The organism is Bradyrhizobium sp. CCBAU 11361, assembly GCF_028128935.1.
Taxonomy (GTDB): Bacteria; Pseudomonadota; Alphaproteobacteria; order Rhizobiales; family Xanthobacteraceae; genus Bradyrhizobium; species Bradyrhizobium niftali.
In genome coordinates this window covers 1-49583 of record NZ_LBJZ01000160.1, presented here as the reverse complement: position 1 = coordinate 49583, position 49583 = coordinate 1, and the positions used below count along the sequence as shown (strand labels likewise).

The 49583-nt window shown below is 65.4% G+C and carries 48 protein-coding genes; 40 read left to right on the top strand and 8 right to left on the bottom strand.

Annotated elements, in window-relative coordinates:
* Positions 1-589: alanine dehydrogenase (locus XI08_RS15300; RefSeq protein WP_442869822.1), on the top strand; the 589-nt coding region annotated here is incomplete at its 5' end.
* A 135-nt stretch (positions 590-724) separates the two neighbouring features.
* On the opposite strand, the gene XI08_RS15295 is transcribed toward XI08_RS15300, so the two are convergent.
* Positions 725-2635, bottom strand: a complete 1911-nt coding sequence (locus XI08_RS15295) for a flavin-containing monooxygenase (RefSeq protein WP_271575014.1) — start codon at positions 2633-2635, stop codon at positions 725-727.
* A 49-nt stretch (positions 2636-2684) separates the two neighbouring features.
* Here XI08_RS15295 and XI08_RS15290 point away from each other — a divergent pair, with 49 nt between their 5' ends.
* From XI08_RS15290 to XI08_RS15280, 3 genes are all read left to right on the top strand, one after another.
* Entirely contained in the window at positions 2685-2816 is a 132-nt protein-coding gene (locus XI08_RS15290) for a hypothetical protein (protein ID WP_256374881.1), read from the top strand.
* A 143-nt stretch (positions 2817-2959) separates the two neighbouring features.
* Positions 2960-3178 carry a hypothetical protein gene (locus tag XI08_RS15285; RefSeq protein ID WP_027546306.1) on the top strand — a complete coding sequence of 73 codons (219 nt, stop codon included), beginning with the start codon at positions 2960-2962 and terminating at the stop codon, positions 3176-3178.
* Between the two features lie 111 nt (positions 3179-3289).
* The gene (locus tag XI08_RS15280) at positions 3290-4348 is read left to right on the top strand and encodes a YeiH family protein (protein ID WP_271575013.1); all 1059 of its coding nucleotides are present in this window, start codon (positions 3290-3292) and stop codon (positions 4346-4348) included.
* A gap of 193 nt (positions 4349-4541) precedes the next feature.
* Here the strand turns inward: XI08_RS15280 and XI08_RS15275 are convergent, their stop codons facing one another.
* The 5 genes from XI08_RS15275 to XI08_RS15255 all read right to left on the bottom strand — a co-directional run bounded on the left by XI08_RS15275 (position 4542) and on the right by XI08_RS15255 (position 9239).
* Positions 4542-5414, bottom strand: a complete 873-nt coding sequence (locus XI08_RS15275; RefSeq protein WP_271575012.1) for an ABC transporter ATP-binding protein — start codon at positions 5412-5414, stop codon at positions 4542-4544.
* Positions 5411-6328: an ABC transporter permease gene (locus tag XI08_RS15270; RefSeq protein ID WP_442869821.1), complete on the bottom strand. Its 918-nt coding sequence runs from the start codon at positions 6326-6328 to the stop codon at positions 5411-5413. The genes XI08_RS15275 and XI08_RS15270 overlap by 4 nt, the downstream gene beginning before the upstream one ends.
* A complete protein-coding gene (locus XI08_RS15265) occupies positions 6325-7746 on the bottom strand; it encodes an ABC transporter substrate-binding protein (RefSeq protein WP_271575010.1) in 1422 nt (473 codons plus the stop codon). The genes XI08_RS15270 and XI08_RS15265 overlap by 4 nt, the downstream gene beginning before the upstream one ends.
* A 180-nt stretch (positions 7747-7926) precedes the next feature.
* The gene (locus XI08_RS15260; RefSeq protein ID WP_271575009.1) at positions 7927-8700 is read right to left on the bottom strand and encodes a Crp/Fnr family transcriptional regulator; all 774 of its coding nucleotides are present in this window, start codon (positions 8698-8700) and stop codon (positions 7927-7929) included.
* A gap of 242 nt (positions 8701-8942) precedes the next feature.
* The gene (locus tag XI08_RS15255; protein ID WP_271575017.1) at positions 8943-9239 is read right to left on the bottom strand and encodes a gamma-butyrobetaine hydroxylase-like domain-containing protein; all 297 of its coding nucleotides are present in this window, start codon (positions 9237-9239) and stop codon (positions 8943-8945) included.
* A 213-nt stretch (positions 9240-9452) separates the two neighbouring features.
* Here XI08_RS15255 and XI08_RS15250 point away from each other — a divergent pair, with 213 nt between their 5' ends.
* The 16 genes from XI08_RS15250 (at position 9453) to mmsB (ending at position 27557) form a co-directional block, all read left to right on the top strand.
* Complete coding sequence (locus XI08_RS15250; protein WP_271575008.1) at positions 9453-10226, top strand: ferredoxin--NADP reductase; 774 nt, start codon at positions 9453-9455, stop codon at positions 10224-10226.
* Between the two features lie 101 nt (positions 10227-10327).
* The gene (locus tag XI08_RS15245; protein WP_271575007.1) at positions 10328-12070 is read left to right on the top strand and encodes a fumarate reductase/succinate dehydrogenase flavoprotein subunit; all 1743 of its coding nucleotides are present in this window, start codon (positions 10328-10330) and stop codon (positions 12068-12070) included.
* A gap of 31 nt (positions 12071-12101) precedes the next feature.
* Positions 12102-12335, top strand: a complete 234-nt coding sequence (locus tag XI08_RS15240) for a 4Fe-4S dicluster domain-containing protein (RefSeq protein ID WP_011085981.1) — start codon at positions 12102-12104, stop codon at positions 12333-12335.
* 2 nt (positions 12336-12337) lie between these two features.
* Positions 12338-13315: a HEAT repeat domain-containing protein gene (locus XI08_RS15235; protein ID WP_271575006.1), complete on the top strand. Its 978-nt coding sequence runs from the start codon at positions 12338-12340 to the stop codon at positions 13313-13315.
* Between the two features lie 132 nt (positions 13316-13447).
* Entirely contained in the window at positions 13448-14620 is a 1173-nt protein-coding gene (locus tag XI08_RS15230; RefSeq protein ID WP_271575005.1) for a fumarylacetoacetate hydrolase family protein, read from the top strand.
* Between the two features lie 558 nt (positions 14621-15178).
* A complete protein-coding gene (ytfQ, locus tag XI08_RS15225) occupies positions 15179-16144 on the top strand; it encodes a galactofuranose ABC transporter, galactofuranose-binding protein YtfQ (protein ID WP_271575004.1) in 966 nt (321 codons plus the stop codon).
* A gap of 117 nt (positions 16145-16261) precedes the next feature.
* Positions 16262-17806 (top strand): sugar ABC transporter ATP-binding protein, encoded by a 1545-nt coding sequence (locus XI08_RS15220; RefSeq protein WP_271575003.1) that lies wholly within the window; start codon positions 16262-16264, stop codon positions 17804-17806.
* The gene (locus XI08_RS15215) at positions 17803-18795 is read left to right on the top strand and encodes an ABC transporter permease (protein WP_271575002.1); all 993 of its coding nucleotides are present in this window, start codon (positions 17803-17805) and stop codon (positions 18793-18795) included. The genes XI08_RS15220 and XI08_RS15215 overlap by 4 nt, the downstream gene beginning before the upstream one ends.
* Complete coding sequence (yjfF, locus tag XI08_RS15210) at positions 18792-19772, top strand: galactofuranose ABC transporter, permease protein YjfF (RefSeq protein WP_027546292.1); 981 nt, start codon at positions 18792-18794, stop codon at positions 19770-19772. The genes XI08_RS15215 and yjfF overlap by 4 nt, the downstream gene beginning before the upstream one ends.
* Positions 19769-20539, top strand: a complete 771-nt coding sequence (locus XI08_RS15205; RefSeq protein ID WP_271575001.1) for a FadR/GntR family transcriptional regulator — start codon at positions 19769-19771, stop codon at positions 20537-20539. Before yjfF ends, XI08_RS15205 begins: the two co-directional genes overlap by 4 nt.
* Before the next feature lie 2 nt (positions 20540-20541).
* The gene (locus tag XI08_RS15200) at positions 20542-21468 is read left to right on the top strand and encodes a Gfo/Idh/MocA family protein (protein ID WP_271575000.1); all 927 of its coding nucleotides are present in this window, start codon (positions 20542-20544) and stop codon (positions 21466-21468) included.
* 2 nt (positions 21469-21470) lie between these two features.
* The gene (locus XI08_RS15195; RefSeq protein WP_271574999.1) at positions 21471-22547 is read left to right on the top strand and encodes an aldose epimerase family protein; all 1077 of its coding nucleotides are present in this window, start codon (positions 21471-21473) and stop codon (positions 22545-22547) included.
* Positions 22547-23425, top strand: a complete 879-nt coding sequence (locus XI08_RS15190) for an SMP-30/gluconolactonase/LRE family protein (protein ID WP_271575016.1) — start codon at positions 22547-22549, stop codon at positions 23423-23425. The genes XI08_RS15195 and XI08_RS15190 overlap by 1 nt, the downstream gene beginning before the upstream one ends.
* A gap of 71 nt (positions 23426-23496) precedes the next feature.
* Positions 23497-24570, top strand: coding sequence for a multiple monosaccharide ABC transporter substrate-binding protein (gene chvE, locus XI08_RS15185; RefSeq protein WP_271574998.1), 1074 nt, complete (start codon positions 23497-23499; stop codon positions 24568-24570).
* Between the two features lie 222 nt (positions 24571-24792).
* Positions 24793-26370 carry a multiple monosaccharide ABC transporter ATP-binding protein gene (mmsA, locus tag XI08_RS15180; RefSeq protein ID WP_271574997.1) on the top strand — a complete coding sequence of 526 codons (1578 nt, stop codon included), beginning with the start codon at positions 24793-24795 and terminating at the stop codon, positions 26368-26370.
* On the top strand, positions 26367-27557 hold the full coding sequence (gene mmsB, locus XI08_RS15175; protein ID WP_027546285.1) for a multiple monosaccharide ABC transporter permease: 1191 nt from the start codon (positions 26367-26369) through the stop codon (positions 27555-27557). The genes mmsA and mmsB overlap by 4 nt, the downstream gene beginning before the upstream one ends.
* A 110-nt stretch (positions 27558-27667) precedes the next feature.
* Here mmsB and XI08_RS15170 read toward each other — a convergent pair whose 3' ends face one another.
* On the bottom strand, positions 27668-27823 hold the full coding sequence (locus XI08_RS15170) for a hypothetical protein (RefSeq protein WP_085965373.1): 156 nt from the start codon (positions 27821-27823) through the stop codon (positions 27668-27670).
* A 131-nt stretch (positions 27824-27954) separates the two neighbouring features.
* Between XI08_RS15170 and XI08_RS15165 the strand changes: the two genes are divergently transcribed.
* The 15 genes from XI08_RS15165 (at position 27955) to XI08_RS15095 (ending at position 43190) form a co-directional block, all read left to right on the top strand.
* Positions 27955-28530: a cytochrome c oxidase subunit 3 family protein gene (locus XI08_RS15165; protein ID WP_271574996.1), complete on the top strand. Its 576-nt coding sequence runs from the start codon at positions 27955-27957 to the stop codon at positions 28528-28530.
* Positions 28530-28793, top strand: coding sequence for a cytochrome C oxidase subunit IV family protein (locus XI08_RS15160; RefSeq protein WP_271574995.1), 264 nt, complete (start codon positions 28530-28532; stop codon positions 28791-28793). Before XI08_RS15165 ends, XI08_RS15160 begins: the two co-directional genes overlap by 1 nt.
* 95 nt (positions 28794-28888) lie before the next feature.
* Positions 28889-29341 carry a c-type cytochrome gene (locus XI08_RS15155; RefSeq protein WP_271574994.1) on the top strand — a complete coding sequence of 151 codons (453 nt, stop codon included), beginning with the start codon at positions 28889-28891 and terminating at the stop codon, positions 29339-29341.
* Between the two features lie 52 nt (positions 29342-29393).
* A complete protein-coding gene (locus tag XI08_RS15150) occupies positions 29394-30740 on the top strand; it encodes a cbb3-type cytochrome c oxidase subunit I (RefSeq protein ID WP_027546281.1) in 1347 nt (448 codons plus the stop codon).
* 62 nt (positions 30741-30802) lie between these two features.
* On the top strand, positions 30803-31612 hold the full coding sequence (locus tag XI08_RS15145; RefSeq protein ID WP_271574993.1) for a CbbQ/NirQ/NorQ/GpvN family protein: 810 nt from the start codon (positions 30803-30805) through the stop codon (positions 31610-31612).
* 10 nt (positions 31613-31622) lie between these two features.
* A complete protein-coding gene (locus XI08_RS15140; protein ID WP_271574992.1) occupies positions 31623-33542 on the top strand; it encodes a nitric oxide reductase activation protein NorD in 1920 nt (639 codons plus the stop codon).
* 180 nt (positions 33543-33722) lie between these two features.
* Positions 33723-34385, top strand: coding sequence for an HAD family hydrolase (locus tag XI08_RS15135; RefSeq protein ID WP_271574991.1), 663 nt, complete (start codon positions 33723-33725; stop codon positions 34383-34385).
* Positions 34386-34393: 8 nt separating this feature from the next.
* Positions 34394-35344: a sugar-binding transcriptional regulator gene (locus XI08_RS15130; protein ID WP_027546277.1), complete on the top strand. Its 951-nt coding sequence runs from the start codon at positions 34394-34396 to the stop codon at positions 35342-35344.
* Between the two features lie 290 nt (positions 35345-35634).
* Positions 35635-36945: an ABC transporter substrate-binding protein gene (locus XI08_RS15125; protein ID WP_271574990.1), complete on the top strand. Its 1311-nt coding sequence runs from the start codon at positions 35635-35637 to the stop codon at positions 36943-36945.
* A gap of 94 nt (positions 36946-37039) precedes the next feature.
* Positions 37040-37912, top strand: a complete 873-nt coding sequence (locus XI08_RS15120) for a carbohydrate ABC transporter permease (protein ID WP_271574989.1) — start codon at positions 37040-37042, stop codon at positions 37910-37912.
* Positions 37913-37915: 3 nt separating this feature from the next.
* A complete protein-coding gene (locus XI08_RS15115; RefSeq protein ID WP_135172648.1) occupies positions 37916-38746 on the top strand; it encodes a carbohydrate ABC transporter permease in 831 nt (276 codons plus the stop codon).
* A 16-nt stretch (positions 38747-38762) separates the two neighbouring features.
* A complete protein-coding gene (locus XI08_RS15110; protein ID WP_271574988.1) occupies positions 38763-39770 on the top strand; it encodes an ABC transporter ATP-binding protein in 1008 nt (335 codons plus the stop codon).
* A 20-nt stretch (positions 39771-39790) separates the two neighbouring features.
* Positions 39791-40564, top strand: a complete 774-nt coding sequence (locus tag XI08_RS15105) for an SDR family NAD(P)-dependent oxidoreductase (RefSeq protein ID WP_271574987.1) — start codon at positions 39791-39793, stop codon at positions 40562-40564.
* Between the two features lie 38 nt (positions 40565-40602).
* Entirely contained in the window at positions 40603-42249 is a 1647-nt protein-coding gene (locus XI08_RS15100) for an FGGY-family carbohydrate kinase (RefSeq protein ID WP_271574986.1), read from the top strand.
* A gap of 5 nt (positions 42250-42254) precedes the next feature.
* Positions 42255-43190: a carbohydrate kinase family protein gene (locus XI08_RS15095; RefSeq protein WP_271574985.1), complete on the top strand. Its 936-nt coding sequence runs from the start codon at positions 42255-42257 to the stop codon at positions 43188-43190.
* A gap of 4 nt (positions 43191-43194) precedes the next feature.
* On the opposite strand, the gene XI08_RS15090 is transcribed toward XI08_RS15095, so the two are convergent.
* Positions 43195-44082, bottom strand: a complete 888-nt coding sequence (locus tag XI08_RS15090; protein ID WP_271574984.1) for a LysR family transcriptional regulator — start codon at positions 44080-44082, stop codon at positions 43195-43197.
* A 121-nt stretch (positions 44083-44203) separates the two neighbouring features.
* Here XI08_RS15090 and XI08_RS15085 point away from each other — a divergent pair, with 121 nt between their 5' ends.
* From XI08_RS15085 to XI08_RS15065, 5 genes are all read left to right on the top strand, one after another.
* On the top strand, positions 44204-45625 hold the full coding sequence (locus XI08_RS15085) for an amidase (RefSeq protein WP_271575015.1): 1422 nt from the start codon (positions 44204-44206) through the stop codon (positions 45623-45625).
* A gap of 292 nt (positions 45626-45917) precedes the next feature.
* Positions 45918-46868, top strand: coding sequence for an ABC transporter permease (locus XI08_RS15080; RefSeq protein ID WP_271574983.1), 951 nt, complete (start codon positions 45918-45920; stop codon positions 46866-46868).
* Entirely contained in the window at positions 46865-47758 is an 894-nt protein-coding gene (locus XI08_RS15075; RefSeq protein WP_135172655.1) for an ABC transporter permease, read from the top strand. The genes XI08_RS15080 and XI08_RS15075 overlap by 4 nt, the downstream gene beginning before the upstream one ends.
* Before the next feature lie 2 nt (positions 47759-47760).
* Positions 47761-48774 carry an ABC transporter ATP-binding protein gene (locus tag XI08_RS15070; RefSeq protein WP_271574982.1) on the top strand — a complete coding sequence of 338 codons (1014 nt, stop codon included), beginning with the start codon at positions 47761-47763 and terminating at the stop codon, positions 48772-48774.
* On the top strand, positions 48771-49583 hold an 813-nt coding region (locus XI08_RS15065; RefSeq protein ID WP_271574981.1), incomplete at its 3' end, for an ATP-binding cassette domain-containing protein. The genes XI08_RS15070 and XI08_RS15065, both read left to right, overlap by 4 nt.

The following is a 49583-nucleotide window of genomic DNA, read 5'->3' as shown; positions in this document are numbered from 1 at the left end:
CGGCGTGGTAGGAACGCAGGCCGCGCGCATGGCCGCGGGCCTTGGCGCGGAGGTCACGGTGATCGATCGCTCCATACCCCGGCTGCGCGAGCTTGATGATGTCTTTCTCGGACGGGTGCGCACCCGCTTTTCAACCATCGAGGCGGTCGAGGAGGAGGTGTTTGCCGCCGACGTCGTGATCGGTGCGGTGCTGGTGCCGGGCGCCAGCGCGCCAAAACTCGTCACGCGCGCGATGCTCAAATCGATGCGGCCGGGCGCGGTGCTGGTCGACGTTGCCATCGATCAGGGCGGCTGCTTCGAGACCTCGCATGCGACCACGCACACGGACCCGACCTACGAGGTCGACGGCATCGTGCACTATTGCGTCGCCAATATGCCGGGCGCGGTGCCTGTCACGTCGAGCCAGGCGCTGAACAACGCGACGCTGCCGTTCGGCCTGATGCTCGCGAACAAGGGTTTTGCGGCGGTGCTGGAAAATCCGCACCTGCGCAACGGCCTCAATGTCCACCGTGGCCGCATCACCAACAAGGCGGTGGCGGAAAGCCTCGGGCTGGAATTCGCGCCGGTGGAAAGCGGGCTGGCGGCCTGACCGGTCGCCAGTTCCGTCATTGCGAGCGTAGCGAAGCAATCCAGAGTATCTCCGCGGAAAGATTCTGGATTGCTTCGCTGCGCTCGCAATGACGATGTGGGGAGAGGGTGCAGCGTCATCGCGGCGCCATCAACTCTACGCCTTCGTCAGCCTGTACTGCCCCAGATCCGGGTCATGCGTCATGCGCCAGTAATCCACGAACCGCCAGGGCATCGCGGAAAACACGCGGCCGCTCGAGTTGCGATAGTAGGTCGTCATGCCCGGATGGGTCCAGATCATGCCCTCGTGCTCGGCGTCCACCTTCCGGATGTAGTCGTCATGCACGTCCTGGCGGACGTCGATGGCGGCGACGTCGTGCTCGATCATGTCGGCGAGACACGCCGAGATGTAGCGGCTCTGGCACTCCGACTGGAAGATGACGCTGCCGCCATGCGCCGGGCCCGAGTTCGGGCCGAGCATGCAGAAGAAGTTAGGGAAATCAGGCACGGTGAGGCCGAGGAACGCGGTCGGGTTGTCGTTGCCCCAGGCTTCGCGCAAATTCCTGCCGTTGCGGCCGCTGATGTTGAGGCGCGCCGCCATCTCCGTGACCTTGAAGCCGGTCGCAACGACGATGATGTCGGCGGAGCGGTGCTTGCCGTCTGCGGTGACGATGCCGCTCTGGTCGAAACGGTCGATTGCGTCGGTGACGAGCTCGACGTTGTCCCGCCTCAAGGTCCTGAACCAGTTGTTGTCGAGCAGGATGCGCTTGCCGTAAGGCGGATAGGTCGGCACGCATTTTTCGATCAAGTCCGGCCGGTCCTTCAGCTCGGTGAGGATGAAGTCGGTCAGCTCCTGCCGGTGCCGGTCGTTGCCCTTGTTGACGGCGCGCTCCGGATGCGGCCAGGCCGGGTCCTTGCGCAGGAACGGCAGGAGGCCGTCGCCGTAGCGCCAGAACATGTTGAAGCGATACCACTGCACATAGAACGGCAGATGCGCGAGCAGCCAGCGCGCGCCCTCGCTGATCGGGTCGGAATAGCCCTTCACGGGCCGCGCCCATTGCGCGCTGCGCTGATAGACGGTGACCGAGGCGACGCGGCCGGCAATCGCCGGCACCAGCTGCATCGACGTCGCGCCGGTGCCGATCACGGCGACATGCTTGCCGTCGAGATCGATATCGCCCGACCATAGCGCCGAATGCAGGATCGTGCCCTTGAAGTCCTCTTCGCCCCTGAAGTGCGCGCGGGAGGGATCGTTGAGCTGGCCGATGGCCGAGACCAGCGCGGTGGATTCGAACGTCTCTTCGCCGTTCCCAGTCTTCAGCGTCGAGATCCAGCGCTTCTTGCCTTCGTCCCAGCGCGACGAGGTCAGCTCGGTGTTGACGCGCAGATGCTTGCGGATGCCGTATTCATCGGCGACCTTCAGGAGATAGCCGAGCAGCTCCTCGCGCGGGCAGAAATAGCGCGTCCATGCGTTGCGCGGGCCGAACGAATACGAATAGGAGTGGTTCGGCGTATCGACGCCGCAGCCGGGATAGCGGTTGATCCACCAGGTGCCACCGAGCTCGTCATTCTTCTCGACGATGGTGTAGGGGATGCCGAGATGGCCGAGCGCCACGCCGAGCGCGATGGCGCAGACGCCGGCGCCGACGATCAGAACGTGCTGTTCCGCGAGCTTGTCGTCGGAGGGACGCACCGTCCACCGCGTCTCGCGCGGCACAAAGCCCATCTCCTCGCGCATCAGGGGCGCATATTCCGGCGCGACATGCTCGCCGAGGCAGGCGCGCATCATCTTCAGGAGCAGCTCTTCGCCGGGGTCGGTGATAACCGGCTGCGACGAGCCATTGGCGAAGAGATCGACCACCGCCGCGCGAATTTCGTCCTGGATCTCCTTCGGCACGCCGGCTTCGGGATCGGGAATGAGGCGGATGTCGCGCTTGGGCAGGTACGGCGGCTCGAGCCAGCGCGCATCGCCCGTCATGTGCACCAGCACCATCAGGAGGCAGCGGATGTCGCCTTCGGCGATCGCGGAGGCGATATCGAGCGGCTGGTGGGGAGATGCGATGTTCATGGTGTTTCCTGATCTCCGGATACAGCTTGGGACGGGCGGAGATCGCCGAATGGGACGCGCATTCTGCACGGGACTGGCGAACCACGCCACGGTCGTCGGCAAGGGCCAGACGTTCTATGCCGCCGGAATCGACGAGGTGAGGGCCAATGCCGCAATCCGGTGGGCGCCGGTGTCCAAATAGGCAGGAAGAAGAAAACTGTTGTCCCGGGGGCGTCCGACGGAAGGAGTTTCCCCGTCGAGGCGCAAAAACGCCAATCGCTTCCATTGCCGTTTGGGGCCGAAACGACGACATTCCGTTCAGAATTTGATGGATTGGCGCAAGCTATGGAACGCACTGGATTTGAACCCTTCGGCGAGCAGCTGGTGTCCGCAACCGACACCCAGCCGAAGTCGCGCGCCTCGAAGCTGCTGTTGCGGGCCGGAACCACGCTGTTCTGGTCGCTGGTCGCGGGCATCGTGCTTGCGCGCGCGGCCTTCTTCGAGCCGGGCATCTATGACGGCTTCAGCCGTGTCGCCTCGCTGGCCAAGAACCTGATCTTCTGAGCCGGTTTATTCCGGGTCGAGGACAGAACTTCCCTCGGCCCTGATATGTCGAAAACTTATTTCCCAATTGGATCGTGCTGCGTATAAATCTTTCTCCTCTGGGAGAGATTTGTGTCGCAGAATCAAGCATCCAGCCCGGTCGATGCCAAGCCGGCCACCGCCATGAGCCGCATTGCGGCGCTGATTCCGGGCATCCTCCTCTGCATCGCCGTTGCCGGCGTCTCGGCTCTGCTCGAGCGGGCGGAACTGGGCGTGTTCGAGCATCCCTATGTCGAGGCGCTGGTAATGGCGATCCTGCTCGGCATGGCCCTGCGCAGCTTCTGGAAGCCCGCGCCACGCTGGCAGGCCGGCATCGCCTTCAGCGCAAAACAGCTGCTTGAAGTCGCGGTGATGCTGCTGGGAGCCTCGATCAGCTTCGCGGCCATCGCTGCCTCGGGCATCGCGCTGCTCGCATCGATCGCCGCGGTCGTCGTGATCGCGCTCTGCGTCTCCTTCGGTCTCAGCCGGCTGCTTGGCCTGTCGACGCGGCTGTCGATCCTGATCGCCTGCGGCAACTCGATCTGCGGCAATTCGGCGATCGCGGCCGTGGCGCCGATCATCGGCGCCAACAACGACGAGATCGCATCCTCGATCTCCTTCACGGCGATCCTCGGCGTCATGATGGTGCTGGGCCTGCCGCTGTTGATTCCGCTGCTGCAACTCTCCGCAACGCAATACGGCATCCTCGCCGGCCTCACCGTCTATGCGGTGCCGCAGGTGCTCGCGGCAACGGTGCCGGCCGGCCTCGTCTCGACGCAGATCGGCACGCTGGTGAAATTGATGCGCGTGCTGATGCTCGGCCCCGTCGTCGTCGGCCTGTCCCTCGTTGCCTCGCGCTGGCAGAGCGACGCCAAGAAGACCAATGTCGGCTTCTTCCGCCTGGTCCCGTGGTTCATCCTCGGCTTCCTCGCGCTGGCGACGCTGCGCTCGCTGGAGATCGTCCCTAGCACGGTGGTCGGACCGGTGACCAAGATCACCAGCTTCCTCACGGTCGTCTCGATGGCCGCACTTGGCCTCGGCGTCGACGTCCGCGTGCTCGCCAATGTTGGCGGCAGGGTGACAGCCGCGGTGACGCTGTCGCTGATGCTGCTGCTCGGCATCAGCATCGCATTGGTGCACTGGTTCAAGTAGAACAATCTGGCCGCAAGCGTGCTGCACCCTCTCCCCTTGCGGGAGAGGGTGGATTCGCGAAGCGAAGCCGGGTGAGGGGTTCTATCCGCGCGTGAATCTGTTGCAGTGAACGCTCGGAGACATACCCCTCATCCGGCGCTTCGCGCCACCTTCTCCCGCAAGGGGAGAAGGGAAGGGAGAGCGCTAGCTGCGCCTAAATCACATCCGCCAGCGAATGCCCGTGCAGCTCGATGTTCAGCCCCTGCATGCCCATGTCGGTGATCTCGCCGCCCATCGCCTTCAGGCTCTCCTCGCGGATCAGCGACATCAGCCCGCGCCGCAGCGCCAGAAATTCCGACGACATCATCATCGCTTGCTGCCGCGGCCGCTCCAGCGGGATCGGAATCTCCGCCTTGATCGAGCCGGGGCGCGCGGTCATGCAGTAGACGCGGTCGGACAGGAAGATGGCCTCGTCGATGTCGTGGGTGACGAACAGCACCGAGATCTTCAGCCGCTGCCACATGTTGGTGAGGATCTGCTGCATGATGACGCGGGTCTGCGCGTCGAGAGCGCCGAACGGCTCGTCCAGCAGCAGCACCTTCGGCCCCGTCGCGAGCGCGCGGACGATGCCGACGCGCTGCTTCATGCCGCCGGAGAGCTTTTCCGGATAATGCTTCTCGAAGGCCTCTAACCCGGCAAGCCCGAGCAGCGTGCGCGCGGCGCGCTCGCGCTGGGAGCGCGGCATGCCGCGCATCTTCAGGCCGAACTCGACATTCTCCCGCACCGTCTTCCAGGGAAACAGCGAATATTGCTGGAACACCATGCCGCGTTCGGCGCTGGGACCGTTGACGCGTTCGCCGTCGACGGTGACGATGCCGGTGGTGGGCTTGAGGAATCCCGCGACCGCGTTGAGCAGCGTGGACTTTCCGCAGCCGGAGGGACCGACGATCGAGACGAACTCGCCGGGCTTCACATGGATCTGCGTGTCGGTGACGGCCTGGACCGGTCCCTCGATGCTGTCATAGCTGAGGGAAAAATTCCTGACCTCGATATGGCCCTTCGACGGGTTCGCGAGCATCTCGCTCATGTCGACCTCCACGGCATCACCAATTGTCCTGCGCCGCGGATCAACAGGCTCGATCCAAGGCCAAGCACGCCGATCGCGATCATGCCGAGCGCGATGTCCGCATACTGGACCAGCGAATAGGCCTCCCAGGTGAAATAGCCGATGCCGTACTGGCCCGAGATCATCTCGGCGGCAATCAGCGACACCCAGGCGACGCCCATGCCGACGGTGAGGCCGGTGAAGATATGCGGCAGCGAGGCCGGAAAATACACCTCGCGGAAGATCGAGCGTTCGCGCGCGCCGAGACACTGCGCGGCGCGCACCAGCACCGGATCGACCAGCGACATGCCGTGCAGCGTGTTGACCAGGATCGGGAAGAACGAGCCGAGGAAGGTGATGAAGACGATGCTCTGCTCGTTGGTCGGCCACAGCATGATCGCCATCGGCACCCAGGCGATCGCCGGGATCGGCCGCAGCACCTCCGCGACGGGGAAGATGATTTCGTGCACCAGCTTGAAGCGGCCCATGATCAGGCCGAGCGGCACGCCGACGATGGCCGCTAGCGAGAAGCCGATGAAGATGCGCCGGCAGCTCAAGAGGATGTGCATCAGGAATTTCGGATCGTGGATCGCCTTGGTGAAGCTGGCATAGACCGCGAGCGGCGAGGGCACGTTGGTGAAGCGCACGAAGAACACGACCCGGTAGGTCGTGAGCAGGTGCCAGACCAGCAGGAACGCGATCAGCGAGGCGATGCCGATCGCGGTGGCGCGCAGCCGGCCCTGGTTCAGCCGGTACCAGCGCAGCGCGAGCGTGCCGAAGGAGGGCGGTGTCTTGGGCGGTGTCTTGGACGGAGCGGCGGGCGCCGGGCCCGCCTCTGCGATTGCTGTTGCCGGCATGCTGTCCTCGGAATGTCTGAGGAGGGCGGGACTGCTCACGTCTTGCCTCCGCTCACCGCCGCCTTCACCGCGTCGTCGAAGCCGAGCACCTTTCCGCTGGTCTTGGCGGCATGGGCTTCGGCATCCTTCTTCAGCAGGAACGGCGCGACCTCGTCATTGCCGACCGCGAAGAAGGCCTGGTCGGCGAACAGCTTGATGCCGCGGCTGGTGTCGAAGACATAGGCGACGTTGATCTTCTTGCCCTTGGCCTTGAAGTCGGCATAGGCGCCTAACGTGCAGGCGGCGGACGCGAACGGCAGGATGCCGGCCTCATCCACCCAGATCTCACCGGCCTTGCGCGGATCGGTGATCGTCTTCTTGCAGAAAGCGTCCTCGCCGGAAATCTCGTAATTCTTCGTGCTTCCAAGCTGCGCGTCATAGTCGAGCTTCATCTCGGCATAGGCCTTGCGGATGTAGCTGTCGTCGACCCACTTCTTCGGATCGAACTCCTTCATGCGGCCGAGATTCTGGAGCACCTTGACGTCGGTCGTCGCGGCATCGATCAGTGCCGGCTTGACCGTGGGGTCAGTGGTCATGTTGCCGCTGGGGCCCAAGAAGATGTAGACGACCTCCTTGTTGATGCCGGTCCATTCCTGGACCTTCTCGGCCGCGAGCTTGGGATCGTCGCGCAGCCACTGGTTGGCGGCGATCAGCGCCTTGAAGTAGGCGACGACGACTTCAGGGTATTTCTCGGCGAAGTCGGTGCGGACCACGATGCCGTGGAAGGTCGGCAGATTGGTCTCGACGCCGTCGAAGATCTTTCGCGCGAAGCCGCGGAACGGCAAGAGCTCGGCAAAGGGGACGAAGTCGGCATGCGCGTCGATCTTCTTCTCCTGGAGATTGGTCGAGCCGACCTCGGGGCTCTGGCTGACGAGCTGGAAGAAGTCCGACGCGTAGCCGCGGTCCTGCATCGCCTTGAGCACCATGCCGTGCGCGGCGGAGCCGAACGGCACGCTGACCAGCTTGCCCTTGAGATCGGCAAGGTCGTAGTAGGGCGAGTCCTTGTGGACGACGAGGCCGTTGCCGGAGCCGGACAGGCTGTAGGCGGCAACACCGACCAGGCGGCTCTTGCTCTCCGGATTGCTCTCGAAGGTGAAGCCGTTCACGATCAGCGGATAGTCGCCCATCATGCCGATCTGAAGCTTGTTCGCCATCATCGCATTGGTGACGGGCGGGCCGGAGGTGAAGTTCTGCCACTCCAGTTCGAACTTGATGTTGGCGTATTTGCCGTCCTTCGGTAGGTATTTTTCGAGGAGATGAAGCTGGCGGATGACGACGCCGGCGGTCACCGTGTTGGTCGTGGTGTCCTGCGTTCCGATGCCGAGCGTTACGGTTTCCGCCGAAGCCGGCTGCGCGAGGATCAGCGCCAGCGACGTCACCGACATCGCGATCGAGAGTGTGGGAAGATGGCGGACCATTCTCATCCTCATTCGGTTGGATGTGCTGTGGTTGCCATGATTGGGTGAGGGCACGGGCAGGGCAAATCCGGAATGACCGCCGCAGTCGATTAGTTGCCGGGAAAAGCTGATTGCATACTCCTTGGGCAGTCCTGCACTATAAAGCCGCTTGCCTGTGCAGCGGCCCTGGCGCGGGCTCCCTTAATCGGACGCCTGGCCGCGCATCTCTTCCAGGACGTCGGTGCGGCACACCACGATCTGCGAGCGTTTGGTCACGACGATTCCCTTCTCCTGCATGCGCTTGAGGCTGATCGTGACCCATTGCCGGGTCGCGCCGACCATGTGGGCGATGTCGGCATGAGTGAAGGCCGCCGCAATCACGGTGCCGTCGGCGTCCGCGACGCCGTAGAGCTCGACGAGATGCAGCAGGAGATGCGCAAGGCGCTGCGTGATGGAACGCGTTCCCAGCATCTGCGCCAGCGCCGAATAGCATTTGCCCTTGAAGGTGAGGCCTTCGATCAGGCCGATCGCGAGGTTCGGGATCTCCAAGGCAAGGGACCGCAGTTCCTTTCCGGGCAGGTGCACCACGCTGCAATTGCTGGATGCGACGCCGGACCATTGATGCACGGTGCCTTCGAATACTTCCGGCCCGCCGACGAAATTGCCGACATGCCAATAGGCCAGCGTGATCTCGCGCCCGAGCGGGGACGTGTAGAACACGCGAATGCGGCCGCTCTCGATCAGCCAGATGCCGTCATGCTTGCCGCCCTGGCTGAACAGCGTCTGGCCGCGGTTGAGCACTTTTCGCCGGCCCTGCTTCAGCACCAGCTCCCGCTCGCGCGGTGAGAGCTTGTCCATCAGCGGCGGCGGCCCGCCGATCCATTGCTGGTTCTCGGTGAGCAGCAGCGAGGAGCTTCCGGCAGGCCGGACTGCTGGGGGAACAGCCCCGCGAACCACATTGGCCGCCTGCAACATCTCTGCCTCCGGAACGTTCAAGTCGTTCTAAAGAGGAGCAATGTCCGTGCCAGATTTACTCCACTGTCATCGCCCGGCTTGACCGGGCGATCCAGTATTCCAGAGACGTCAATGGGTTATCGAGAGGCCGCGGGGTACTGGATTCCCCGCCTTCGCGGGGAATGACAGCGGTGGCCGTTGCTTGGCTGAAGCGTCTCTCCAGCGTCGTCCTGGCTTTCACCAGGACGACATCGAATGTTGGGTCAGCGTCCCGCCAAACTCAACAAATACGGCTTCGGGTAAATCCCCCGGTTATGTCCATCCGAAAACGAGATGTTCAGCCCGTAGCCGAGATCGCCGATATCGATGATGGCGATGCCCGGAAACGCGTCAGGGAAGCGGCCGTCGAAGCGGGCGCGGATGCAGTGGGCGCATTTGCAGGAGAGGCGAAGCTGCTCGGCCGGCAGGCTCAACGCGTCGTCCTGCGTGGTGCGGACGAGGAGCGCGGCAAGATCGGCGCTGGCCTCATAGTTGGCTACGGTCGGTGCCACCACAGTCATGGTCATGACGAACCTCCGGATCCTCTCTACGTCGTCGTGACGCCGCTGCGATAGCAACTAATTGCCAGCGCGAGCGCGCCCGCCTGACCTTCGCTGCCTCCTCTTCAGTCACCGCCCGCGAAATGTGAAACTAATCGACCGGGAATTTCACTTACGAATTGCCGGACTCTGCTCTCTCCGAAACCTTGTGCCATCGATGGCCAAGGAGAGACCATGAGCGCATTTCAGAAGGAAACGGTTCTGTCGGTCAGGCACTGGACCGACAGCCTGTTCAGCTTCACCGCGACGCGCGATCCCGGCTTCCGCTTCCAGAATGGCCAGTTCGCGATGATCGGGCTCGAGGTCGAAGGCAAGCCGTTGATGCGGGCCTACAGCATGGCCAGCGCCAATCACGAGGAGGCGCTCGAGTTCTTCTCGATCAAGGTGCAGGACGGGCCGCTGACCTCGCGCCTCCAGAAGATCAGGGAAGGCGATATCATCCTGGTCGGCCGCAAGGCCACGGGCACGCTGATCACCGGCAACCTTATTCCCGGCAAGCGCCTCTTGCTGCTCTCGACCGGCACGGGACTCGCGCCGTTCGCCAGCCTGATCAAGGATCCCGATGTCTACGAGAATTACGAGACCATCGTGCTCGCCCATGGCTGCCGTCAGGTCTCCGAGCTCGCCTATGGCGAGCACCTCGTCGAAGGCCTGCGCAACCACGAATTCTTCGGTCCCTTGATCCGCGACAAGCTGGTCTACTACCCGACCGTGACCCGCGAGCCGTTCCGGAACCGCGGCCGCATCACCGATCTGCTCGCCTCGAACCAGCTGTTCGACGATATCGGGCTATCCGGCCTCGATATCGAGACCGACCGCATCATGCTGTGCGGCAGCCCGGCGATGCTGGAGGAACTCCCTCCGATGTTTTCGGCGCGCGGCTTTGTCGAGGGCAATCACAGCCAGCCCGGCCATTTCGTGATCGAAAAGGCTTTTGTCGAGCGCTGAGGCCAAATCGCATCCCGGCGACAACTAATTGCTATCGCCGGACAGCCCCCTGAACAAATCTGATGCAAAGCCGCCGGCTATCGGCGAACCAGGAGCAAGCGATGGCACTAGATGAGATCGTCGACGGACTTTCGGAGGTTTCCTGCGATGTGCTGGTCATCGGCGGCGGCACGGCCGGCCCGATGGCGGCGCTGAAGGCGAAGCTGAAGAACCCGAAGGCCAATGTCGTCTTGCTCGAGAAGGCCAACGTCAAGCGCTCCGGCGCGATCTCGATGGGCATGGACGGGCTCAACAACGCCGTCATCCCCGGTTACGCGACGCCCGAGCAGTACACCAAGGAAATCACCATCGCCAATGACGGCATCGTCGACCAGAAGGCGGTCTATAAGTACGCCCAGAACTGCTACAAGATCATCGAAGAGCTCGACAGTTTCGGCATCCGCTTCCTGAAGAACGAGAACGGCGACTACGCCGTCAAGAAGGTGCATCACATCGGCACCTATGTGCTGCCGATGCCGAACGGCGAGACCGTGAAGAAGGCGCTGTACCGTCAGCTCCGCCGCGCCCGCATCCTGATCTCCAACCGTTACATGGCGACGCGGCTGCTCAAATCGTCTGACGGCCGTATTGCCGGTGCGATCAGCGTCAATACCCGCACCGCCGAAATGCTGGTGATCAAGGCCAAGGCGGTGATCCTGTGCATGGGCGCCGCCGGCCGCCTCGGCCTGCCGACCTCCGGCTACATGTTCGGCACCTACGAGAATGCCGCCAATTCCGGCGACGGCTACTCCATGGCCTATCACGCCGGCGCGGCGCTCGCGAACCTCGAATGCTACCAGATCAATCCGCTGATCAAGGACTATAACGGCCCGGCCTGCGCCTACGTCGCCGGTCCCTTCGGCGCCTTCACCGCCAATAACGAGGGATCGCGCTTCATCGAATGCGACTACTGGTCCGGCCAGATGATGCTGGAGTTCTACAACGAGCTTCTGTCCGGCAAGGGTCCGGTGTTCCTCCAGCTCAAGCATCTTCACCCCGACACCATCTCGGAGATCGAATCCACGCTGCACAAGGTCGAGCGTCCCACGCGCGGCCTGTTCCAGCAGGGGCGCGGCGTCGACTACCGCAGCGAATCAATCGAGATGCACATCTCCGAGATCGGTTTCTGCTCCGGCCACAGCGCCTCCGGCGTGTTCGTCGACGACAATGCCCGCACCACCGTGCCCGGCCTCTACGCCGCTGGCGACATGGCGAGCGTGCCGCATAATTACATGCTCGGCGCCTTCACCAACGGCTCGGTCGCCGGCATCGACGCGATGGAGTTCGCCGACAGCCACGACTTTGCGGAATTCGACGCTGCCGATGTCGCGCTGGAGCGCGACCGCGTGATGGCGCCGACTAAGCGCGAGGACGGCATTCCGCCGAACCAAGTCGAGTACAAGACCCGTCGTCTCGTCAACGACTATCTCCAGCCGCCGAAGGTCACGCGCAAATACGAGCTCGGCATGCGCCGCCTCGCCGAGGCGCGGGAGGACATGCAGGAGCGCATGATCGCCCGCAACGCGCACGAGCTGCTGCGCGCCCTCGAAGTGCAGTCGATCATGGACTGCGCCGACATGGCGGTGCATGCCTCGCTCTACCGCGAGGAGAGCCGCTGGGGCCTCTACCACTGGCGCACGGATTTCCCGGAGAAGGACAACGAGAACTGGTTCTGCCACACGCTGCTGAGCAAGCGGGACGGCAAGATGACCAGCGAGAAGCGCGCCGTCGAACCGTACGTCGTGCCGATCGCCGACGACGAGAAGGACCTCTACGACAAGCAGCGCATCCGCGCCTCCGCCTGATCCACCAGAACATAGCAACAGGAGACATCCAATGCCTCTCGCTTCCTATCAGACATCGGTTCCGGTGGTCGTCGACGACGCCAAGTGCATTGCGGACAAGGGCTGCACCGTCTGCGTCGACGTCTGCCCGCTCGACGTGCTGCGCATCAGCGAGATGACCAACAAGGCCTACATGGCCTATGACGAGTGCTGGTACTGCATGCCCTGCGAGGCCGATTGCCCGACCGGCGCCGTCACCGTCAACATTCCCTATCTGTTGAGGTGATCATGTCGAGCCCGTTCGAGTCCTACGACGACCTCGAAGACGCCGACGAGCGGCTTCAGGCCGCCGATCCCGCCGAGCGCCGTGTCGCCATCATCGCGCTCGGCCATTCCGGCGATCCCGCCGCCGTCGGCCATCTCGCCAACATGGTCGCAGATCCCGATGCCGGCGTGCGCCAGCAGGTGGCGATGGCGCTCGGCGAGTTCGACGGGCCGGAAGCGGCGAGCGCGCTCGTCAAGCTGCTGGTCGATCCTGAGAGAATCGTCGCATCGGCCGCCGCCGACAGCATGGCCGAGTTCAAGGATCCGGCCTGTGCCGACATCATCCTGCCGCTGGTCAAGCATGCCCACGCCTTCGTCCGCATGGGCGCGCTGCGCGCGCTGAAGGAGCTGCGCTGCAAGGACACGCTGAAGCCGGCGCTGGAAGCGCTCCAGGATTCGGATGCCGCCGTGCGCGTGCAGGCGATCGGCGTGATCGGATTTCTCAAGCTGGAGGAATCCATCCCCGCGCTGACCGCGCTGATCAACGATCCCGACGCCCATGTGCGGCGCGCCTCAGTCAGCGCGCTGGCGTTCTCGCAGTTGAAGCCCGCGGCGGAGACGATCACGCGCGCGCTGAAGGATGCGGACTGGATGGTGCGCGAGATGGCGGCGGAGACGCTGGGCCTCAACGTCAACGGTTCGCTCGCGGCCGACCAACTCATCGCCTGCCTTGCCGACGAATTCTGGCAGGTGCGGCTGAAGACGATCCGCAGCCTCGGCAGGATGAAGATCGATCGTGCGGTGCGCCCGATCGGCAATTGCATCAATCACGACCAGGCCAATTTGCGGAAGGAGGCGGCCGCCGCGCTCGGCGAGATCGCCCATCCCGACGGCGAGGCGTTCCTGGCCGTCATCGCCGACGATGCCGACCCTGATGTGCGCAAGAACGCGCGTTGGGCGCTTCAGCAGATCGCGGCCCGCAAGGCGCGGGCAGGCGCATAGAGGCGCGGGGCAGGGACATAGCGGCCCTTCGCTGCCGGTCTGGACTTCCCCTGCCAGACGTTTATTGGTCTTCGCCAATGGGATCGGCTGCCGTGAACGTGGCCGGTCCGAGAAACAGCGAGGACGCCGGCCATGACGACATTGACTGTCAAAGACCTTCTCCCCGAGGATGGCACGCGGGGAACGCTCGTCGGCCGCGTCTGGCTGCCGCAGGTCAATGGCCCCGCCGTTGTCGCCGTGCGCAGCGATGGCGTCTTCGACGTCACCGCGAGGTTTCCGACCATCAGCGCGCTCTGCGAGGAGGACAATCCCGCCAAGGCGCTTGCCGCGACCAAGGGCGAACGCATCGGCGATCTCGACGCCATCGTGGCCAATACGGCCCCCGATGGGCGCGACCCGAAAAAGCCGTGGCTGCTCGCGCCGGTCGATCTCCAGACCCTGAAGGCGGCCGGCGTCACCTTCGCCATCTCGATGCTGGAACGCGTGATCGAGGAGCGGGCCAAGGGCAATCCGGCCTCGGCCGAAGCGATCCGGAAAGAGGTGACGCGGCTGATCGGTGACGATCTGTCAAAGCTCAAGCCGGGCTCGGACCAGGCGATGCATCTGAAGCAGGTGCTGATCGACCAGAACGCCTGGAGCCAGTATCTCGAGGTCGGCATTGGCCCCGATGCCGAGGTCTTCACCAAGGCTCCGACCCTGTCCTCGGTCGGCACCGGCATGGACGCGGGCCTGCATCCGAAGTCGACCTGGAACAACCCCGAGCCGGAGCTCGTGCTGTTCGTTTCGAGCCGCGGCAAGATCGTTGGCGGTTCGCTCGGCAACGATGTCAATTTGCGCGACTTCGAGGGGCGTTCGGCGCTGCTGCTGTCGAAGGCCAAGGACAACAATGCGTCCTGCGCGATCGGCCCGCTGCTGCGCTTGTTCGACGAGAGCTTTTCGCTCGACGACGCGCGCAAGCTCGACATCAGCCTGAACGTGAAGGGGACGGACGGTTTCGTCCTCGACGGCCATTCCTCGATCAGCAAGATCAGCCGCGATCCGACCGACCTCGTCGAACAGACCATCGGCAAGGTCCATCAATACCCCGACGGCTTCGTGCTGTTCCTCGGCACCATGTTCGCGCCGGTCAAGGATCGCGATGCGCCGGGGCAGGGGTTCACCCACAAGCGCGACGACATCGTCACGATCGCCGCGCCCCAGCTCGGCAAGCTTGTCAACCGCATGCGCACAAGCGACGAGTGCGAGCCCTGGACCTTCGGCTTCAGTGCGCTGATGAAGAACCTCGCGCAGCGGAAGCTGATCTAGCTCGCTGCTCTTCGCCTCTCCCCGCTTGCGGGGAGACGCCGGAATTCGCGCGAAGCGCGGATTCCGGGTGAGGGGGACTCTCCACGAGTCGATTTGGTCGACAAACGCAAGGCTTTATCCACATCGTCATTGCGAGCGTAGCGAAGCAATCCAGAATCGGTCCGCGGAGGGACTCTGGATTGCTTCGCTGCGCTCGCAATGACGAGGAGGAGAGGTTGCGAGTCCGTCTTTCTCCGTGATCGTGGATAAAGGCCCTCACCCCAACCCTCTCCCGGTAAGAACGGGGAGAGGGAGCGCACCGTCGCTGTCGCAACACCCCCGCATCATTTCCTTCATCCCCTCGTTGCATCGCTAGAACAAAATCGCGCTGGGCGTGTCATAGAGCCACCCCATCCCGCCAAGGTGTGGTTTGCTCCAAATAGTCAAATAATATGACTAGTCGGAACCGATCTTCTGTGGAATAGTCCCCTCCGCCGCCCGCAAAGGGCGGTTTGCGGGTGCCATGCTACCAACTGGCGCCCGAGATAAACACAAGATCACTCTTGGGAGACACGCCTGATGACCCCTAAAGCCCTCTTTGCGGCCACCGCTACCGCCGCGTTGTTGCTCGCGCTGCCGGCGAAGGCCGCCGAGCTCACCATCGGCTTCTCGCAGATCGGATCGGAATCCGGCTGGCGCGCGGCAGAGACCTCGGTCTCCAAGCAGGAGGCCACCAAGCGCAAGGTCAATCTCAAGATCGCTGACGCGCAGCAGAAGCAGGAGAACCAGATCAAGGCGATCCGCTCCTTCATCGCGCAGAACGTCGATGCGATCTTCCTCGCGCCCGTCGTCTCGACCGGCTGGGACTCGGTGCTGAAGGAAGCCAAGGAGGCCAAGATCCCGGTCGTGCTGCTCGACCGCGACATCGATCCCTCCGGCAAGGAGCTCTATCTCACCGCCGTGACGTCAGACAGCGTGCACGAAGGCGAGGTCGCCGGCGACTGGCTGGCCAAGACCGTCGGCAACAAGGCCTGCAGCATCGTCGAATTGCAGGGTACGGTCGGTGCCAGCGTCGCCGCCAATCGCAAGAAGGGCTTTGACACCGCCATCGCCAAGCATGCGAACCTGAAGGTGGTGCGCAGCCAGACCGGTGACTTCACCCGCGCCAAGGGCAAGGAGGTGATGGAGAGCTTCATCAAGGCTGAAGGCGGCGGCAAGTCGATCTGCGCGGTCTATGCGCATAATGACGACATGATGGTCGGTGCGATCCAGGCGATGAAGGAAGCCGGCCTCAAGCCCGGCAAGGAGATCCTCACCGTCTCGATCGACGCGGTCCCCGATATCTTCAAGGCCATGGCCGCCGGCGAAGCCAATGCCACGGTCGAGCTGACGCCGAACATGGCGGGCCCCGCACTCGATGCCATCGCGGCCTTCAAGGACAAGGGTACCGTTCCGCCGAAGTGGATCCAGACCGAGTCCAAGCTCTATACAGCAGCCGACGATCCGCAGAAGATCTACGACAGCAAGAAGGGCCTCGGTTATTGAGGCGGGTGCCGCGCCGGGCCGCTCCCCGTGGTCCGGCGCCCCCCTTCGAAACCGCTGCGCGAACGAATAGGCTGGGTGTCCGCGTCATCAGCGGGCGCCGGTGGGAGTGACGTTGCTATGGAGAACAGCCCCGATCCTGCCTCGCCCCTTCTGGAGGTGCGCGGGATCAGCAAGAGCTTCGGTGCTGTGCGTGCGTTGCAGGAGGTCGACTTCACGCTTCGCGCCGGCGAGATCCATGCGCTGCTCGGGGAGAACGGCGCCGGCAAGTCCACGCTGATCAAGGTCGTCACCGGCGTATTCCCGCGCGATGCCGGCATCGTCCGGCTCGGCGGCGAGGAGGTCGCACCGCGCTCGGCCAAGGCCGCGCTTCAGGCCGGCATCGCCACCGTCTACCAGGAGGTCAATCTGCTGCCGAACCTCTCGGTGGCGCAGAACCTGTTTCTCGACCGCCAGCCGATGCGCTTCGGCATCGTGCGCGACGGCGAGATGCGCCGCCGCGCCAATACGCTGCTCGCCGATTTCGGTCTCGACATCGACGTATCAGCGCCGCTCGGCAGCTATTCCGTCGCCGTGCAGCACGTCACCGCGATCGCGCGCGCCGTCGATCTGTCCGCGCGCGTGCTGATCCTGGACGAGCCGACCGCGAGCCTCGACCGTCATGAGGTCGAGATCCTCTTCGGCATCATGCGCCAGCTCGCGGGGCGCGGCATCGGCATCGTCTTCGTCAGCCACTTCCTCGACCAGGTCTACGAGATCTCCGACCGCATCACCGTGCTGCGCAACGGCCGCCTGGTCGGCGAGCGCGAGACTGCGTCGCTGCCGCGGATCGAATTGATCCGCATGATGCTCGGCCGCGAGCTTGCGGAGACCACCAGTGCGCGGGCGGCGACGCGCGAGCATCAGGCGCGCGAGATCTGCGCGAGCTTCGAGAATTACGGCAAATCCGGCTATGTCGCGCCGTTCAATCTCGAGCTGCGTCATGGCGAGGTCGTCGGCCTCGCCGGCCTGCTCGGCTCGGGCCGCACCGAGACGGCGCGGCTGGTGTTCGGCGCCGAGCGCGCCGATCGCGGGCAGGCGAAGGTGGAAGGCGCGCCCGTGCGGCTGCACTCGCCGCGCGACGGCGTGCGCCACGGCTTTGGCTATTGCCCGGAGGAGCGCAAGACCGACGGCATCGTCGCCGAGCTCAGCGTGCGCGAGAACATCGTGCTGGCGCTCCAGGCCAAGCGCGGGCTGCTTCGCCCGCTGTCGCGCCGCGAGCAGGACGAGATCGCGCGCCGCTACGTCAAGATGCTGGACATCCGTCCGCCCGATCCGGAACGCCCCGTGGGCCTGCTCTCCGGCGGCAACCAGCAAAAGGTGCTGCTGGCGCGCTGGCTCGCGACCTCGCCGCGGCTCCTCGTGCTGGACGAGCCGACCCGCGGCATCGACGTCGGCGCGCATGCCGAGATCATCCGTCTGATCCGCGAGCTCTGTGACGATGGGCTCTCGCTGCTCGTGATCTCCTCGGAGCTGGATGAGATCGTCACCTATTCGGATCGGGTCGTGGTGCTGCGCGACCGCGCCCATATCGAGGAGCTCGCAGGCGTGGCGATCGATGTCGGCAACATTCTCGCGGCCATCGCGGCCGACGGCGCCGCCATCGCGCATGAGGGGCGGGCATGACAGCGCTGCTGCCGCGCCGCGGCCTTGCCCAGATCCTCGCATTGATCGTCATCCTCGCGGTCGACCGCGTGGTGTCGCCGCAATTCTTCGACCTGCGCCTCCAGGACGGTCGTCTGTTCGGCAGCCTGATCGACGTGCTCAACCGCGGCACGCCGGTGGCGCTGCTCTCGCTCGGCATGGTCCTGGTGATCGCGACGCGCGGCATCGACCTCTCGGTCGGCGCAATCATGGCGATCTCGGGCGCAATTGCGGCCAGCCTCGCTGACAGCCACGGGCTTCCGGTCGTGCTGGCGGCCGCGCTTGGCGCCGGCCTCGTCTGCGGCTTGTGGAACGGATTTCTCGTCGCCGTGCTCGGCATGCAGCCGATCGTGGCGACGTTGATCCTGATGGTGGCGGGGCGGGGCATCGCCCAGCTCATCACCGAAGGGCGTATCGTGACGTTTTCCTCGCCCGACCTGGTCTGGCTCGGCAACGGCGCCATCCTCGGCCTGCCGGTTCCGGTTGCGATCGCCTTGGGCATGCTGATCCTCACCTGCGCGGTGGTGCGCGGCTCCGCGCTCGGGCTCCTGATCGAGGCGACCGGCGGCAATGCGCGGGCGAGCGAGCTTGCCGGCGTCGGCACGCGGGCGATGATCCTTTCGGTCTATGTCTGGTGCGGCGTCTGCGCCGCACTGGCCGGCGTGATCGCCGCGGCCGACATCATGGGCGCGGATGCCAACAATGCCGGCCTCTGGCTCGAGCTCGACGCCATCCTGGCCGTGGTGATCGGCGGCACGTCACTGTTCGGCGGCCGCTTCAGTCTTGTGCTCGCGGTGCTGGGGGCGCTGATCATCCAGACCATGAACACCGGAATCCTGCTGTCAGGCTATCCGCCGGAATTCAACCTGCTGGTCAAGGCGGTGGTTGTGCTCGCTGTTCTGCTGCTGCAATCTCCGAAATTCTCGGGGCTTGCCGGTATCGCTGCGCGGCTGCGGAGGACGAAAGCATGAAAGGCCTGCCGCCCGTCCTGATCACGGCCATCGTGCTCGTCGCGGGCTTCGCGCTCTGCGCCATGCAATTCCCCAACATCGCCTCCACCCGCGTGGTCGGCAATCTCCTCACCGACAACGCCTTCCTCGGCATCGTCGCGACCGGGATGACCTTCGTCATCATCTCCGGCGGCATCGACCTGTCGGTCGGCTCGGTGATCGGCTTCACCACCGTCTTCGTCGCGCTGGCGATCGAGCGCTGGGGCGTGCCGCCGCTGGTCGCCTTCGTCGCCATCCTCGCGCTCTCGGCGGCGTTCGGCGCGGCGATGGGCGCGGTCATCCATGTCTTCGACCTGCCGCCGTTCATCGTGACGCTGGCCGGGATGTTCCTGGCCCGCGGCGCGAGCTTCCTGCTCTCGACGGAATCGGTTCCGATCACCGCGCCGGTCTATTCCACCGTGTCGGACTTCGCGCTGCGGATGCCTGGCGGCGGGCGGCTGACGGCGATCGCGATCATCATGCTCGTGATCGTGATCGGCGGCGCCTTGCTGCTGCATCTCACCCGGTTCGGTGCCAATGTCTATGCGCTCGGCGGCAGCCGGACGACCGCGAGCCTGATGGGTGTTGCGGTGGGCAAGATGACGGTGAAGATCTACATGCTGTCGAGCCTGCTCGCAGGAATCGCCGGCATCGTGTTCTCGTTCTACACCAGTGCCGGCTACTCGCTCTCCGCCGTCGGCGTCGAGCTCGACACCATCGCGGCCGTCGTGATCGGCGGCACGCTGCTCACGGGAGGGCAGGGCTCGGTGATCGGCACCTTCCTCGGTGTGCTGATCCAGGGCCTGATCCAGACCTACATCAATTTCGACGGCACGCTGTCGAGCTGGTGGACCAAGATTGCGACCGGCGTATTGCTGTTCGCCTTCATTGCCTTGCAGCAGGGGCTGGTCGCGCTTGCGCGCCGGCCCGTGGCCAAACGCGCGGGAGCTGCCACATGACCTCGCGCATCGTCGTCATCCCGACGCGCCGGGCTCACTCCAACCATGCGGAAGTGGCCCGCTCGATCGGCGTCGACATCATCGCCGGCCGCTACGCGGAGGGGACACGCCTGCCGGGTGATGCCGAGATGATCGCGATGTTCGGTGTGTCGCGGCCGGTGCTGCGGGAGAGCGTGAAGACGCTGGTGGCCAAGGGCCTGCTCACCACCAAGGCGCGGGTCGGCACCGTCGTGCGCGAGCGCGCGGCCTGGAACATGTTCGACGCCGACGTGCTGGCCTGGCATCTCGACGCCGGCATCGACAAGCGTTTCCTCAACGACCTCGCCGAGATCCGTCTGGCGGTCGAGCCGCGCGCGGCCGAGCTCGCAGCGAAGCAGCGGTCCGAGGAGGACCTCGTCGAGCTCCGGCGCAGCATGGAGCGCATGCGCCGTGAAGCCTCCGACTCGGTGGGCTTCGCCGATGCCGACCTCGCGCTCCACGTTGCCGTGGCGCGGGCCTCCGGCAATCTGTTCATGCGCTCGATCGGGCATGTCATCGAGGCCGCTCTTCGCGCCTCCTTTCTGCTCAGCGCGCCGGTCGAGCCGGAGGACCGCGACACCGTGCTGCTCTGGCATCAGAAGATCGTCGACGCGATCGAGGCCGGCGATGCCGAGGCGGCATCGGAGGCCATGATCTATGTCATTCACAACGGCATGCACCGCCACGAGGATACGGTGATCGAGACCGCCCCGACCGATGCGCTGCCATCAGCGGATACTGGAGAATAAGCGTGACCGACCTTCGCATCGCCATCGTCGGCTTCGGCAAGATCGCGCGCGACCAGCATGTCGGCGCGATCGCAGCGGTACCGGGCGCGACGCTCGCGGCCGTTGCCAGCCGCAATACCTCGCTGCCGGAGCTGCCGCATTTTGCGACCATCGAGGAGCTGCTGGAGAAGGGCCCGGCGATCGACGCGGTCTCGCTCTGCACGCCGCCGCAGGTGCGGCGCGCCCAGGCCGCCGCAGCGCTCGCCGCCGGCAAGCACGTCATGCTGGAGAAGCCGCCGGGCACCGGCGTTGCCGAGCTGGATCCGCTGATTGCCATGGCGGCCGATGCCAAGTGCACGCTGTTTGCGACCTGGCATTCGCGCCATGCGCCGGCGGTCGAGCCGGCCCGCGAATGGCTGGCGACGCGCCGGATCAAGTCCGTGCACATCAACTGGAAGGAAGACGTCCGCGTCTGGCATCCCGGCCAGGCCTGGATCTGGGAGCCGGGCGGGCTCGGCGTGTTCGATCCAGGCATCAATGCGCTGTCGATCCTGACCCGCATCCTGCCGAAGCCGGTGTTCGTCACCGCGGCGGACCTTGCCTTCCCCGCCAACTGCCAGGCGCCGATTGCCGCGAACCTGAACCTGACTGACATCAACGGCCTGCCCATCACCGCCGAATTCGATTTCCGCCAGACCGGGCCGCAGAGCTGGGATATCGTCGTGGAAACCGACCAGGGCCAGATGACCTTGTCCGGCGGCGGGCGTCGGATGGCTGTCGACGGCAAGGCCATTGCCGAGGCGCCCGATCAGGAATATTGCGAGCTGTACCGGCGCTTTGTCGCGCTTGCGGCAACCGGCGCAAGCGATGTCGATCTGGCGCCGCTGCGTCTCGTCGCCGACGCCTTCCTGCTCGGCAGGCGCACGATCGTCGAACCCTTTGTGGACTGAACATGGCTGGCTCGAAAATCACAAAAGACATTTTCGGAACGCTGCCGGACGGCCGCAATGTCGAGCGCATCGTGCTGCGCGGGGAGGGCGGCTTTGAGGCCCGCATCATCACCCATGGCGCGGTGATCCAGGCGCTGATAGCGCCGGACGCCAAAGGCGGCTACGACGATGTCGTGCTCGGCCATGACGCCTTCGCCGGCTATCTCGCCGAACGTAAATTCCTGGGCGCCACCGTCGGCCGCTATGCCAACCGTATCGCCAAGGGATGGTTCTCGCTCGATGGCGAGACGGTGCAACTCCCCGTCAACAATGGCCCGAATGCGCTGCATGGCGGCCTCGACGGCTTCGACCGCAAGCTCTGGGAGATCGCCGGGATCGACGAGGGCGCCGAGCCCGCGGTGACGCTCACCTATACGAGCCCCCACGGCGAGGAGAACTATCCGGGCCGCCTCGATGTGCGCCTGACCTATCGTATCACCGGCCCGGCCGAGCTGTCGCTGATGATGGAGGCGCGGACGGACCGTCCGACCATCGTCAATTTGACCAACCACAGCTTCTTCAATCTGGAAGGCGCGACATCAGGCACGCCGATTCTCGACCATAAGCTGACGGTCGCCGCCGAGCATTTCCTCGCGATCGATCCCACCGCCATTCCGTTGCCGGAGCCGCCGCGCGCGGTGGCCGGCACGCCGTTCGACTTCCGCAGCCCGCATACCGTGGGCGAGCGCATCCGTGAAAACGATCGGCAATTGCAGAACGGCAGGGGCTACGACCACACCTACTGCCTCGGCCGCGACGGCAAGCTCGCGCTCGCGGCACGGCTGGAAGCCCCGCGTTCGGGACGCATCATGGAGCTGTTCACCAATCAGCCCGGCATCCAGGTCTATTCCGGCAACTATCTCGACGGCACGATCTCGGGCAAGGGCGGCAAGCTGATCCGGCAATCGGACGCCATGTGCCTGGAGCCGCATATCTGGCCTGATGCGCCGAACCGGCCGGATTTTCCGAGCCCGCGTCTCGATCCCGGCGGAATCTACCGGCATCACACCGTCTATCGCTTTGCCGCGAGGGCGTCATGATGGAAGAAGTGCCGACCACCGTTCTCTCCGCCGAGCAGTGTCATCTCGGCGAAGGGCCGACCTATGATCTGACCACCGATACCGCCTGGTGGTTCGACATCCGCGAAGGACGCCTGTTCGAAGCGCATCTCGGCAGTGCCGCGATCCGCGTCCACGCGCTCGGCCGGATGGCGAGCGCGCTCGGACGCATCGATGCCGAGCGGCAGTTGGTCGTCGCGGAGGATGGCCTCTACATCCGCAGTCTCGCCGACGGCGCGATGACGCTGTTCTGTCCGCTCGAAGCGGACAATCCCACCACGCGCTCCAATGATTGCCGCGTGCACCAGTCCGGTACGTTCTGGATCGGCACCATGGGCAAGAAGGCTGAGCGGGGGGCGGGCGCGATCTACGCGCTTCACCGCGGCAAGATCTCGACGCTGTTTCCGGGCATCAGCATTCCCAATTCGATCTGCTTCTCGCCTGACGGCGCCACCGGCTACTTCACCGACACCGCGCGCGCGGTGCTCTATGCGGTGCCGCTCAATCCCGCCACCGGCCTGCCGCGCGGCGAGCCGGAGGTGCTGCTGCGCCACACCGGCATCGGCGGCCTCGACGGCTCGGTGTGCGACGCCGACGGGCAGATCTGGAATGCCTGCTGGGGCGCGAGCCGTATCGACGTCTACAGCCCGCAGGGCGAGCGGCTGCGCTCACTGAGCGTGCCGGCCAAGCAGGCGAGTTGCCCGGCCTTCGTCGGCCCCGACCTGTCGCATCTCCTCGTCACCTCGGCCTGGCAGGATATGGATGCGGCGGCGCGCGCCGCCGATCCGCAAGCCGGCTGCACCTTTCTGCTGAAGGCCTCCGCGCATGGTCGCGCGGAGCCCGACGTCAAGCTTGCATAGGAGGACCCCACGCACTCGACCGACGTTCGCTACGACCGAAGAAACAGTCTGACACCTTAAGGGAGTGAAGCATGCTGAAACTGAAGACGACAATCCTCGCGCTGGCGCTGGCCGGCGCTGCGACGATGGCCGCAGGCGTTCCCGCCTCCGCGCAGGACAAGGCGACCGTCGGCATCGCCATGCCGACCAAATCGTCGGCGCGCTGGATCGACGACGGCAACAACATGGTCAAGGTGCTGAAGGAGCGCGGCTACAACACCGACCTGCAATACGCCGAGGACGACATTCCGAACCAGCTCTCGCAGGTCGAGAACATGGTGACCAAGGGCGCGAAGGCGCTTGTGATCGCCGCGATCGACGGCACCACGCTGTCCGACGTGCTCAAGCAGGCCAAGGCCAAGGGCATCACTGTGATCGCCTATGACCGCCTGATCCGCGGCACGCCGAACGTCGACTATTACGCGACCTTCGACAATTTCCAGGTCGGCGTGCTCCAGGCGGAGTCGCTCGTGCAGGGCCTCGGCCTCAAGGACGGCAAGGGTCCGTTCAACATCGAGCTGTTCGGCGGCTCGCCGGACGACAACAACGCCTACTTCTTCTACAACGGCGCGATGAGCGTGCTGAAGCCGTACATCGACAGCGGCAAGCTCGTCGTCGTGTCCGGCCAGATGGGGATGGACAAGGTCGCGACCTTGCGCTGGGACGGCGCCACCGCGCAGGCCCGCATGGACAACCTGCTCAGCGCCTACTACGGCAACAAGAAGGTCAACGCCGTGCTGTCGCCCTATGACGGCCTGTCGATCGGCATCATCTCGTCGCTGAAGGGCGTGGGCTATGGCAGTGCCGACCAGAAGATGCCCGTCATCTCGGGCCAGGACGCCGAGGTGCCCTCGATCAAGGCGATGCTGCGCGGCGATCAGTATTCGACCATCTTCAAGGACACCCGCGACCTCGCCAAGGTGACTGCCGACATGGTCGATGCGGCGCTCGCCGGCAAGCAGGTCTCGGTCAACGACACCAAGACCTACGAGAACGGCGTCAAGACCGTGCCGTCCTATCTGCTCAAGCCGGTCGTGGTCTACAAGGACAATTGGGAGAAGGTCCTGGTTGACAGCGGTTACTACAAGAAGGCGCAGTTCCAGTAGAATTCTCTCTTTCCCCTCTCCCCGCGCGCGGGGAGAGGGTCAGGGTGAGGGGGGCTCTCCACGGGGACGGTGATAGCTGCCCTCGCGGAGACTCCCCCTCACCCGATCGCTTCGCGCATAGCCGAAGCTTTGCTTCGGCGTTCTTAAGAAACGGCCGCTGAAAGCGGCCTATGCTCTCCCCGCAAGCGGGGCGAGGTGAAGTAACGGATGGGATATGAAGCCATGACCGCCATGCTGGAGATGCGCAACGTCAGCAAGAGTTTTGCCGGCGTCCAGGCGTTGCGCGACGTCAATTTCTCGGTTCATGCCGGGCAGATCCACGCCCTCGTCGGCGAGAACGGCGCCGGCAAGTCCACGCTGATGAAGGTGCTGAGCGGCGTCTATCCGCACGGCAGCTACGAGGGCACCATCATCTTCGAGGGGGAGGAGCGCCACTTCCGCGACATCAACGATTCCGAGGCGCTCGGCATCATCATCATTCATCAAGAACTTGCGCTGATCCCGCTGATGTCGATCGCGGAGAACATCTTTCTGTCACATCCGCCGTCAAAACTCGGCGTGATCGATCGCGACGAGGTGTACCGGCGCACGCGCGAGCTGCTGGCGCAGGTCGGCCTCAAGGAATCGCCGGACACGCTGATCACCGATCTCGGCGTCGGCAAGCAGCAGTTGGTCGAGATCGCCAAGGCGCTGTCCAAGCGGGTGCGGATGCTGATCCTGGACGAGCCGACCGCGAGCCTGAACGAGGCCGACAGTGCCGCGCTGCTCGAACGCCTGATGGTGTTCCGCGAGCAGGGCATCGGCTCGATCCTGATCTCGCACAAGCTCAACGAGGTCGCCAAGGTCGCCGACCACATCACCGTGCTGCGCGACGGCCGGACCGTCGACAGCATCGACTGCCATGCCGAGCCGATCCAGGAAGACCGCATCATCCGCAGCATGGTCAACCGCGATATGGCTCACCGTTTCCCGGAGCGTAGCGCAAAGATCGGCGAACCGGTCCTCAACGTTGAGAACTGGTCGGTCTATCACCCCATCCATCCCGAGCGGCAGGTGATCAAAAACGTCGATTTCGGCGTGAAGCGCGGCGAGGTCGTCGGCATTGCCGGGCTGATGGGCGCCGGCCGCACCGAATTCGCCATGAGCCTGTTCGGCCGCTCCTGGGGCACCAATATCAGCGGCCTGATCCGGCTCGAGGGCCGGGAAATCGTGCTGTCGAGCGTCGCCGCCGCGATCGACGCGGGCCTTGCCTATGTCACCGAGGACCGCAAGCAGCTCGGCCTGATCCTCGCCGACGACGTCCGCAAGAACATCACGCTCGCCAGCCTCGACCAGGTCGCGCCGGGGAGGGTGATCGACGACATCGCCGAGCTGAAGGTCGCCAGCGACTATCGCAACCGCATGCGCATCCGCTGCTCCGACGTCTACCAGGAGACCGGCCAGCTCTCCGGCGGCAACCAGCAGAAGGTCGTCCTGTCGAAATGGCTGATGACCGACCCCAAGGTGCTGATCCTGGACGAGCCGACAAGGGGCATCGACGTCGGTGCCAAATACGAGATTTACTGTATCATCAACGAGCTGGCGGAGGCCGGCCGCGGTGTCGTGGTCATCTCCTCGGAGATGCCCGAGCTGCTCGGCATCTGCGACCGCATCTGCGTCATGAACGACGGCGCCTTCGTCGGAGAGTTCAAGGGCGCCGAGGCGACGCAGGAGAAGATCATGCGCGCCATCATGCGCAACCAGAGAAGCAACGGAAACGGCGTGCCTGAGGCCGCGGAGATGGGAGGATTGCAGCCATGACCGACAAGACGGTTTCGCTGCCCGAGGAGCGCCGGCACGGCAGCTTCATCAAGAACAATTTGCGCAATTACGGCATGCTGATGTCGCTGATCGCGATCATGCTGTTCTTCCAGGTCATGACCGGCGGCACGCTGCTCCAGCCGCTCAATTTGACCAACCTGGTGCTCCAGAACAGCTACATCGTCATCATGGCGCTCGGCATGCTGCTGGTGATCGTCACCGGCCATATCGACCTTTCGGTCGGCTCGGTCGCGGGCTTCGTCGGCGCGGTGGCCGCCGTGCTGATGGTGACCTGGAAGGTCGACTACACGCTCGCCTTCATCGCCTGCCTGCTGCTGGGCGCGGCGATCGGCGCGGCGCAGGGCTATTGGGTGGCCTATTTCAAGATCCCGTCCTTCATCGTGACACTGGCGGGCATGCTGGTGTTCAAGGGCCTTGCGCTTGCGGTGTTGCAGGGCCAGTCGCTCGGGCCGTTCCCGGCGACCTTCCAGAAACTGTCCTCGGGCTTCATCCCGGAGATCCTGCCCGAGGCCGGCACGCTGCATCCGACCTCCATGCTGATCGGCGCCCTGCTCGCGCTCGGCCTCGTCTATGCCAGCGCCAAGGGCCGGTCGCGCGAGCAGGCGCACGGCATCGAGGTCGAGCCTTATGCGTTCTTCCTCGGCAAGAGCATTCTACTGGCCTGTGCCGTGCTCTACTTCACCTATCTGATCGCCTCGCATCGCGGCCTGCCCAACGTGCTGGTGATCATGACCGCGCTGATCGCGCTCTACGGCTTCGTCACCCGCCGCACCGTGATCGGCCGGCAGGTCTACGCAGTCGGCGGCAACGCGAAAGCTGCAAGCCTGTCGGGCATCAAGACGGAGCGGCTGACCTTCTTCACCTTCGTCAACATGGGCGTGCTGGCCGCGCTCGCCGGCCTCGTCTTCGCCGCGCGTCTCAACACCGCGACTCCGAAGGCGGGCTTGGGCTTCGAGCTGGACGTCATCGCCGCCTGCTTCATCGGCGGCGCCTCGGCCTATGGCGGAGTGGGGCGCGTCGGCGGCGCCGTGGTCGGCGCCATGATCATGGGCGTGATGAACAACGGCATGTCCATCCTCGGCATCGGCATCGACTATCAGCAGGTCATCAAGGGCCTGGTGCTGCTGGGAGCCGTGTGCATCGACGTCTATAACCAGCGGCGATAGGGGCCAGTAGCCCGGATGGAGCGCAGCGCAATCCGGGTTCTATCCGTTTGGTGAGACCGTCCCGGATTACGCTACGCTCCATCCGGGCTACGGTCTGAAATCGGCAGTCGCTATTGCGTCGTGAACAGCACCGTCGCGATCGCGACGGAGAGGCTTACCGCCGACACGGTCGCGACCGTCGACAGCACGCCCATTCGCCTGAGGGCAATGGCGAACGCAATGATGATTGGCGTTGCCGTCATCAGCCCGATTTGTGCATCGCTCATCGTTGTTCGCCACTCTCTGGAACGCTGAGGCGGTTTTCTACCGCGATCTCATGTCCCCTAATTTGTCCGCCGACAAACTCGGATCGGGACGGGTGAGCTAAGTCTGTCCGGTGCCCTGATCCGGAAAGACGATGTCGGCAACTGATTGCGAACAACAGGGAACCGGCTGGGGCATCCTCGAGGATCTCCCCGGCGATCCCATGATCTGGGTGCTGATCTTCAGCGAGCTTGCCGCGTTCGGCCTGTTTCTCGGCGCCTTCATCGTCGCCCGCGCCATCCATCCCGCCGTGTTCGCGGCCGGACAGGCCACGCTCGATGCGCATCTTGCCGGGCTCAACACAATTGTCCTGGTGACCAGCGGCTGGGCCGCAGCCCGCGGCACCGCAGCCGCACGGGCACCGCGCAAGCGGGCCGCGCGCGGCTGGCTGTTCGGTGCCGTGGCCCTTGGCGGCGCCTTCATCGCGATCAAGCTGTTCGAATATGCCGGCGAGATCGCGCAGGGAAACGGTCTGGAATCCAGCCCGTTCTTCACGCTGTACTTCCTTCTTACCGGCTTTCATCTCCTGCATGTCGGCCTCGGCATCGTGATCCTAGCCCTGGTTTCCCGGAGGGCGGAGGTGATCGGCGTCGAGACGGGGGCCGCCTTCTGGCACATGGTCGACCTGCTCTGGATCGTCATGTTTCCGATTCTGTATCTGGTGCGCTGATGCTTCCAGGCCGTCTCGACCTCACATGGATCGTGCTGATCGGCCTCGCGCTCGCGACCGTTCTGGTTCCATCCCTTGTGACGCGTCCGCTGCTCGGCAACGCCCTGCTGCTGACCTTCGCCGCGCTCAAGGGCCGCCGGATCGTGCTCGATTTCCTCGATCTTCGCGCTGCGCCGGCGCTCTGGCGCGGCCTCGTGAGTGCCTGGGTCGTCATCGTCCTGCTGTTTGCCTGGTCCGTGTCGGCCGTCGTCGCCCTGATCTGACGCGCTCATTGCGCCCTGACAAAGAACCGGCCGGTCGAAGCGGCAATAAATCGCAGCATCGCACCTCGACAGGAATCAACCGGAAAGGATTGGCAATGGCTGAACGCCTGACCAAGTCGGCCGCTCGAAACGTCTTCTACGGCGGCTCGGCTTTTTTCTTCGCCATCTTCATAGGGCTGACGGCGCACAGCCATTACTACATGGCCACGACCTCGACCGACGCTTCGACGCTGACGTCGTCGGTCGCCCGCGGCAAGCATGTCTGGGAGAAGAACTCCTGCATCAACTGCCACACGCTGCTGGGTGAGGGCGCCTATTTCGCCCCTGAAGTCGGCAATGTCTGGGATCGCTGGGGCGGCAAGGAAGACCCGGCCGCCGCGCGCGAGACGCTGAAGGCCTGGATGCAGTCGCAGCCGTCGGGCGCGGAGGGCCGGCGGCAGATGCCGCAATTCAACCTGACCGACCAGGAGCTCAACGATCTCGCCGACTTCCTGCAATGGGTGAGCACGATCAAGCGCCAGGAATGGCCGCCGAACAAGGCGGGCTAAAGCGCCTGCCTCTTTCGAGTCCTTGCCTCTTTCAAGACAGAGAGAACCCGAGATGAAATATCAGACCCAGAAAGTCGCGATGCTGTATTTCTACGGCGCGCTGACGCTGTTTCTGGCCCAGGTCCTGTTCGGCCTGCTCGCCGGAACCATCTACGTCCTGCCCAACACCCTGTCGACCCTCCTGCCGTTCAACATCGTCAGGATGATCCACACCAACGCGCTGATCGTATGGTCGCTGATCGGCTTCATGGGCGCGACTTACTTCCTGCTCCCGGAAGAGACCGAGACCGAGCTGTACAGCCCGCTGCTGGCCAAGATCCAGTTCTGGATGTTCTTCGGCGCGGCGGGCGTCGCCGTGGTCGGCTATCTCTTCCACTATCACGAGGGCCGCGAGTTCCTCGAGCAGCCCTTCATCATCAAGGTCGGCATCGTCGTGGTCTGCCTGATGTTCCTGTTCAACGTGACCATGACGGCGCTCAAGGGCCGCAAGACCACGGTCACCAACATCCTGCTGTTCGGCCTGTGGGGCGTTGCGATCTTCTTCCTGTTCGCGTTCTACAATCCGGCGAACCTCGCCGTCGACAAGATGTACTGGTGGTACGTCGTCCACCTCTGGGTCGAGGGCGTCTGGGAGCTGATCATGGCCTCCGTGCTCGCCTATCTGATGATCAAGCTCAACGGCATCGACCGCGAAGTCGTGGAGAAGTGGCTCTACGTCATCATCGGCCTTGCGCTGTTCTCCGGCATCCTCGGCACCGGCCATCACTTCTACTGGATCGGTGCGCCCGGCTACTGGCAGTGGATCGGCTCGCTGTTCTCCACGCTCGAAGTGGCGCCGTTCTTCACCATGGTGATCTTCACGGTGCAGATGACCTGGAAGGCCGGCCGCAAGCATCCGAACCGCGCCGCGCTGTTGTGGTCGGTTGGCTGCTCGGTGATGGCGTTCCTCGGCGCCGGCGTCTGGGGCTTCCTGCACACGCTGTCCTCGGTGAACTACTACACTCATGGCACCCAGGTCACCGCCGCGCACGGCCATCTCGCCTTCTTCGGCGCCTATGTGATGCTGAACCTGTCGGTGATGGCCTATGCGATCCCGCAGCTCAAGGGACGCGCGCCCTACAACCAGTGGCTCAGCATGACCAGCTTCTGGATCATGTGCACGGCGATGATGGTGATGACCTTCGCGCTGACCTTCGCCGGAGTGGTCCAGGTCCATCTGCAACGTGTGCTCGGCCAGGGCTACATGGACGTGCAGGATCAGATCGCGGTGTTCTACTGGGTCCGGCTCGGCTCCGGCGTGTTCGTGGCGATCTCCGCGCTGATGTTCGTCTGGGCCGTGCTGGTGCCGGGCCGCGAGAAGCAGGCGGCCATGCCTGCCGCGCTGCAGCCGGCTGAGTAAACGCAAATGGCGGCCGCGGTTCGCCGCGGCCCCCTGCTTCCTGGAAAGTCCGGAGAGACATCATGAAACCTGCCCTTCACACGGTGACCTCGGCGCCCGCGCTGCCGGCCTATGTCGCAACCGGCAACGAATGCGCGCTGTTCGAGCACGCCTGGCGGCATCAGCTCCCGGTCCTGCTGAAGGGCCCGACCGGTTGCGGCAAGACGCGCTTCGTCGCGCATATGGCGGCGCGGCTCGGACTGCCGCTCCACACCGTCGCCTGCCACGACGATCTCACCGCCGCCGATCTCACCGGCCGCTACCTCCTGAGGGGCGGCGACACCGTATGGACCGACGGTCCGCTGACGCGCGCGGTGCGCGAGGGCGGCATCTGCTATCTCGACGAGGTGGTGGAAGCCCGCAAGGACGTCACCGTGGTGCTGCATCCGCTCACCGACGATCGCCGCATCCTGCCGCTGGAGCGTACCGGCGAGGAGCTCGCGGCACCGAAGAGCTTCATGCTCGTCGTGTCCTATAATCCCGGCTACCAGACGCTACTCAAGGCGCTGAAGCCCTCGACGCGGCAGCGCTTCGTCGCCATCGAGTTCGGCTTCCTGCCGCCCGAGCAGGAGATCGCGGTGGTGTCCGCCGAGAGCGGGCTGCCGCCGGATCGCGTGCGGCCGCTGGTCGCGCTCGCCGGCCGGCTGCGCGCGCTCAGGGGTCACGATCTGGAGGAGGGCGTCTCGACCCGCCTCGTCGTCTATTGCGCCACCCTGATTGCCGCAGGCGCGTCGATTGCCGATGCCGTGCTCGCCGGCATGATCGAGCCCTTGACCGACGACGCCGACGTCAAGGCCGCGCTGCTCGACGTCGCGCGCGCCGTGATCGGGTGAGGCCGGTCCGATGCTCGACTTCCTCGAACTGGAGGAGACGGTCGGCCGTGCCTGGCACCGGATGGTCGGCGGCACTGCGAGCTATCCGGTTCACGCCGAGCACGCGGTGTCGCTTGCGGAGGTGAGGGGCCGGATCGCGGTGATGTTCCGTGCGCTCGGCGGCGAGGCCGGCGTGCAGATCGCAAGCGCCGGCGCCCGCAAGTCCGGGCACCGGCTCGGCTGGCGGCAACGCATCGGCCTCGGCGACGAGCGCCTCGAGCAGCCGGGCCGCGACGCCGCAACCATCTTCCTGCCCGATCGCATCGCGATCTTTCCCGACCGTGAACTGAACGCATCTCTCTATCGCTGGCTCGCGGCATGGTTCGCGGTCGCACCGATCGAGACGATCGTGCTGACCGATCCGCTCAGGCGCGATCTGCTGGTGCTGCGCCGGGCCGCCGAGACGGCGGTCTTTGTGCTCACACATTTTCCCGGGCTCGTCGCCGACTATGCGCGGCTCGCCGCGGCAACCGCCGAGGCCCGGCCGCGGCGCCCCTTGCCGCGCATCGAGCAGGAGGTCGAGCAGATCGTTCTCGCCCTGCTCGGAGCGGGATCTGCGCCCGCGGGCAAATTGTGGCCGGCGATGATGGGAACGGGGCCGCTGCCGGACAAGGCGCCGCCGGGCTATCGTTCGATCCTGCCGTGCCCGCTCTGGGGCGATTGCTGGACGCGCGAGCTGTCGCCCGCGCATGCAGGCGAGGACGAGTGCGCTGATGGCGCGGAGGCCGCGGCCGAGGACAATCGCAAGCGTTTCGCCGTCCGCGAGCGCGAGGACGGCGCCAGCCGCAGCGATCCCTTCGTGCTCAACCGCTTCGAAAAGATCCTTGCGATGGCCGAGATGGTCAATGTCGACCGTCCCGCCGATGACAGCGAGGACGACGACGCGCGGAAGGCGGCCGACGATCTCGAGGAGATCACGCTGACCCGCCGCAGCGGCAAGCCGGCGAGCCGTTTCAAATTCGATCTCGACCTGCCGCCGGAAGCCCTCGATGCCTCGCGCTTGAATGCGGATTTGACCTATCCCGAATGGGATTTTCGCAGCGGCTCCTATCTGCCCGATCATTGCCGCGTGCTCGCCGGCGCAGCCTCCGAGACCGGCGAAAGCTGGACGCCTGATGAGACCATGCGCCGGCATATCCGCCAGGTGCGCCGCCGCTTCGAAATCTTGCGACCGCGCCACGAATTGATGCGCGCGCAAGCTGATGGCCATGATCTCGACCTTGACGCACTCGTGCGCGCGCGGTGCGATCTTCGTGCTGGCGGCAATGGCGCTGGTCTTGATCGCGTCCACATGGCCATGCGGCCGGAAGGGCACGATCTCGCAGTGAGCCTGCTGGTCGACGTCTCGCTCTCGACGGACGCGTGGGTCGATGGCTATCGCGTGCTCGACGTCGAGAAGGAAGCGCTGCTCGTGCTCGCGCACGGGCTGTCGGCCTGCGGTGACCACCACAGCATCCTCACCTTCACCTCGCGCCGGCGGTCCCGGGTGCGGCTCGAAACGATCAAGGCGTTCGGCGAGCCGATGAGCGGCGCAGTGGAGCGCCGCATCGGCGCGCTCAAGCCGGGTTACTACACGCGGATCGGCGCAGCGGTGCGCCACGCCTCGGCCGAGCTTGCGCGCCAGCCGCAGCGCAAGAAGCTGCTGCTCGTCCTCACCGACGGCAAGCCGAACGACGTCGATCACTATGAGGGGCGCTTTGCGGTCGAGGACACCCGCAAATCCGTGCAGGAAGCGCGCCGGCTCGGCATCGCGGTCTTCGGCGTGACGGTCGATGCGACCGCGCAGTCCTACTTTCCGACGCTGTTCGGGCGCGGCGGCTATGCGATCGTCGGCAACATCAAGCGCTTGCCCGCGGCGCTGCCGGCGATCTACCGGCAGGTGGCGCATTGATGAGCGGAGAAGCAGCGCCCGACACGACTGGTTAATCGCATCTGAACGCTCTCAAGCCCGGCCATGACGATGTGGAGGCTTCCATGTTCCACGCTCTCGCAAGAGATGCGATTACCTGCCTGAGCCACCATGCTCAGGTGAGCTATTGCTCACTTGATGGGTATATGATCGAATGGCCGGATGGACCAAAGCCGGCCGAAACCCGATCTCATCATCTTCGATTGCGACGGCGTGCTCGTCGACAGCGAGCTATTGAGCTGCCGGTGCCTGTCCGAGGTGCTGGCCGAGTTCGGCTTCGCGCTCAGCGAAGAGCAGGCGCTCGAGCTGTTTCTTGGACGCAGCACCAAGGCGATCGAGCAGCATTACCGTGATCTCGGGCAGGCCGTGCCGGATGGCTTTCTGCCGCGCCTGAAGTCGCGCGTGCTGGAGACGTTTGCCGCCTCGCTCGAGCCGATCCCCGGGGTCGGGGCGGTGATCTCCAAACTCGCCACGCCGTTCTGCGTGGCCTCGTCCAGCGACATCGACCGCGTCTCGCTTTCGCTCGATGTCACCGGTCTTCGGGCGCATTTCGGCGCGCGGCTCTACACTGCGCAGATGGTCAGGCACGGCAAGCCGGCGCCGGATCTCTTCCTCCACGCGGCGGCGCAGATGGGCGCGGAGCCCGCGCGCTCGCTGGTGATCGAGGACAGCGTCAGCGGCGTGCAGGCGGGCAAGGCGGCCGGCATGACCGTCTGGGGATTTGTCGGCGGCAGCCATTATCGCGGCCGCGACGGCCGCGCTATATTGTCCGCCGCCGGGGCCGATCGGGTCTTCGCGCGCATGAGCGATTTCTGGGAGGCGTGATTTCAGCCATGGCCGCCGAGAACGACAAATCGAGACTCGACGACGCTGCGCGGGCCGGCTGGCTCTATTTCATTGCCGGCCATACCCAGGACGAGATCGCGAAGATGCTCCAGGTCTCGCGCGCCTCGGCGCAGCGGCTGGTCTCGCTCTGCCTTGCCGAGCGCCTCATCACCTTCCGGCTCGAACATCCCATCGCCGCCTGCATGGAATTGGCGGCGCGCCTGAAGCAGCGGTTCGATCTCGTCCATTGCGAGGTGGTGCCGGAAGATCCCGCCGCGCCGCAGGCGACCGCCGGCATTGCCGAGCGCTGCGCCAACCTGCTCGACTCCACGCTGCGCTCGGAGACTCCCGTCATCGTCGCGCTCGGCACGGGGCGGGCGGTGCGCGCCGCGGTCGAGCGCGTCACGCCGATCGACCGGCCCAATCACCAGATCGTCTCGCTGGTCGGCAACATCTCCGCCGACGGTTCGGCAAGCTTCTACGACACCGTCGGCCGGCTCGCCGACCGCACCGGCGCGCGGCACTACCCGATGCCGCTGCCGTTCCTGATGTCGTCGGAGGACGAGCGCAACAAGATGGTGCGCATCGAGCCGATCGCGAAGGTGAAGGCGGTCGCGGCCAAGGCCGATTTACGCCTCGTCGGCATCGGCCAGATGGACCAGAAGGCGCAGGTCCACGTCGACGGCTTCGTCACCCGCGACGAATTGTTCGAGATGATGCGCCTGGGGGCGATCGGCGAGATCACCGGCTGGGCCTATGACGCCAAGGGCCGCATGCTCAAGGCCGGCACCAACAAGCGCCTCACAAGCATTCCCCCGGAAGTGCCGGCCAAGACCACGACCATCGGCGCCGCGGTCGGCGCCGCCAAGGTCCCGGCGATCGCGGCGGCGTTGAGCGGAGGCCTGATCAACGGCCTGATCACGGACGAGGCGACCGCAAGGGCGATTTTGGAGCGCTGAGGCGCCGGATTTCGCTGCTCGCGCCGCTGTCATCGTCCGCGCAGGCGGACGATCCAGTACGCCGCGGCTCCTCTTAGGGCAAACCAATGGACGGCACGGCGTACTGGATGCCCCGCATTCGCGGGGCATGACACTGCGTGCGAGGCGATCGCTCGGCTCATCTCCCGCACCGCAGCACTCATAAGTTGCCAAAACGCGCGCGCGCCTGCTTGACAATCCTCTGCCCGTGAGGTGAACATACGCCCAACGCGTGAGCATATGCTCAAAACGCGAGTTTGAGGGAGGTCACCGTGAAATACGTCCTCGGCGCCGTCTGCGGCGCGTCTGTGCTGCTGGCCGTCCCCGCGATGGCCGAAACCACCCTGACGATCGCCACCGTGAACAACGGCGACATGATCCGCATGCAGGGGTTGACCGGTGAATTCACCAAGCAGAACCCTGACATCACCGTCAAATGGGTGACGCTGGAAGAGAACGTGCTGCGCCAGCGCGTCACCACCGACATCGCCACCAAGGGGGGCCAGTTCGACGTGCTCACCATCGGCACCTACGAGGTGCCGATCTGGGCCAAGAAGGGCTGGCTGGTGCCGCTCGCCAATCTCGGCGCCGATTACGACGTCGCCGACCTCCTGCCCAAGATCAAGGATGCGGTCTCCGTCGACGGCAAGCTCTACGCCGCGCCCTTCTACGGCGAGAGCTCGATGGTGATGTACCGCACCGACCTGTTCGAGAAGGCCGGCCTGAAGATGCCGGAAAAGCCGACCTGGGATTTCGTGATCGACGCGGCTAAGAAGCTCACCGACAAGAACGGCGGCACCTACGGCATCTGCCTGCGCGGCAAGGCCGGCTGGGGCGAGAACATGGCGTTCCTCTCGGCGATGGCCAATTCCTACGGCGCGCGCTGGTTCGACGAGAAATGGGAGCCGCAGTTCAACACGCCGGAATGGAAGACGACGCTGACGACCTACGTCAATCTGATGAAGGAAGCCGGCCCTCCCGGCGCGAGCTCCAACGGCTTCAACGAGAACTTGGCGCTGTTCAACGCCGGCAAATGCGCAATGTGGATCGACGCGACGGTCGCGGCGTCCTTCGTCACCAATCCCAAGGAGTCCAGGGTCGCCGACAAGGTCGGCTTCGCGCTGGCGCCCAACACCGGGCTCGGCAAGAACGCCAACTGGCTGTGGGCGTGGAGTCTCGCGATCCCTGCCGGCTCGAAGAAGTCGGACGTCGCCGAGAAGTTCATCGCCTGGGCGACCAGCAAAGACTACACCAAGATCGTGGCGGCGAAGGAGGGCTGGGCCAATGTGCCGCCAGGCACGCGCACCTCGCTCTACCAGAACCCTGAATATCTGAAGGTCGCGCCGTTCGCGAAGCTAACGCTGGCCTCGATCGACGCCGCCGATCCGAACAAGCCGACGGTGAAGCCGGTGCCTTACGTCGGCGTGCAGTACGCCGCGATCCCCGAATTCCAGGGCATCGGCACGCAGGTCGGCCAGCAGTTCTCGGCCGCGCTTGCGGGATCGATGACGGTCGATGCCGCGCTCACCGCGGCGCAATCCGTGACCGAGCGCGAGATGAAGCGCGCCGGCTACATCAAGTGAACCCGAGCTCTCCCTCCTGAGCTCAAACTGGCGGCCATCCACCAGCCCAGCCCCGGCGGATGGCCGCCTTCTTCCCCAAGAGGAGAAGTCAGGGATGGCAACCCGGCAGACGCAGTTTCTGGCGCGCGCGCTCCTGACCCCGGCCGTCGGGCTCCTGTTCATCTGGATGATCGTCCCGCTCGCGCTGACGCTCTATTTCTCGACGCTGCATTACAGCCTGCTCGATCCCGGCTCCGAGGTGTTCGTCGGGCTTGAGAATTTCCGTTACTTCCTCACCGATCCTGCCTTCCTGGCTTCGCTCCAGAACACCCTGGTGCTGGTCGGCTCGGTGCTGGCGCTGACCATCCTGCTCGGCATTCCGCTGGCGCTGTTGATGGACCAGCCGGTGATCGGCCGCAACATCGTGCGGCTGATGGTGATCGCGCCGTTCTTCGTGATGCCGACGGTGAGCGCGCTGGTCTGGAAGAACCTGTTGATGCATCCGGTCTCCGGCTTGTTCGCCTGGCTCGCCAAGCTTGTCGGGCTGACGCCGATCGACTGGTTCACCGACGCGCCGCTGCTCGCGGTGATCCTGATCGTGGCCTGGCAATGGCTGCCGTTCGCGACGCTGATTTTGCTGACCGCTTTGCAATCGCTCGATGAGGAGCAGAAGGAAGCCGCCGAGATGGACGGTGCCAGTGCGCTCTCGTCTTTTATCTACATCACACTGCCGCACATGGCGCGTCCCATCACGGTGGTGATCCTGATCGAGACCATCTTCCTGCTCACGGTGTTTGCCGAGATCTTCGTCACCACGGGCGGCGGGCCGGGCCTTCAGACCACCAACATCGCCTTCCTGATCTATTCGCAAGCGCTGATCCAGTTCGACGTCGGCAGCGCGTCGGCCGGCGGGCTGGTCGCCGTCGTGATCGCCAACATCGTCGCCTTCTTCCTTGTCCGCATCGTCGGCCGCAACCTGGAGGCTTGAACAATGGCGCGGAAGGAAACGACGCAGCGGGTGGTGATATCGACGATCGGGGCGTGGTTCTTCGGCTTCCTGATCTTCTTCCCGATCCTCTGGATGGTGCTGGCAAGCTTCAAGACAGAGCTCGAGGCCTTCGCCATTCCGCCGTCCTTCCTGTTCTTCCACTGGACCACCGAGAACTACGTCACCGTGCAGGAGCGCAGCGACTATCTGCACCATGCGATGAACTCGATCATCATCGCCGGCGGTTCGACGCTGATCGCGCTCCTGATCGCGATCCCGGCGGCGTGGTCGATGGCGTTCTCGCCGACCAAGCGCACCAAGGACATCCTGCTCTGGATGCTCTCGACCAAGATGATGCCGCCGGTCGGCGTGCTCGTGCCGATCTACCTGATCTACAAGTCCTTCGGCCTGCTCGATTCCCGCATCGGGCTCGTCTTCATCCTCTGCCTCGGCAACCTGCCGATCGTGATCTGGATGCTCTTCACCTATTTCAAGGAGATCCCGCGCGACATCCTCGAAGCCGCGCGCATGGACGGCGCCACCATCGGCCGCGAGCTTGTCTATGTCTTGACGCCGATGGCGATCCCGGGCCTGGCATCGACCATGCTGCTCAATCTGATCCTGGCCTGGAACGAGGCGTTCTGGACGCTCAATTTGGCGACGTCGGACGCTGCGCCGCTCACCACGTTCATTGCGTCCTATTCGAGCCCGGAAGGGCTGTTCTGGGCCAAGCTGTCGGCGGCCTCGACGCTGGCGATCGCGCCCATTCTCGTCCTCGGTTGGTTCAGCCAGAAGCAGCTCGTGCGCGGGCTCACCTTTGGCGCGGTAAAGTAAGAAGGGCTGCCGGATCATGGGTCAGATCACACTTCAGGACGTGCAAAAATCCTTCGGCCCCGTGCACATCATCAAGGGTGCCGATCTCGACATTGCGGACGGGTCGTTCGTGGTGTTCGTGGGGCCGTCGGGCTGCGGCAAGACCACGCTGCTGCGGCTGATCGCCGGGCTTGAGGACGTCAGCGGCGGCAAGATCCTGATCGACGGCAAGAACGTCGTCGACACGCCGCCGGCCAAGCGCGGGCTCTCGATGGTGTTCCAGTCTTACGCGCTCTATCCGCATATGAGCGTGCGCGGCAATATCGGCTTCGGGCTGAAGATGGCGGGCCTTTCCAAGGACGAGACCAACCGCAAGGTCGAGGCGGCGGCCGCGACGCTCAATCTCACGCCCTATCTCGATCGCAAGCCGCGCGAGCTTTCCGGCGGCCAGCGCCAGCGCGTCGCGATCGGCCGCGCCATCGTGCGCGAGCCCAAGGCGTTCCTGTTCGACGAGCCGCTCTCCAATCTCGACGCGGCGCTCCGCGTGCAGATGCGCATCGAGGTGACGCGGCTCCAGAAGCAGCTCGGCACCACCGCGATCTACGTCACCCATGACCAGGTCGAGGCCATGACCATGGCCGACAAGATCGTCGTGCTCAACGGCGGCAAGATCGAGCAATATGGCTCGCCGCTGCAGCTTTACGAGAAGCCCGCCAATCTGTTCGTCGCCGGCTTCATCGGCTCGCCCAAGATGAACTTCGTCACCGGCGAGCTCGCCAGGCAGCAGGGCGCGGCCACCATCGGCGTGCGGCCGGAGCATCTCAAGATCGAGCGCGACGGGACCGGCGGCTGGCAGGGGACGATCGCGGTCGCCGAGCATCTCGGCAGCGACACGTTCCTTTATGTCGATGCGGGCCAGCTTGGCATGCTGACCGCGCGCTACATCGGCGAATTGAGCCTGCATGCCGGCGATCACGTGTCGCTGGTGCCGGAGCCCGCGCGCATTCACCGCTTCGACGAGAGCGGCAACGCTCTTCGCGGCTGACAAGAAACGGAAAAACCAACATGTACCTGGAAAAATTCAAGCTGAACGGCAAGACCGCGTTCATCACCGGCGGCGGGCAGGGCATTGGGCTCGCCTGCGCCGAGGCGCTGGCCGAGGCCGGCGCCAGGGTCGTGATCGGCGATCGCGACAGCAAGGTCGCCGACAGCGCCAAGGCCGGCCTGAAGACCAAAGGGTTCGACGTGGAGAGCGCGGTCATGGACGTGACCGACACCAAGCGCGTCGCCGAGGTGGCCAATGACCTCGTCGCCCGCCACGGCAGGGTCGACATCCTCGTCAACAATGCCGGCATCGCCCGCAGCGAGACGCCGGCGGAGACGGTGACCGACGAGCACTGGCTCAACGTCATCGACGTCAACCTCAACGGCACCTTCTGGTGCTGCCGCGAGTTCGGCAAGCACATGCTGAAGGCGCAAAGCGGCGCCATCGTCAATGTCGGCTCGATGTCCGGCTTCATCGTCAACAAGCCGCAGGAGCAGTGCTTCTACAATGCATCCAAGGCCGGCGTGCACCATCTGACCAAATCGCTCGCCGCGGAATGGGGCGCGCGCGGCATCCGCGTCAACGCGGTGGCGCCGACCTATATCGAGACGCCGCTCAACGCCTTCGTGAAGAGCAATGCGAAAATGTACGACGCCTGGATCGGCGGAACCCCGATGGCGCGGATGGGGCAGGTCGAGGAGATTGCCTCCGTCGTGCTGTTCCTCGCCTCGGAAGCCGCGAGCCTGATGACCGGAAGCATCGTGCTGGTGGATGGCGGCTACACTTGCTGGTAGGCTTGCGTCAAAACTGACGAGAGCGACCGGGAGCGACAATGCCGCGAGCGTATATCGGCGTCGACGTGGGGACCACCAGCACGCGGGCAGGGGTGTTTGACGAGGCCGGCACGCTGCTGGCGACGGCCCGGCACCCGATCAAGGTCTGGCACGAGGCCGGCGATATCGTCGAGCAGTCGTCCCAGGACATCTGGGAGGCCTGCGTGAAATCCGTGCGGGCGGCGATGGCGGAAGCTGCCATCGCGCCCGACAGCGTCGGCGGCATCGGCTTTGACGCCACCTGTTCCCTCGTGGTGCTCGACCTCCAGGGCGAGCCGCTCACCGTCAGCGACTCGGGCGAGGCGCAGCGCAACGTCATCGTCTGGATGGACCATCGCGCCACGGCCGAGGCGCGGCTGATCAACGAGACCGAGGATGCGGTGCTGCGCTATGTCGGCGGCTCGATCTCGCCCGAGATGGAGATGCCGAAACTGTTGTGGCTGAAGCGGCATCTGCGCGCGAGCTTCGACGCCGCAGGCCATTTCTTCGATCTGGCAGACTACCTGACCTGGCGCGCAACCAGCGCGCTGCAACGCTCGACCTGCACCGTCACCTGCAAATGGAATTATCTCGCCCATGACGGCGGCGGCTGGAGCGCGCCTTTCTTCAAGCGCATCGGGCTGTCCGACTTCGTCAGCGAGAAATACGCCCGCATCGGCACCGAGATCGTCGCACCGGGCACGCGGCTCGGCGCAGGTCTCACCGGCCCGGCCGCGGCCGAGCTCGGCCTGTCGCCGGGCACGCCGGTCGGTGCCTCGCTGATCGACGCCCATGCCGGCGGCATCGGCGCGATCGGCGGCCGCGATGGGTCTGGCGGGACGAGCGATGTCAGCGACCGCCTCGCCTACATCATGGGAACGTCGGCCTGCATCATGGCGACGACCAAGGAGCCCTGCTTCGTGCCGGGCGTGTGGGGTCCCTATTATTCCGGCATGGTGCCGGACTTCTGGCTCAACGAGGGTGGGCAGTCGGCCGCAGGCGCGGCGATCGACCATCTCCTCAAATCGCATCCTGGCTTTGCCGAGGCGAGCGCGGCTGCGCGGAGCGATGGCCTCGACCTCATCGAGTTCCTCGAGCGTCGCATCATCGCACGCGCCGGCGATGCCAGCCGCGCCGCGCTGCTCGCCCGCGACGTCCACGTGCTCCCCGAATTCATCGGCAATCGGTCGCCCTATGCCGATCCTGACACCCGCGCGGTGATCGCCGGCCTTGATCTCGACACCGACATCGCTTCGATGGAGCGGCTGTTCGTCGCCGGTCTCTGTGGGCTCGCCTATGGGCTTGCCGAGGTGATCGAGGCCTTTGCCGCGCATGGCGTCCGTTCCAGCATCATGATCATGGGCGGCGGCGCCAGCCGCAGCCCGCTGGTGCGTCAGATCATGGCCGACACCACGGGCCTCACCGTCGCGCTGCCGCAAACCAGGGAGCCGGTGCTGCTGGGCGCCGCAATGCTAGGTGCGGTGGCCGGCGGCGCCTATGCCTCGATCGGCGAGACCATGGCCAGGATGTCGGCGCTGGGACGCAAGAGCGAGCCGACCGCGCCCGACATGGCCGCGTTTCATTCCCGTAAGCGCGACGTATACAAGCTGCTGCGCGAGCTCGATCGCGGCAGCCGTGCCGCGATGCGCGATATCGCCGGAGGTTGAAACGAATGCTGATATCCTGCGGCGATGCGCTGATCGATTTCGTGCCGACGCGAAACGCGGAAGGCCGCGAAGCGGTGATGCCCGCGGTTGGTGGCTCCTGCCTCAACGTCGCGATCGGCATGGCGCGGCTGGGCGCACCGACCGGTTTTGTCGGCGGCATCTCGACCGACCTGTTTGGCCGCATGATCGCCGACCACGCAAGCGCCTCGCATGTCGAGCTCGGCCTTGCCACCCGCAGCGATCACCAGACCACGCTCGCTTTCGTGCGCATCGTCGCGGGCGAGTCGCATTACGCCTTCTACGATGCCGAAACGGCGACGCGGAACTGGACCTACCGGCGCGGGTCGATTCCTTTCGCGGATGTCGAAGCCCTCCATGTCGGCTCGACCACGCTGGTCAACGATCAAGGCGCGGCCGAAACCAAAGCCCTGATCGCGGACGCGCGCGCGTCCTCGACGATCTCCTTCGATCCGAACTGCCGCCCCAACCTCGTCAAGGACAAGCCGGCCTATCTCGCGCGCATGGCCGAGTTCGCAAGGAGCGCCGACCTCATCAAGATGTCGGACGTCGATTTCGCCTATCTCTATGGCGACGAGCCGTATCAGCAGCGCGCGAGCATGCTGCTCGGGCAGGGCACAAGCCTCGTCGTTATCACCCTCGGCAACAATGGCGCCATCGCCTGGCACGCGGGGGCAGGGCAGATCGAGGTCACCGCGCCCAAGGTCGAGGTCGCCGACACCATCGGCGCCGGCGACAGCTTTCAGGCGGCACTGCTGTTCGCCCTGCACAAGCAGGGGCGCCTGGCGCGGCAGCAGCTCAAGGCGATCAGTGCCGACGAGCTCCGCCGCGCGCTGTCCTTTGCCGCCAATTGCGCCGGTCTCACCTGCACCCGCCCGGGCGCCGATCCGCCCTGGAGCCATGAGATCGCCTGGCCCTTGTAGCCCGTCACAGCGGCGCGACGACCCTTTCGGCGCATTTGAGGAAGGTGCGGATCAACGGGCTGTGCGAGTCCCGCCGCCAGCACACCGCGATGTCGATGGAGTCGGTCGCATCGCGCAGCGGCCGGAATACGATGCCGTGCGGGGCGCCGAGCTTGGCGCAGGCCGGCAGGATGGCGAGACCTTCGCCGGCGAGAACCAGGCTCATCGCCGAATGCACCGTCTCCACCCGGCTCGCGATCGGCATCACGATTTGATGCCGCCGCAGCAGGGCCGCGACCATGGAAGAGGCGGGGTCCTGGTCCGGCCGCGGCAGCGCGATCAGCGGGCGGCCCTGCAATTTCGCCATCGGCACCGCACTGAGACGGGCGAGCGGCGAGCGGATCGGCATCGCCAGCATGAACGGTTGTGCGCCGACCCGCGCCACCTGGATTTCAGGGTGATGGATCGCCGGCATGCACAGCGCGACCGTGACGCTGCGGTCGAGCAGCCGTGCCTCGCGCGTCGAGGCGCTGAGCTCGGCGAAGTCGAGGTCTACGCCGGGAATCGACCGCCGCAGCTCCGGGATCAGGCGCGGCAGCACCGCATTGGCCAGCACGAACATGTAGCCGACCGACAGCCGGCCGCGCCGCCCGGATGCAACCGCACGCGCAGCTTCGGCGCCGTCGGCCGCAAGCGCCAGCGCCTCGCCGGCGCGCGCCAGCAGCGCCTGGCCCGCCTCGGTCAGGTCCATGCCGCGCGTGCCGCGGCGGAACAGCGGCGCGCCGATCTCGGCTTCCAGCTTGCGGATCTGGACCGAGAGCGGCGGCTGCGCCATGCGCAGCCGTTCGGCGGCCTTGCCGACGCTGCGCGCCTCGGCGACGGCGACGAAATAGCGGAGCCGGCGAAGATCCATTGGCATACCGAAAACGTATGGGTTGACGACCAAAATCGTATTGGACGGCGAGTTAACAAAACTGTCATTCTCGCTGTCAATGGCTGGCCAACGGGGGCCGGCTTCGGAGCGTGATGTGACGATGAACGGCGATCCCTGCCTGCTGTCCGCAACCGAGCTGCGCGGCCTCATCGCCGACAAGCGGATCTCGCCCGTCGAGATCACGCGGGCCGTGCTCGCGCGCGCCGAGGCGCTCCAGCCCCAGTTGAACTGCTTCATCACGATCTGCGGCGACGAGGCGATGGTGGCAGCGCGCGCCGCCGAGCGCAAGATGATGGCCGGCGAGCCGCTCGGCCTGCTGCATGGCATCCCCGTGACCGTCAAGGACATCGTCAACACCAAGGGGGTGAAGACCACCTTCGGCGCCGTTCCCTACAAGGACAACGTGCCGGCCGAGGACGCGGTGGCCGTGGCGCGGCTGCGCGCCGAGGGCGCGATCCTGATCGGCAAGACCACGACGCCCGAATTTGGCAGCAAATGCCTGACGGATTCGCCGCTGTTCGGCCGCACCCGAAATGCGTGGGATGCCTGCCGGTCCTCGGGCGGCTCCAGCGGCGGCGCGGCGGTTGCCGTTGCCAGCGGCATCGCGCCGCTCGCGATCGCGACCGACGGCGGCGGCTCGACGCGAATTCCGGCTGCCTGCAACGGCGTGGTGGGCTTAAAGCAGAGCAACGGCGTCATCCCGCACAGCCAGGCGCTGGATGTGTTCGGCAACCAGACCTACGTCACGCCGACCACGCGCACCGTCGCCGACACCGCGCTGATGATGCAGGCGATGGCGGGCGAGGATGCCTGCGATCCCTGGTCGATCGGCGTTCCCGTGCCCGATTTCGTCGGCACCGCCGCCCCGCGCGGCGATCTGCGCGGGCAGAGGATCCTGTACTGCCTGACGCCGCCGGGCCGTCCGGTGTCGGCCGAGGTCGCCGCCAGCTTCAGGGCGAGCCTCGACCGGCTGGCCGGGCTCGGCGCCGAGCTCGAGGAATTCTCCGGCGAAGGTTTCGACATCGAGCCGATCTGGCGCGCCATCAACCACACCGTCTGGCGCACGCGCTTTGCTAAGCTCGCGGCCGAGCACAAGGACGAGCTGAGCGAGGCCTTCCTCAAGCAGCTCGCGCTCGCCACCGAGGTCAGCGGCGTCGACTACCAGGAGGCGATGTTCGCGCGCACCGCGCTGTTCCGCCGCGTGCAATCGCTGCTTGCGCGCGGGCACTTCCTGGCGATGCCGACCCTCACGCGCACCGCGCTGCCGATCAAGCAGGATCTGTTCGGCACCATCGAGATCGACGGCGTGCATTTCGACAGCGTCCGGCCGCACTGGTTCCCCTGGACCATGCTGTTCAACATGACCGGGCATCCCGCCGTCAGCCTTCCCTCGGGCTTCGGCCGCGACGGCTTGCCGATCGGGCTTCAGCTCGTCGGCCGCTTCCGGCTCGATGCGGAATTGCTGCGCGTGAGCGCGCTGTTCGAGGCCTCCGCCGACCTCCTGTCCCGCTGGCCGGAATGACGACATGCGCATGCAGCAAGCCACTTGCGCGCAAAGGACTTGCGTCCGCCGTCCGGACATGTTGATCGTGCCGCGGATGAGCCCCGAAACCGAGCGCGCATGAGCGTATTTGTCCCAATGCGGCATGGCGCCCGCAACCCCCTTGGTGTCGTCCTGGCGAAAGCCAGGACCCATACCGCGGAATTTATCGGTGACGGGCGGTGTCAGTACCGAACGACCAGTCTTCGCCAAACCGCTCCCTGGGGTTATGGGTCCTGGCCTTCGCCAGGACGACGTCGGAGCTCGTGAGCGCATGAGCGTATTTGTCCTCCGACGTGTCTTGACCTTGCTGGCGACGCTGGTCGGCGCATCCCTGATCATTTTCCTGGTGCTGGATGCGCTTCCCGGCAATGCCGCGCAGATGCTGATGGGGGCCGACGCGTCGCCGGACGCGGTCCGCGCGCTCACCGTCAAGCTCGGGCTCGACCAGCCGCTGGCGGTTCGCTATCTGCAATGGGTCAAGGGCCTGCTCGTCGGCGATCTCGGCAACAGCTATGTCTACGGCACGCCGGTCGCCAGCCTGATCGCGGAGCGGCTGGTGCTGACCATTCCGCTCGCGATCATGGCCATGTCGATCACGGTGACGCTGGCGCTCTCGGCCGGCATCTACACCGCGGCCAACCACAACAAGCTCGGCGATGTCGGCGTGATGTCGCTGACGCAGGTCGGCATCGCGCTGCCGAATTTCTGGTTCGCGATCCTGCTGGTGCTGTTGTTCTCGGTGCGGCTGCAATGGCTCTCGGCGGGCGGCTTCGCCGGCTGGGAGGATGGCATCTGGCTGGGGGTCAAGTCGCTGCTGCTGCCGGCAATCTCGCTCGCGGTGGTGCAGGCCGCGATCCTCGCCCGCGTCACGCGCTCGGCCGTGCTCGAAGTGCTGCGCGAGGATTTCGTCCGCACCGCGCGTGCAAAGGGGCTCGGCAAGCGCGAGGTGCTGTGGCGCCACGTGCTGCGCAACGCCATGATCCCCGTGATGACGGTGATGGGCCTGCAATTCGCCAATCTGCTCGCCGGCACCATCGTGATCGAGAACGTGTTCTACCTGCCGGGCCTCGGCCGCCTGATTTTCCAGTCGATCGCCAACCGCGACCTGATCGTGGTGCGCAATTGCGTGATGCTGCTCGCGACCATGGTCGTCATCGTCAATTTCGTGGTCGACGTGCTCTATGCCTTCATCGATCCCCGCATCAAGGTGCACGACCTGTGAGCGCGCCCCTGACCACCTCGATGGATGCGCCGGTCGCCACGCGCCCGCTGCCCGCGCGCACGTTCTGGCGCCGCGCGCTGCGCCATCGCAGCTTCGTCCTCGGCGGCGCGCTGAGTCTGCTGGTGCTCGTCTCGGCGCTGCTGTCGCTGGTCTGGACGCCCTGGTCGCCCTACGAGATCGACATCGCCGCGAAGCTCCGGCCGCCATCGGCGGCGCACTGGCTCGGCACCGATTCCTTTGGCCGTGACATCGTCTCGCTGCTGCTCGCCGGCGCCCGCTCCACCATCATGGTCGGCATCATCGCGGTCAGCATCGGTCTCACCTTCGGCGTTTGTCTGGGCCTGATCGCCTCGGCGCGGCGCGGCTGGACCGAAGAGATCATCATGCGCTTCTCCGACTTCACCTTCGCCTTTCCGGCCGTGCTCTCCGCGATCATGCTCGCCGCGGTCGTCGGGCCGGGCATGGTGACCTCGATCATCGCGATCGGCATTTTCCAGATCCCGACGCTGACCCGGCTGACGCGCGGCTCGGCCAACGCGATCTGGGCGCGCGAATTCGTGCTGGCCGCGCGCGCCTCGGGGAAGGGCAGGTTTCGCATCACCATCGAGCACGTGCTGCCCAACATCCTGTCGATCCTGATCGTGCAGGCGACGATCCAGTTCGCGCTCGCCATTCTCGCGGAGGCCGCACTGTCCTATCTCGGCCTCGGCACGCAGCCGCCGCAGCCGTCCTGGGGGCGGATGCTGAACGATGCGCAGACCTTGCTGTTCCAGTCGCCGATGCTCGCGGTCTATCCCGGTGCCGCGATCGCGGTCGCCGTGCTCGGCCTCAATTTGCTCGGCGACGGCTTGCGCGATCTGCTCGATCCACGACTGGCGCGGGAGCGATGACGATGGCTGAGCGCTCCACCATGCCGCTGATCGAGGTTACCAATCTCGGCGTTCGCCTCAACACCAGCCGCGGCCCGGCGCAGGCCGTGCGCGGCGTCAGCTTCGCCCTGAAGCGCGGTGAGACGCTCGGGCTCGTCGGTGAATCCGGCTGCGGCAAGTCGGTCACCGCGATGTCCCTGATGGGCCTGTTGCCGGACAGCGCCGTGGTCTCCGGCAGCATCAAGCTCGATGGCAATGAGCTCGCCGGGCTTGCGGATGCGGATTACTGCCGCCTGCGCGGCAATCGCATCAGCATGATCTTCCAGGAGCCGATGACCGCGCTCAACCCGATGCACACGATCGGCCACCAGGTCGCCGAGCCGCTGCGGCGTCACAAGAACTTCTCGGCGTCGCAGGCGCGGAAAGAGACGATTGCCTTGCTCGATCGCGTCGGGCTGCCCGATCCGGCGCGTCGCGTCGATGCCTATCCGCACCAGTTCTCCGGCGGCCAGCGCCAGCGCATCACCATCGCGATGGCGCTCGCCTGCGAGCCCGACCTGTTGATCGCGGACGAGCCGACCACCGCGCTCGACGTCACCATCCAGGGCCAGATCCTCGACCTCATCGCCGATCTCGTCGAGGAGCGCGGCATGTCGATGATCCTGATCTCGCACGATCTCGGCGTCATCGCCGAGAACGTGCAGCGCATGATGGTGATGTATGGCGGCACCGTCGTCGAGAGCGGGCCGACCGACGAGGTGTTCCGCCGCATGGGCCATCCCTACACGCAGGGCCTGTTCCGCGCCCGTCCGAAGCTCGGCGCACGCAAGGGGACGCGGCTGAAGACGATCTCGGGCACAGTGCCGGAACTCGCCGATCTTCCGGCCGGCTGCACCTTCTCCGAACGATGTCCGCTCGTGATCGATCGCTGCCGCGCGGCGCTGCCGCCGATGGTCGAAGTCGGCCCCGGTCATGTCGTGCGCTGCGTGCGCACCGATGTCTCGATGGCCGAGAATGTCGGAGCGCTGTCCGCATGAGCACCGCGCCTCTTCTCGACGTCAGGGATCTCGAGCAGCGCTACACGCTGCCGCGCGAGAGCCTGTTCCGTCCGCCCGGGCAGGTGCGCGCGCTCAACGGCGTCAGCGTGCAGGTCGCCGCCGGCAAGAGCCTTGGCATCGTCGGCGAGTCCGGCTCTGGCAAGTCCACTTTTGCGCGCGTCGTGATGGCGCTGGAGCGGCCGACATCGGGGCAGGTCGCGCTGCTCGGCCGCGATCTCAACCGCCTCCCGGCCGATGAGCTGCGCCGCGCCCGCCGCGATTTCCAGATGGTGTTCCAGGACCCTTACGGCTCGCTCGATCCGCGCCAGACCATCGCGCGCATCGTCGCCGAACCCTTGACCGTGCTGGACGGCGCTGATCGCACCACGTTCCGGGAACGCGTCGCCGCGGTGCTGCGCCAGGTCGGCTTGCGCGATGCCGACATGGACAAATATCCGCACGAATTCTCCGGCGGCCAGCGCCAGCGCATCGCGATCGCCCGCGCGCTGATCACCCAGCCGAAGCTGATCGTCGCCGACGAGCCGGTCTCCGCGCTCGACGTCTCCGTGCAGGCCCAGGTGCTGAACCTGATGCAGGATCTCCAGGACCAGTTCGGCCTGAGCTATGTCCTGATCAGCCATGACCTCGCCGTCGTCGACTATCTCTGCGACGAGGTCGCGGTGATGTATCTCGGCCGGATCGTCGAGCAGGGGCGGCCGGAGGATCTGTTCGAGCGCTGCGCCCATCCCTATACGCGGGCGCTGCTGGACGCGGTGCCGCGGGCACGGGCCGGCGGCGGCCGGCGCCGG

Coding starts and splice junctions, on each gene's coding strand:
- XI08_RS15295 (WP_271575014.1), bottom strand. CDS start 2,635: ATGAACATCGCATCTCCCCACCAGCCGCTCGATATCGCCTCCGCGATC.
- XI08_RS15290 (WP_256374881.1), top strand. CDS start 2,685: ATGGGACGCGCATTCTGCACGGGACTGGCGAACCACGCCACGGTCGTC.
- XI08_RS15285 (WP_027546306.1), top strand. CDS start 2,960: ATGGAACGCACTGGATTTGAACCCTTCGGCGAGCAGCTGGTGTCCGCA.
- XI08_RS15275 (WP_271575012.1), bottom strand. CDS start 5,414: ATGAGCGAGATGCTCGCGAACCCGTCGAAGGGCCATATCGAGGTCAGG.
- XI08_RS15265 (WP_271575010.1), bottom strand. CDS start 7,746: ATGGTCCGCCATCTTCCCACACTCTCGATCGCGATGTCGGTGACGTCG.
- XI08_RS15260 (WP_271575009.1), bottom strand. CDS start 8,700: ATGTTGCAGGCGGCCAATGTGGTTCGCGGGGCTGTTCCCCCAGCAGTC.
- XI08_RS15255 (WP_271575017.1), bottom strand. CDS start 9,239: ATGACTGTGGTGGCACCGACCGTAGCCAACTATGAGGCCAGCGCCGAT.
- XI08_RS15250 (WP_271575008.1), top strand. CDS start 9,453: ATGAGCGCATTTCAGAAGGAAACGGTTCTGTCGGTCAGGCACTGGACC.
- XI08_RS15245 (WP_271575007.1), top strand. CDS start 10,328: ATGGCACTAGATGAGATCGTCGACGGACTTTCGGAGGTTTCCTGCGAT.
- XI08_RS15240 (WP_011085981.1), top strand. CDS start 12,102: ATGCCTCTCGCTTCCTATCAGACATCGGTTCCGGTGGTCGTCGACGAC.
- XI08_RS15235 (WP_271575006.1), top strand. CDS start 12,338: ATGTCGAGCCCGTTCGAGTCCTACGACGACCTCGAAGACGCCGACGAG.
- XI08_RS15230 (WP_271575005.1), top strand. CDS start 13,448: ATGACGACATTGACTGTCAAAGACCTTCTCCCCGAGGATGGCACGCGG.
- ytfQ (WP_271575004.1), top strand. CDS start 15,179: ATGACCCCTAAAGCCCTCTTTGCGGCCACCGCTACCGCCGCGTTGTTG.
- XI08_RS15220 (WP_271575003.1), top strand. CDS start 16,262: ATGGAGAACAGCCCCGATCCTGCCTCGCCCCTTCTGGAGGTGCGCGGG.
- XI08_RS15215 (WP_271575002.1), top strand. CDS start 17,803: ATGACAGCGCTGCTGCCGCGCCGCGGCCTTGCCCAGATCCTCGCATTG.
- yjfF (WP_027546292.1), top strand. CDS start 18,792: ATGAAAGGCCTGCCGCCCGTCCTGATCACGGCCATCGTGCTCGTCGCG.
- XI08_RS15205 (WP_271575001.1), top strand. CDS start 19,769: ATGACCTCGCGCATCGTCGTCATCCCGACGCGCCGGGCTCACTCCAAC.
- XI08_RS15195 (WP_271574999.1), top strand. CDS start 21,471: ATGGCTGGCTCGAAAATCACAAAAGACATTTTCGGAACGCTGCCGGAC.
- XI08_RS15190 (WP_271575016.1), top strand. CDS start 22,547: ATGGAAGAAGTGCCGACCACCGTTCTCTCCGCCGAGCAGTGTCATCTC.
- chvE (WP_271574998.1), top strand. CDS start 23,497: ATGCTGAAACTGAAGACGACAATCCTCGCGCTGGCGCTGGCCGGCGCT.
- mmsA (WP_271574997.1), top strand. CDS start 24,793: ATGACCGCCATGCTGGAGATGCGCAACGTCAGCAAGAGTTTTGCCGGC.
- mmsB (WP_027546285.1), top strand. CDS start 26,367: ATGACCGACAAGACGGTTTCGCTGCCCGAGGAGCGCCGGCACGGCAGC.
- XI08_RS15170 (WP_085965373.1), bottom strand. CDS start 27,823: ATGAGCGATGCACAAATCGGGCTGATGACGGCAACGCCAATCATCATT.
- XI08_RS15165 (WP_271574996.1), top strand. CDS start 27,955: ATGTCGGCAACTGATTGCGAACAACAGGGAACCGGCTGGGGCATCCTC.
- XI08_RS15160 (WP_271574995.1), top strand. CDS start 28,530: ATGCTTCCAGGCCGTCTCGACCTCACATGGATCGTGCTGATCGGCCTC.
- XI08_RS15155 (WP_271574994.1), top strand. CDS start 28,889: ATGGCTGAACGCCTGACCAAGTCGGCCGCTCGAAACGTCTTCTACGGC.
- XI08_RS15150 (WP_027546281.1), top strand. CDS start 29,394: ATGAAATATCAGACCCAGAAAGTCGCGATGCTGTATTTCTACGGCGCG.
- XI08_RS15145 (WP_271574993.1), top strand. CDS start 30,803: ATGAAACCTGCCCTTCACACGGTGACCTCGGCGCCCGCGCTGCCGGCC.
- XI08_RS15140 (WP_271574992.1), top strand. CDS start 31,623: ATGCTCGACTTCCTCGAACTGGAGGAGACGGTCGGCCGTGCCTGGCAC.
- XI08_RS15135 (WP_271574991.1), top strand. CDS start 33,723: ATGGACCAAAGCCGGCCGAAACCCGATCTCATCATCTTCGATTGCGAC.
- XI08_RS15130 (WP_027546277.1), top strand. CDS start 34,394: ATGGCCGCCGAGAACGACAAATCGAGACTCGACGACGCTGCGCGGGCC.
- XI08_RS15120 (WP_271574989.1), top strand. CDS start 37,040: ATGGCAACCCGGCAGACGCAGTTTCTGGCGCGCGCGCTCCTGACCCCG.
- XI08_RS15115 (WP_135172648.1), top strand. CDS start 37,916: ATGGCGCGGAAGGAAACGACGCAGCGGGTGGTGATATCGACGATCGGG.
- XI08_RS15110 (WP_271574988.1), top strand. CDS start 38,763: ATGGGTCAGATCACACTTCAGGACGTGCAAAAATCCTTCGGCCCCGTG.
- XI08_RS15105 (WP_271574987.1), top strand. CDS start 39,791: ATGTACCTGGAAAAATTCAAGCTGAACGGCAAGACCGCGTTCATCACC.
- XI08_RS15100 (WP_271574986.1), top strand. CDS start 40,603: ATGCCGCGAGCGTATATCGGCGTCGACGTGGGGACCACCAGCACGCGG.
- XI08_RS15095 (WP_271574985.1), top strand. CDS start 42,255: ATGCTGATATCCTGCGGCGATGCGCTGATCGATTTCGTGCCGACGCGA.
- XI08_RS15090 (WP_271574984.1), bottom strand. CDS start 44,082: ATGGATCTTCGCCGGCTCCGCTATTTCGTCGCCGTCGCCGAGGCGCGC.
- XI08_RS15085 (WP_271575015.1), top strand. CDS start 44,204: ATGAACGGCGATCCCTGCCTGCTGTCCGCAACCGAGCTGCGCGGCCTC.
- XI08_RS15080 (WP_271574983.1), top strand. CDS start 45,918: ATGAGCGTATTTGTCCTCCGACGTGTCTTGACCTTGCTGGCGACGCTG.
- XI08_RS15070 (WP_271574982.1), top strand. CDS start 47,761: ATGGCTGAGCGCTCCACCATGCCGCTGATCGAGGTTACCAATCTCGGC.